Source organism: Edaphobacter acidisoli (genome assembly GCF_014642855.1).
In the GTDB taxonomy this organism is placed as follows: domain Bacteria; phylum Acidobacteriota; class Terriglobia; order Terriglobales; family Acidobacteriaceae; genus Edaphobacter; species Edaphobacter acidisoli.
In genome coordinates, this window is record NZ_BMJB01000002.1 from 57180 (window position 1) to 114850 (window position 57671).

The window sequence follows — 57671 nt, forward strand, 5'->3', positions numbered from 1 at the left end:
GGACCGACCTTCTTGGCGATCTTGCCGAGCGCGTCCTGCACGTCAGCGTTGTAGGCGGCGGAGGCATCGTCTGAGTCGCGCTGCAGCTGCTTCTCTTTGGTGTCGATATCGCGTGCGCGGGCAGCGCGGTCGTCATCGGTCATGGTGGCGGGAGCGCTCTGCAGCTGCTTCTTGAGCGTGTCGATCTCCTGTGCGAGCGACTGGAGAGCGTCCTTCTTCGGCTCGTACTTCTTCTGCAGGCCCTGGAGTGCTTGCTGTCCTTCGTTGGTTGCTGCGGCCACCTGTTCGTATTCAATGATGGCGATCTTGGAGGGGCCAGCGTAAGGAGCTGCGGCGGGTGCGGCTGCGGAGGCTTGTGGTCCGGCGGTCTGGGCCACGGCGACTGTGGCCATCATCAGTCCCGCACCTATGGCGGAGACAAAAGCTAGCTTGCGATTCATGTGCGGTGTGGTGCTCCTTCGGCGATCAATCGAGAATAATCCGGCCTCAGGCGCACATGTTGTATGGCCTTACAAGCCTGTTCCCAGGACCTTTTGCGATGCACCATGACAAGGCGACATCTACAACTTCGTCCCTCCTGTCGCTGAACGAAACGGACAGGTGAAAAAAAGCGGGTCTGCCGGAACACATCAGATTATAGGGCTGCGGTGTGGGGCGGTCAAACAAGAATCTTGCGAGGCGATCTCCAGAATTTGGAACTTTGACCTATCCGATTTTCTGTTTTTGGACGGATCAGGGGGATGGATGGTCTGTAAGTGATGCAGAGGCGGCCCTCGGAGTTTGGAGATTAAATTGCTCTAATGTATTGCATCTCAAGTCAGAGAGTGCAGCAAGCTTCCTCGGCACGTGCGATGTCATACCCAAAAGAAGGTATGACCCCGGCTTCGAGGTTGCTTCCCAGACGGGAAGCTTTTTCGGGAGGCCAGTGATGGCCATTAATGCGAAGACCGCTTCACTGGAAGCGGTCTTCGACTATTCAGGATTTGTCAGGATTCGCCCGGTGGTTCTCGTTGCCCGCACCCGAGGTTTGCTCCTTCCCGTAGAGCAGGTTTCGGGGCCAGGCTTGATCACTCCAAACAGCTCTTGCCAAGCTTCTGGTTTGCGCGTAGGCTAGGTCTTGCCTAGTGGAGCGGCCGTGGGTGCCGATCCTTGTGTGGCAGCAACGGGCGAGATTGGTCTATATAGACTTGCAGCCGACACAAGATTCAGGCGAATCCGGATGGTTCGGAGCTCTGTCGTATACAGGTGAGGGTGAAGGAAACGCCAGTAAGGCGTTTCGGGCTGCGTAGCTGGCAGTTACCGGCTTTGGATAGCTGGTGTCGAGTCCAGTTGGCCGCCGCTAATAGAAGCAGAAGATGTCTGTTTGAGTAAAAATTGAGACCGTTTCCTCCGACGCTGAAATACCGGATTGGTTCGCGCCCCACCCCGATTGTGGTGAGCGGATGGCCTTTTAGCGTGGAAGAACCCGCGCATTGCGCTTAATGAACGCAGCAACAGGAAGTGGAAGCATGACTTCAGAGCAGAACGTACCCGAAGTGCCATCGCACCAGGGGCCGGCAATATCCCAATCCAACGACCAGCAGGACGGTAACGTCCAGTTTTCCGGCCAGCCCGCGCAGCATGGCATGGGACAGTCCAAGAGCAGCCGGCGCCGCCGCCGCAAGCGCAAGAACAAGACGGCTTCGGATGGCCAGGGACAGCAGGGCGGAGCGCCACAGGCAGGCGACCAGCCCGTGGGACAGATTCAAGCTGCGGCGCAGCCGCAGGGACAGCAGCATAACCAGGACCAGCACGGTCAAAACGCCGGCGGCAAGCGGTGGAAGAAGAAGTTCCGCGACCGTGACCGACCGCGCGGTGGCGGCGACAACCAGGGCAACGGCTTCCGCAGCCATGACACGCACCAGCCCGGCAACGTCGTCTCGGGTTACAAGCGCAAAGGCGGCAAGCAGCAACAGCAGCGTGGATCGCGCGGCTTTGTCGGCCCCATGGACCACAGCTATCGCGCTGTGAATGGCAACTTCGCCGATGCGCCGCCTTCGACCATCGACGGCATGAATGGAAATTACCAGGGCCGCTCGGGCGGACGCGGCGGCTATCAGGGCGACTCGCAGCCCATCGACTACTCGCAGGGCCGCGCGATTCCGATTCCTGAAGGCGCTCCTACGAAGATTTACTTCTTTATCGAAGACCTGTTCATCACCGCGAAGATTCAGGAGACGGCGCGTAAGCTCGGCGTCAAGGTGGCCTTCGTCAAGAACGATAAGGATGTCGTTGCCGGTCTGATCGGCGCCGAGGAAGATGACCGCGCGGGCCTGATTGTCTTCGATCTGAACAACGCCAATGCCAAGCCGCTGACGCTGATTCCCAAGCTGAAGGCAAAGCTGAAGCGGAGCACCTCGATTATCGGCTTCCTCTCGCACCTGCAGGGCGACCTGAAGGCAAAGGCGGTGGAGGCTGGTTGCGATACGGTGATGCCGCGTGCGGCGTTCTCGCAGAACCTTCCCAATCTGCTTCGCCGCTATGGGTTCGAGGAAGAGGAAGAGACGAACTTCAACCAGTAATTGTTCGATGGAACAGCATCATCGCGCGGCGCGGAGTTTTCCGTTGCCGCGTTGCTGCGTCTGGAGGATTAACCTGGAGGCCATGCCATGGGGCGTCCACCGAGCAGGTGCAGGTGCAGGTGGTGGACCGTCTGGCCGCCGTGGTCGCCTGTGTTGACGACGACGCGGTAGCCGTTGTCGAGCTTGTGGCTGCGTGCAATCTGTGTGGCGACAGACATCAGGTGGCCGACCAGCGGCTTGTGCTCGGGGTCAGCCTTGGCCAGTGAGGCGATGTGCTGTTTGGGAATGATCAGCAGATGTGTGGGAGCCTGCGGGTTGATGTCGGGAAAGCCAATACAGTACTCGTCTTCATAGACACGATTGGCTGGGATGGTGCCTGCGATGATCTTACAGAACAGACAGTCATGTGACATGTGGGCCGGTCTTTCTTGCTTCAATGTTGGAAGTACTTCGGGTGATGGCCTGGGAGCCAAGGGTTGTAGGTCGCCGCGAAGGCGGCCCGTTCGCTGATGGACGGGTGACTGAAGGTCCAGAACTCGACGAAGCGGTTTGGACTGGGATTGACGAGTGAGGTTTCACCCAGCAACTGGAAGGCTTGCTGGGCCGTGGTTTGCGGGTCGGCGACGATGCCGTGAATGGCCTCCTGTCCATAGACGTCGGCGGCGTGCTCCTGGATGCGGCTGTAGCTGTTGAAAATTGGCTCGCTCACGAATGAGAGGATGGAGAGCACGAGCACGAGGACGACGAGCGCGGACCAGTCGTGTTGCGAGGGCACGCCCCAGGCCGGCCCGTAGCGGCGAATCAGCCATCCGGTGGCGAGATACATCAGGTAGAACTCGATGAGAAGCAGTGCGGCCGAGAACTCGATCGTTGCGCGGATGTGGCCGAGAACGTAATGTCCCATCTCGTGACCAAAGATGAACAGAATCTCGTTCGGGGTTGCCTTTTGAATGGTTGTATCCCATACAACGACGCGTTTAGAGGGGCCGATTCCCGTGACGTAGGCGTTCAATCCAGTCACCTTGGCGCTGGCCTGCATCAAAAACATATGATCTGGCGGAATGCTGATGCCGCCACGTTGGACCACCTGTTCGAGCTGCGCTACCAGCGTTGGATCGGTCTTTTCGAGTGGCTGAAATTTGTAGAAGAGCGGATCAATCAGCACCGGTGAGATAAATACGCCGAAGATGACGGCTGCGATTGCTGGTATCCAGAACCAGAACCACCAGCGGCGGGGCGATTTGCGCATCACCCAGAAGAGCAGCATGACAAACAGCCCGCCCAGCACGAAGGTGAGGCCGAAGCTCTTGGCCTGATCGCCGAACCAGCTTCCCCAGCCTTGCACGGACTGGCCGTAGGCAACGGCTTCGTGGTGGCCAATCATATCGAGCGGTAGCGTGAGGATGGTGATGATCAGAAGGAGCAGGAACGTGAACAGAAAACCCTGCGCCCAGCGATTGCCGCTGGCTCCGACGGCCACGCGCTCCATCCAGGCGGCGATGCCGAGCGCGAGGATCAGGACGAGTTGCAGGATGCCCCAGCCGCTCTCGGCGAAGCCGAGCACCACGCGCACGCGCGAGTAGTCGATGGCCTGCTTCAGCTTGTCCGGGGGCAGGGAATAGGCGGCTGCGCTCTGGCTTGTCTGCTGTGACGCCCGCACTGTGGGGGCATTCTGCGCGTGGGCTGGTTTGGCGAAGCTGGCCGCAAGTACGGCGAGCAGGAGCAGGATGGGCCGGAGTCTCTTCATGCACGGTTTCTCAGCGGGCGTCTGCAGTCTCGAAAGAAGGCTGCTGCCGTGCAAAGATATCGCCAAAACACTCCGCGCCGCAACAAAGTCCTGCCGGAGCGCGTCTTCATAAGAAAGATTTGCTCCAAAGATTGGCTTTGAGCAGCGCAACGTGAAAGACATTCGATACACTCACGAACAGTCGTATTTTCCGTAAGCGAAACGAGTTTCTCATCTCATGAATAGAAAAAGCATGACGGTTGCCGGTGCAGGATTGGCCGGCCTTGCCTTGGTGTCGATGTTGCTGCCTGCGCGTGTTGTCTTCGCGGCGGCGAAGCCAGCTGCGGCGACAAACACGGTCCTGGTGGACACGATGGAAGCGGAGCTGCATCGCGCGATGAGCTCGCTGGGCAGCACGGGGGCGGACGGCGCACAGCCGAAGCCTTACTTCCTCAGCTATTCCGTGGCCGATGCAGACGATGTTGCCATCGCCTCGCAGTTTGGCGCGATTACCGCCTCGAACGAGAGCCATCGCCGCTACGCTGATGTGCAGGTGCGCGTCGGCGCGCCCGCCGAAGACAACACGCACGGCGACCACCGCAACAGCGCGCTCACGACCGTGCAGCTGCCCCTGACGGACGATCCTGAGGCAATCGCGCACACCTTGTGGTTCGCAACGAATCGCGGCTATGGCAAGGCGCTGGACGCTTATCTTCAGGTGAAGACCGATCAGCAGGTTCGCGCGAAAGAAGATGACACCTCGCCGGACTTCTCGACCGAGAAGCCTGTGACCGGGATGCTGCCACCTGCCGCGCCGCTCAGTGTGGACCGCGCAGCGTGGGAGACGCGGTTGCGCGAGCTTTCGGGCATCTTCAAGCAGTACCCGGATGTCTTCTTCAATACGGTTGCGCTTCAAGTCAGCTCGGAGACGGACTACTACGTCTCGTCCGAGGGCACGAAGACGGCCACACCCAGCCACACGGCGCGGCTGGTGATCGTTGCCCGCACGCGTGCAGCCGACGGGATGGACCTCTTCCGCGACCAGACGTTTGAGGCAGAAGACGCGGAGCATCTGCCTGACCAGGCGACCCTCGTCGCCAAAGTCAACGACCTCGCGAAGAGCCTTGCAGCGCTGCGTGCTGCTCCCGTGACCGAACCCTACAACGGCCCGGCGATCCTGAGCGGACGCGCCGCGGCGGTCTTCTTCCACGAGGTGCTGGGGCACCGGCTCGAAGGGCAGCGCCAGCGCGGCGATGAAGAGGGCCAGACCTTCACGAAGATGGTCGGCAAGCAGATACTGCCGACGTTCATCAGCGTCGCCGACGACCCGACGATGGCTACCTTCGACGGCACTGTTCTGAGCGGCCACTACGACTACGACGACGAAGGCCAGCCAGCCGAGCGCGTCGATCTGATCAAGGATGGAGTGCTCGACAGCTTCCTGATGTCGCGGCTGCCTATCGCCAGCTTTGCAAGCAGCAACGGACACGGCCGCGCGGAAGTGGGCCACATGCCGACGGGCCGTCAGGGCAACCTGATTGTCAGCTCGTCGAAGACCGTCTCGGACGCCGATCTGCGCGAGATGCTCAAGGCGGAAGCAAAGAAGCAGGGCAAGGCGTACGGGCTCTTCTTCGAGGACATCTCGTCGGGCTTCGCCGTCACCACGCGCCGCTCGCCACAGGCGTTTCAGGTCATCCCGCTGGTCGTTTATCGCGTGTATGTCGATGGCCGTCCGGACGAGCTGGTGCGCGGTGTGAGCATTGTGGGGACGCCGCAGGCGGCGCTGCTGCGCATCATGGCGACAGGCGACAAGCAGCAGGTCTTCAATGGCATCTGCGGCGCGGAGTCAGGCAGCATTCCTGTAAGCGCAGTGGCACCGGCAATGCTGGTCAGCGAGATTGAGACGCAGAAGCAGGCGCAGGGAACAGCGCGTCCGCCGATTCTTCCCCCGCCCGGAGCGGAGAACCCAGCATCAACCGGAAAGGGTGGCCTATGAGCGGACGATTTTCATCGAGAGTTGCAGGGAAGTGCTGGCTGGCTGTAGCGGCCTCGGTTCTATTTGCTACCGCTGGGGTTACAAATAATGCTGTCGCGCAGAAGCCTGTTCACAGCGCTTCTGCTCACGGCACTACCACTCACGGAAGCACCGCTCACAGCACAGAAGACGTGCTGCTGAAGGCGATGAAGACGGAGCTCGCCCGCGAGAAGGCCGATCTTGTGCTGACGGGGATGCAGCGTCCTTACTTCATCGAGTACAGGCTCGACGACCTTACCGCCTATGAAGCCGTCGCCAACTACGGCGCGCTGACGAGCGAAGAGGCGAACCATGCCCGCGTTGTGCGCGTGATTGTGCGGGTCGGCGATTACACCTCCGACAGCAGCACAGGCCGCGGCGACGGCAGCGTCACGCTCGCTCCTGAAGACAACAATCCCGAGGCGCTGCGTTATGCGCTGTGGATCGCCACCGACACGGCCTACAAGGGCGCGCTGCGCGCTTATGCAGCCAAGCAGGCTGCGCTCAAACAGTATCAATCGACGCGGCCCGAGCATGACTTTGCCGAAGAGAAGCCGGTCGCGCACATCGGTCCGCTGGTCTCGCTGGACCTCGACCGTGCGGAGTGGAAGAGGCGCATCATCCAGGCCAGCGGCCTCTATGCGACTGATCCCACAGTGCGCGGTTATGCCAACGACGTGCAGTACTCGACCGCGAACATCCGCGCGATTGCTCTCAACCGCTACGTGGTCAACACCGAAGGCACGGCGCTGCGTCAGGGCTATACCGGCTACAGCGGAATGATCAGCGTGGGCGGGCAGGCTCCCGATGGAATGCAGTTGAGCCGCGATAACGGCACGACCGCTGTGGACGCCAGGGACCTTGAAAGCTGGCCGGCGTTTCGCAAGCGTGTCATCGACGATATCGAGAGCTTCGAGGCACTGCGCAAAGCTCCACTCGTCTCTGCCGACGACTATCACGGCCCTGTGCTGATGAGTGGGGACGCTGCCTCTGATGTCTTCAGCCACCTCTTCATGCCGAACATCCTCGGCACGCGTCCGGCGATGGGCACGACCGCACGCACCAACGGCGCCTATGCGGCCAGCTACAAGTCGCGCGTGCTGCCGGACTTCCTCAGCGTCACCGACAACCCGCTGGAGGCGAAGTACGCCGGTCATGCGCTGATGGGCGCCTACACCATCGACGATGAAGGCGTGCCGGCGCAGACGGTCAACGTTGCCGTCAACGGCACGCTTGAAAACTACCTCATCGGCCGCGAGCCTATCCGCGACTTTCCTGCTTCGAATGGCCACGGCCGCGCCGCTCCTGGAGGAGATGCGCATCCTTCCAGCAGCGTGCTCGTTGTCAAATCGAGTCAGCCGCTTTCGCCTGAGGAGCTGAACAAGCGGCTGCTCTCCATGGCGAAAGACCAGGGCCACGATGTGTATTATGTGCAGACGCTGGGCGGCCCGTTTCAGCCGCGTGTGCTCTATCTCGTGCATGCCGACGGCACACGCCAGCTTGTGCGTGGAGCGGCCTTCGACGAACTCGATACGCGCAGCCTGCGTTCGGACATCATCGCTGCGGGCAACGATCCCTTCGTCTCGCAGTCGCTCGGCGCTGTCCCAAGCACAACTATCGCGCCCAGCCTGTTGTTCGACGACATCGGCATCAAGCGCGCCACAGAGGAGCAGCAGAAGCTTCCGTACTATCCTCCGCCTGCTCTGCCGGAGAAGTAGCGGCGGATTTAATTTGTGCGGATGAGGAATGGTTGCGCGGCGGGATCGCGCGGATGGATGCCGTCGGCGACCTCGGTTGCCGTGTTCTTGTCGGGATACCTCGGGTTCACGCGAACCCAATAGCCGGTGGGTCCGGGGAACTCGATCACCTTCGCTGTCCGGTAGCGGCGCATCAGCTGCTCTTTCAGGGCGATGGCGTCCTTCTCACGCGCGAATGCTCCAACCTGCACGCACCAGCGTCCAGCGGGATCGGCGGCTGCCTGGTCCGGCGGCGCAAATGCCTCCAGCCGAACCTTCGCAACACCGGCGCGGTAAACGCCCGTCGCCTTCGCTGCGGCAAGCGACAGGTCGATGATGCGTCCGCGCACGAACGGCCCGCGGTCGGTGATCTTGACGACGGCAGATTCGCCGTTGGCGAGGTTCGTGACGCGCACGATCGTGCCCAGCGGAAGCGTCAGGTGCGCAGCGGTCATGGCGTTCTGGTCGTAGATCTTGCCGTCGGCGCCCTTGCGCCCCGCGTACGGAGGCCCGTACCAGCTTGCAAGCCCGACTTCGGTCATGATCGGTTTGCCGTAGCTGCGCGGAATCTCGGCAGGCGCTGTGGCGGAGCCTTCTTCTGATGGCGCAGGCTGCGTCGTGGACGGATAGCTCGGTGTCGAACGAATCGCGGGCGGAGGCGGCGGGTTGTACGCACGCGCCGTCTCGCGATGGCAACCGCTCACGGCCAGCGCGGACACCGCGAGTGCCACTCCGGGAAGCAGGCGGGCGTGCCTCAAGGCTTCGCCGCACCTGTTGGCGGTTGCGTGCGCGAGTTCGCGTCCATGCGGTCTGCGAGCTTTTCGAGCTCAGCGGCAGCGCGGCGCAGCGCGTCAGGTCCATTGCGCCGCACCTCTGGCACGATCTCATCGTTGATGTGCTGAATCAGTCGGCGCAGGTCTTCTTCGGCGCGTGTGCCTGCTTCGCTGAAGATCTGGCCCCATCCTCGATTTGTCTCGTTCGCCATGCGTCACCTCGGCTCTCTCATTATGTAGATGTGGAAAAATGCCGGTCAACGCATCCGGCGCGTTATTCCGCGTGCTGGTGCCGATGTGGTAACGCGTGCGATGGAATACAACCTCAAGCAATTCAATGGCGTCTTTGTTGCAGGCGCATTGATTCAGCGGTCAAGATTTTGTTTTGATGTGATCGAATTTCTTTCTCTGAGGCGACTCATTGGTACTTTTTGCGACCAGGTTTGCCCGCACTTTGCTGCTTGGGCTGACCATTCCGATTGCATCGCTCGGATACGCTCAATCCGTCTCGAGCAGCGCGTCGCCTTCAGCGGACTCGGCGCTTCCGAACGCTCCAACTCCCGCCACTCGTCGCGCACCCTGGTATGGGATGACGATTAGTCCAGATGAAACGGCACCGCGGCTCACCATATTCGACAAGGCTCTTGGCGGCCTTCGCGACTCCGTTTACCCTCCCTCGCAGGTTGCATGGATTGCTTCGGCGGGCTGGTCGCAGTTGATCAACCGGAGCCCCAATTACGGTACCGACAAAGGCGCATTCGGCCAACGTCTCGGTGCTTCCGCTGTGCGCGACATCAGCGAAACGGTATTCAGCAAATCCGTCTTTGCGCCCGTCTTTCACGAGGACCCGCGTTACTACCGGATGGGCCCCGGCCACGGGATCATTCAGCGCGGTGTCTATGCTGCAACTCGCGTCTTCGTTACACGAACCGACGAGGGGCGTGCAACTCCGAACTACGCTTTGCTGGTTGGTCACGCAGGCGGAGCTGCGCTCACCGTGACCTATTACCCGGCGCGCAACACCAGCTTTGGCGGCGTCTCCCGAACCTTTGCTACCTCGCTCGGCGGGGCGGCCCTGGGGTTTGTCGCCGACGAGTTCCTCGATGACGTATTGCATGCTGTTCATCTGAAGAAGGCAGAGTAGTTTTTTTGCTGCTAGTGTTGAAATGGGAATGGAGCGAATTGCGTTGATGCGTTGGATGCTATCTCTGGCGTTGCCACTGTCCACGCTCGCCTGGGCCCAGACGACGCCGCCAGCTCCCGCACAAGCGTCCTCGTCCTCCATCTCCAGCCAGCTTCCCGACGCGCCCAGCGCAGTCAATTCCGGCCAAGAGGATGTCGTTGTTGTAGCCGAGGAGTCGTTCAAGAAGACCGGTGACGGCGCGCACTCGTGCGGAATTTTTTCGTCGATGAAGGTTGTCTACTTCGACCCGCGCCGCGTGAACCAGATACCCAAGCCCTGCAGCGAGCTGGTCTACCCGTATCAGCGATTCCTCAACACCAACGTCGCCATTCCCATGACGTGGCAGCAGAAGGGGTATCTCGCGCTGCACGACCTGAGCGACCCCTCCAACCTCGGCACCATCGCGGGCATCTCGGCCATCACCATCGGGATTGATTCGCACACAGCTTACGGCCCGGGTTGGAAGGGCTATGGCAAGATCGTCGGCGTCAGCCTGGCGCAGGACGCGACCGGTCAGTTCTTCGGCGTCTTTGCTATCCCGGCGCTCGTGCGTCAGGACCCGCGCTACTACCGGATGCCTCACGCTAGCATTCCCCGGCGCATCCTTTACTCCATCTCACGCACCGTGATTTCGCGCAACGATGCCGGCGACCCGATTCCGAACTATGCCTCGCTGCTCACCTACGGCATCAATTCCGAGATCAGCAACCTGTACGTCCCTGGGATTCACCCCAACGCAGAGTCCACCCTGGCCCGCACCCTTACCGGCATCGCCACCGACCCAGCCAATAATTTGCTCACTGAGTTTCTGCCTGACGTAGCCACTCGCATCCACATCCGTATCATCTTCGTGCAGCGCATCCTTAATAACGTTGCTGCTCCGGACGCAGGCTCCTGAGCAAAAATTCATCTTTTTTCATGATTTTTTACCGTCCCATTCGCTGCTTCTAAATAACCATTCAATGCAAAATATCGCTGTTCGCCTTTGTTTGCTTCGACTTAGGTGTCAGAGTGCGTACTGTTAAGGGCGCACCGAAGTTATCCCTAGCTGCGTCATAGCAATAGAGTTTGCGAAGACGCGCGTTCGAGGCACTTGGCTTAGGCCAGCGCCGCCCATTTGCGATGCACGCATGCAATGGGGCAAACAGGATTTGAAGTAAGCAATCGAAGAACATGATTCTTTCGAGGAGAAAAAGATGGCAAAGGCAGCGAAGTTGGCCGAAAAGGCCCTTACTTATGGAGCTAAAGCAGGTTGGGCCGTTTTCAGTAAATTGAATTCCATCAGTCCGAACCCGAGCTTTACCCCCAAGTGGAGCGACAAGCCACTGCTCAAGAGCTACCAGAAGGAGAAGCCCCCGCTGGGCTGGCCGCGCACGACCGATTCGCTCTGCCCCAAGTGCGTCCCTGAGATTCGCCAGCAGATCCTCGACGGCAAGCTGCCGCACGAGATCCTGCTGAACGAGAAGGTTGGCGAGATCAAGGCACAGATCATCGAGCGCGATGGCAAGATTCTGATGGTGAAGGACTGCCCCATCCACGGCCACTTCGAGGACGTCATGTCCATCGACCCGCCGATGATGAAGCACCTCGAAGACGTCTTCCCCGGCCGCGACATCCGCGCCCACAACGACGAGAAGCTGCACAACCACGGCACTTCGACCGTCACGCACGGCCGCGGATCGGTCCTGACCATCGACCTGACCAACCGCTGCAACATGATGTGCGACCCCTGCTTCATGGACGCCAACCAGGTCGGCTTCGTTCACGAGCTGACGTGGGACGAGATCAAGACCATGCTCGACAACGCGATCTCCATCAAGCCGCGCCGTCAGATGAGCGTGCAGTTCTCCGGCGGCGAGCCGACGCTGTCGCCGTACTTCCTCGACGCCGTCGCCTACTCCCGCAAGGTGGGTTACAACTCCGTGCAGGCCGCGACCAACGGCATCGAGTTCGCCAAGTCGAAGGAGTTCGCCAAGGCCGCCGCTGAGGCTGGTCTGCGCTATGCGTACCTCCAGTTCGACGGCATCGGCAACGCGGCCAACTCGCACCGCAAGGTCGGCAACGCGTTCGACGTGAAGCTCCAGGCCATCCACAACCTGCACGAGGCCGGCGTCGACATCGTCCCGGTGACGACGATCGTCAACGGCATCAACAACGAGCAGGTGGGCCGCATCATCGAGTTCGCGCTCGACAACCCGAAGAAGATCAACTTCCTCTCGTTCCAGCCGGTGTCCTTCACGGGTCGCGATGAGGAGATCTCCGACGAGCGCCGCACCGCGCAGCGTTACACGCTGTCGCACCTCGCGCACGACATCCGCAACCAGACCGGCCTCGGTGAATCGACGCGCGACTGGTTCCCGATCTCGTTCATGAGCACGTTCTCCGACTGGGCCGATCTGGTGCACGGACCCGATCACGACTGGGGCCAGCTCTCCTGCGGCTGCCACCCGAACTGCGGCATCGGCATGGCGCTGATGATCGACAAGGAGACGAAGGAAGCCGTTCCGGTCACCTCGTTCCTCGACGCCGTGCAGCTTGCCAAGGACGTGGCGAAGGTCAACGACGCCGCTCGCGGCAAGTTCCTCTCGATCGTGGGCGTTTCGCTTGCGCTGCTGCGCAACTACGACCCGACCAAGGCCCCCACGCACTTCAAGATCATGGACCTGCTGCAGAAGTTCGATAAGTGCTTCGGCGCGACCGGCCGCAACTACGGCAAGGTCACGGGCGACCGCACGATGGCCGACATCGAGAAGCGCCGCGCCGACCGCTGGAACTTCCTCTTCATCGCCGGCATGTGGTTCCAGGACCTGTTCAACTACGACTTCCGCCGCACCGAGCAGTGCATCATTCCGTATGCGACGCAGGAGGGCGAGATCAGCTTCTGCGCGTACAACACGGGCATCGGCTGGCGCAACATCATCGAGAAGATGCACATGACGTCGACGCTCACCAAGTGGTACGAGGAGCATGGCCGTCACGAGATCTTCGCCGGCGGCAAGAAGGTCGGCCTGGAGAAGGAGGCGAAGTACGACCTGGTGCTCAACGAGTCCCACGTCAACGCCGCCGCCAACGACACCTTCGAGAAGAGCGGCATCGCCAAGAACGCCCGCGAGGAGAAGATCCGCGCCCGCGACGCGAAGATCAAGCAGGACGCTGAAAACGCGAAGATGGCCAAGCTCTACCGCAAGGAGATCCTGAAGGAGGAAGAGATTCCCGGCTTCATCTCCCTCGGCGAGATCAAGGCCGCTCCCGCAGCCAAGGTCGAAGACAAGGACCTCGTCGCCGGGGACTAATTGCAACATCAGTTCAACAACAAAGGCCGCCAGCAATGGCGGCCTTATTCTTTCCCGAATACAGATTGGTTGGTTACTTAATCCTCTGGTCGTGGAAGTCGATAACGGATAGTGAGACTGGCTCCCGCACCTTTCTCTGGCTCATCTAGGACGGTGTCACCATCCCGCATCTCTTCCCTCATTACTCGGCAACAGACTGGCATCCTGTGTGTGGGACCCGGGTACCAGCCTGTTCTGCGGTGAAGCTCGCCAGCTTGGACATCGACACAATCATCGCCACTTTCGGAAGCATTTTGGAGCAATAAATACAACTGAAGCCAAAAATCCTTTGCGACAGGATGGTCTCGTACAGGTTCGTTCAGTCCTGTCACTTTAGCCCATTCCGCATCGCTGGCGCTCCTGCCTGCATGACTCAATACTCCTGGTGGTGCTGGCCGATAAATACGTTCCAGTAGAGGAGTAAAAATAAATGGTAGGACGGCGAAATAAACGATAAGTCCAACGATCAACCACAAGAAGGAACTACCACCCCAAATGAACCCCAGCCCAACGATCAGAATCGCCATAGCCGCAACAACGATGCCGCTACCCCAACGAAAAAATGCTCCGGCAGCGTGCCCTACCGGCATACGGCTATTGACTCCGTACCAGCAGTGCAGGAAGCTCGCAAGAATTAATAGAACGATGCCGACAACAAGCACGGTACCTCCTAAGCCTCAAAACTCTACCAACTTCACACCCAGCTGCTCAAAGTGCTTTCGATTCAGCGTCGCCAGTGTCATATCGTGAGTCATGGCTGTAGCTCCGATTAAGGCATCCATCGAGTCCATCTTCCAGCCTTCATTCTGCGACCGCGCGATGATTTGCCCGGCGAGGTCTGCTGTGTGCCTCTCGATAGGAACGATGCGGCCGTCAAAGCGTTCCTGAAGATCGTGGACCAGCCAGCGTTCCAACTTCTCCCGCTTCTTTCCCACCTGGGTGCGTTCGATGCCGTATCTGATTTCGAGAAGTGTCGCGACGCTCAGGAACAGGTTGTCTTCATCCTGATGCTCGATCCAGGCAAGCACCTTCTCGTGCGGCCGGTCCTTCGTGAGCTGCGAGATCACATCTGTATCGAGTAGGCATCTCAAAACTTGATGGGCCTCGGATTCAACCTGACGCGGTCGATTTTGATGCCGGAGCCGCGCAACGGAGAATTACGGAAGAACTCCGCCAGACTACTCTTCGGCCTTTCCGTGCCGTACTCGGCTTTCCATTCGTCTATCGAGATCACCACGGCAACTGGACGACCGTTTTTTGTAATTTGCTGGGGGCCCTTCCTTTGGGCCTGTTCCACCATCTCACTGAATCTGGCTTTCGCCTCCGCCACTGCCCAATTCGACATGGTTCACCTCCATTCTGACCATTCTAGTCAAAATGACCAGAATAGTCACTTTTGACGAAGAAAGCCCGGCTTCAGCCGTATTTGTGAGGTTAGCTGTGGCTATTCGCCATTCACCGTGCGCTCGACATGGCGTCTGCGGGCCACAAGGTGCCTGCGGCTCCGTCGTGGAGTGCGCCCGAAGGTCCACTGCCGCACCGGGCCTACGTCCACATGTACGAAGTGGCTGACAGGGTAGTAGCCCACGCCGCCCTCATGCAGACTCAGCGCGGCATTGCGAAGCTGAGCCGTCGAAACCCCCGGCACGCGAATGTCGATGGCGTGTCCTTCCATGTGCTGGCTGTGCTCGGCGACGCCGCTGTGCGGAGATTCGTCGCGCAGCATCTCGTTCGTCTCCGGCGTGCGGTAGCCGCAGACGATGTCGATCACGCCGTTCGGCCGGTGCAGCCGCTGCATCACCGAGTGCAGCACATCGAACTCTTTAGGGTCGTAGCTGATGACGTCCTGCGTGTAGTGGTCGCGCAGAAAGTAGTCCAGCTTCTCCAGCGCCTCCGGGATATACGTGTCGCCTACCCGGTACACAATGTCCAGGCTCTCGCCGGTATGCAGGTTCTGGAGCTTGAGCCGGAAATCATCGGAGACGGACTGCGCCTCGGCCCGCGCAGCCGCGGCTGCTTCTGCGATCCTGTGCCGGCGTGCTTTTTGAACGGCTGCCCTGTGCGCGGCAGAGGTTTGCGTCCGCGCCCAGGCGGATGCGCACATTCCAAATAAAATCACCGCAGACAGAGCCCTATAGCCCAGACGCTTCATCCAAACTCCAGCCGACAACCCGGCCTCGAATCAAATTCGCAAATGAGGTTTACCAACCGCCATTCGTATTCACGATTTTACGCTTTCAATCAACGAATGACTGTCCGGTGTTCTGTAACTTTCGTGGCATATCCTTGTAAATAACCATGACGCTCGACCCCATCCAGCTTCGCGTGCTCGGCTCGTTGATAGAAAAAGAGATCGCCACGCCAGAGAACTATCCGCTCTCGCTCAACTCGCTCATCAATGCGTGCAATCAGAAGTCCAGCCGCGACCCCGTTCTCTCGCTCACCGAAGACGAAGTTCGCCAGGCCCTGCACACGCTCGAAGACCTCGCGCTCGTCGCGCCGGTGCACGACGGCCGCGTGCCCAAGTACGAGCATCGCATCCGCACGGTGCTCAACCTGCGCCGCGACGAGACTGCCGCGCTCTGTCTGCTGATGCTGCGCGGTCCGCAGACGCCGGGTGAGATTCGCAGTCGCGCCGACCGTCTCTACACCTTCGACGATCTTGCCGCAGTTCAAGCCACGCTCGACCGCCTCGCCGCACGCAACAATGGTGAAGAGGACCCTGCGAAGACCGGTCCGCTTACCGTGCAGCTACCGCGCCAGCCCGGATCGCGTGAAGCCCGCTACGCGCACCTGCTGGGGACCGCGCCTGATCTGACGCAAGGCCAGCCCGCAAACCCAAAGCCAGCCACGTTTGCTGTCGCTCCCGTCGGGCACGTCGAATCGCCTTTAAAGGAGCGAGCCGATGCGCCAAGACAGGGAAGTGCGGGCGCTCCCGAAGCATGGGTTGTCGTGAATGAGGTGCTGGTTCCGGGGCTTTTAAGGGCCGCAGCGGGAGACGAGATCATCCTGCTGACGTGGCTGCACCAGGCCAAACGCGATGTGCTCCAGGTGCATCCCGGCTGGGACCCGAACGTACCGCTCACGGGCGTCTTTCTGACGCGTTCGCCCGACCGTCCCAACCCCATCGGCCTGCACCGCGTTCAGGTGCTCGAAGTTGCCGGGAGCAGGCTCAGGGTCTCGCCGCTGGAGGCCATCGACGGCACGCCCATCATCGACATCAAGCCGGTACTCAAGCACTCCCAGGATTTTTAGCTCGTTCGCGAAACTGCGTGAGAAAAACTGCCGTCTGTTCTCATGCACTCATTGTTCTGTATAAATGAAAGCCAGCTAGACGCATTCATGTCGAACTTGCCCATCGACGACACGGGTATGCAATTGGAGCGGCGCTCCAAATCGCGGCGCGATGTCGACGCGGAGCGCGATCATCTGCTGCACCTGCTCATGCAGCTTCCTGGCGCCATCGCGTGCCTCGACCGCGACTGGTACTTCACCTTCGTCAATCCGGAAGCGATGCGCCTCTTCCGCCTCACGCCGGAGCTGATCCGGACCAGGAACCACTGGGAGATCTTCCCGGAAAAACTCGGCACCGAGGTCGAGCGGGTCTACCGCTCGGTGATGGAGACCGGGCGTCCGGCCTACATCGAATATCACTGCGTGCCGCTCGATGTATGGCTCGACACGCATATCCTGCCTATCGAGGGCGGTGTCGCTCTCTTCTGCCACGATGTGACCGACCGCAAGGGCGCCGAGATGTTGCGCGACTCGGCTGCGCGCCGCCTGAACCAGGTGCTCGAAGCCACGACCGACGCCGTGGTCAGTATCAACCGCGAAGGAAACTTCACCTTCCTCAATCGGCGTGCCAGAGAGCTGCTCGCCGCCAAGGGCGACCTGCTGGGCAAAAATGTCTGGCAGGAGTTTCCCGCGGCGAATCATCTTGGCGCATATCGTTACCACTTCGACCGCGCGCTCACGGAAGGCATCGCTTCAGAGTTTGAGGAGTATTATCCAGAGCCGCTCAATCTCTGGCTTGCGATCCAGCTTCGCCCTTTTGACGACGGCGTGGTTGTCTTCTTCCGCGACATGACCGCCAGACGACAAGCCACCGCTACGCTGACGCGCCAGCAAGAGCTGCTCTCGGTCGTCCAGCAGGCCGCGCGCGTCGCTACCTGGGACATCGACTGCGCAACCGGAAAAGTCACCTTCGGCGACGGCTCATATCCTGTCTTTGGCCATCCGCTCGAAAGCCTTCCACACTTCGGAGCATTCAAAAAGATCGTTGTGCCGGAGTATCTGCCCGTCATCGCCGCATGCACGAAAGCTGCGATCGAGACGGGCGAGGTTATCGTGCAGGAGTTTCAGGTGCGCGCCGCCGACGGCAGCATTCTCTGGCTCGAAAGCCGCGGCCAGGCTGTCATGAAGAACGGCTTTCCCATCAGCCTTCGCGGCATCACGCTCGACATTCACGAGCGCAAGAAGAGCGAGGAGGCGCTGCGGCAGCGCCAGGCCGAGACCGAGCGCCAGCGTGCCGAGCTCGAGACCATCTATCAGACTGCGCCCATCGGCCTCTCGCTCTTCGATCCCGTCGAGTTCCGCTACCTTCGCGTCAACGACCGGCAGGCGGAGACTATCGGCCTGCCACGCGAGCAGATTCTTGGCCGGCCTATCACTGAGATCGCGCCCATCGATGGCCTGATCGATCTCTTTCGCCAGGCCGTCGGCGGCCACCCTGTGAAAAACCACCTGCTCGAAGGCGAGCTTGCCACACGGCCTGGCGAGCGGCGGTTCTGGAACGTCAGCTACTCGCCGGTCGCGAACTCTGACGGTACCGTGGCCGCGCTTGCCGCTGCTGTGCTCGAAATCACGAACCAGAAGAAGGCCGAGGCCGCGCTGGTGCAGAGCGAGAAGCTCGCCGCCGTGGGCCGCCTGGCCAGCTCCATCTCGCACGAGATTAACAATCCGCTCGAAGCCATCACGAACCTGCTCTACCTCACCAGCCTCGATCCCGGCCTGCCGCAGCATTTGCAGGAATACGTCCATGCCGCGCAAAGCGAGCTCTCGCGCGTCTGCCAGATTGCCACGCAGACGCTGCGCTTCCATCGCCAGGCAGTTCGCGCCACTCGCGTCACGGCGGCGGAGCTGGTCGACGCGGTGCTTAAGCTCTACGCAGGCCGCCTCGCCAACTCTGCCATCACAGTCGATGCGAAGTATGCGAGCGATACGCCCATCCTCTGCTTTGAAAACGACATTCGCCAGGTGCTCAACAACCTCATCGCCAACGCCATCGACGCCATGCGCCAGGGCGGCCGTCTCGTCATCCGCGCTCACAATGCGAAGCACTCTCGCGCCGGGCACACTGCGGGCCGCGACGGCATCCGTATCACCATCGCCGACACCGGCACCGGCATGTCCCCCGCCGTCCGGGCCCGCATCTTCGAGCCCTTCTACACGACGAAGGACCTGAACGGCACCGGCCTTGGCCTCTGGATCTCCGAAGACATCGTGAAGCGCCACCAGGGACACCTCACCTTCCGCACCACGGAACATCCCGTCCACCACGGCACCGTCTTCTCGCTCTTCCTTCCGCTCGAAGAGACGCTTTAGGGAAATCTTCCCTCTCAGAGACAATTGTTCATACCGCGAAGTATCATGATTCGCACGTCTAAAACGATTGTCATCCGCCGTCACGAACCCACGGAGAATCCGTCCATGAACTATCGCAGCCTGCTCGCTGCCGCGCTTCTTACTCTGCCTGCCGCGCTCCTCGCACAGACCAATGCCTACCCGCCCAGCGAAGTCACTACGCAAAACACCACGCTGCTCGTCGACATCGACCATCGCCCTGCCATCTCGCTCGACGGCCAGTGGCACATCATCGTCGACCCATACGGCACTGGCATCTACGACTTTCACCACCAGGTCAAATCGCGCGGCTACTTCATGGACGCCAAGCCCAAGCCCGGCGACGAGTATGACTTCAGCGCCTCGCCTACGCTCAAGGTTCCCGGCGATTGGAACACCCAGCGCGCCGACCTCTTCTACTACGAAGGACCCATGTGGTACGAGAAGGACTTCGACTACACCGTCAAGCCGCACACCCGCACCTTCATCCACTTTGGCGCGGCCAACTATCGCAGCTACATCTGGGTCAACACGCACAAGGTCTGCGAGCACGAGGGCGGCTTCACTCCCTTCGATTGCGACATCACCAGCGTCGTGCACGATGGCCACAACTTCGTGGTTGCCGCGGTAGACAATAGCCGCATCCCCGATGGCGTACCCACGCTTCAGACCGACTGGTGGAACTACGGTGGCCTGCACCGCGACGTCTCCATCGTCGAAGTGCCGGAGCAGTTTATTGACGACTACGACCTGCACCTCGTCCGCACGCCCGACGAAGCCAGCACCAACCGCACCCTTGAAGGCTACGTCCACGTCGAAGGCGCGCCCGCAGGCACGCCCGTCACCGTCAACATCCCGGAGCTTCACGCGACCGCGCAGGCAACAACCGATGCGAACTCGCGCGTGGCCATTACCATCCCGGTCCAATCACTGACGCTCTGGTCGCCCGACACACCGAAGCTCTACAAAGTCGAGCTCACCGCTGGCACAGGCGCGTCCGCAGACCATCTCGAAGATATGCACGGCTTCCGCACCATCGAGACGCACGGCACCGAGATACTCCTGAACGGCAAGCCCATCTTTCTGCGCGGCGTCTCCATCCACGCCGAAGCCCCCTACCGCACCGGCCGCGCCTACTCGCAGCAGGATGTGGACACGCTGCTCGGCTGGTGCAAGGAGCTTGGCTGCAACTTCGCACGTCTTGCGCACTATCCGCATGACGAGCGCATGACGCGCACCGCCGACCGTCTCGGCATCCTCATCTGGTCCGAGATTCCCGACTACTGGGCGCTCCAGTTCGATAACCCCGTCGTGCTCGAAAAATCCAAGCAGCAGATGCGCGAGATGATCCGCCGCGACCGCGACAAGGCCAGCATCATCCTCTGGTCGGTTGCGAACGAAACGCCGGACACCGAGGTCCGCACCAAGTACCTGACGACGATGGCGAACTACGCGCGCGAACTCGACCCCACACGCCTCGTCACCGCCGCGCTGCTTGTCCGCACGACGAAGGGAGCGAACGGCCCTGTCAAAGTTGTCGACGATCCGCTTGGCAAGGCTCTCGATGTCGTCGGCACCAATGAATACATCGGCTGGTACGACGGCCCCATCGACTCGATCGATAAGACTACATGGGACATCCACTACCAGAAGCCGCTCATCATGTCTGAGTGGGGCGGAGGCGCGCGCTTCGGCAACCACGACAGGTCCGCGCATCCTGCGCCGTGGAGCGAGGAGTACCAGGCCGAGCTCTACCGCCATCAGATTCCAATGCTGAACAAAATCCCACAGCTACGCGGCACAACGCCGTGGTGCCTGATGGACTTCCGCTCGCCGATGCGCACGTTGCCCGGCAAGGAAGACAACTTCAACCGCAAGGGCATGATCAGCGACCAGGGCCAGAAAAAAGAAGCCTTCTACATCCTGCAGAAAGCCTATAAAACCCGTTCCCTCGGCAAAGCGCAATAAGTCGTCAGCTTAAACCTGCACGAGCTGCTCGTTTCTGAATCAGGGAAATCAGCCTTGACATATATTGAGTACGGTCGTACTCTTACGGCCATGCGGTACTCGACAGAACACAAAGCGGAGAACCATAAGAATATTCTTTCCGTGGCCGCTCGCACGTTTCGCGAGCGTGGCGCCGACAGCAGCGGGATCGGGACAGTGATGAAGGAGGTAGGCCTCACGAAAGGGGGTTTCTACCGGCATTTTGAGAGCAAGGACGACCTGTTCGTCGAGGCGGTGGCACGGGCATTCGAGGAGATGGGAAATGGGACGGCGGAAGCAGTAAAGTCCGCGCCCCAGGGCCAGGCTCTGCGGATCATCATCGAACGCTATCTCAGCATGCGTCACGTGAATTCGCCCGGATCCGGCTGCGTGCTCTCGGCCCTCGGACCGGAGCTCGCGCGCAAGCCGCTGGCTGTGCGAAAACGGATTGAGTCGTTGCTGGACGCGTATCGTGAACGGCTGCTGCCCTTTATTCCAGGCCGGACACGCGAGGAAAAGCTGGTGAAGTGCAGGCTGCTGTTTTCCAGCATGGCGGGAGTCCTGATGATGGCCCGCATGACTCCCGACCCCCAAAAGCGCGAGCAGAGATTGATGGAGGCGAGGAGCTTTTTCATCAAGTGCTTTGCAGAAGAGTAATTTTTTTGCCCTAAAAGAGTACGGTCGTACTCTTAAATTAAACGCACCCGAACCGAATCGAGAGGAACCGATGAAATTCATGATCCCTTTACTCGCAGCGATGCTACCGGTAGCGTCCGTAGCGCAACCACAGTCTGGAGCAGCTTCAGGCATACCCGCTGCGGCCATACCTCCAACAACCGCGGTACTGGTCATTGAAACTCCCAGGCAGGGCGTAACCCCTCAACAAATCATGGCCGTCATTCCGGACGAGATTCAGGCAACGGTGAAGCTATACCTCGACGGAAAGATTCGGGAATGGTATTCGCGCGGCGATGGCCGGGGTGTCATCTTCCTCGTCGAAGCGAAGTCCGAAGACGAAGCCAGAGGCATCATGGAAACACTGCCGCTTGCGAAGGCGCACCTGATGAATTCCGAGTACATTCCTGTAGGACCGCTGATGCCGCTGAGGGCATTGAATCCGGCAGCGTTCCAGTAACGCTTCTCGTTTGCAAGAGAGCTCATGTCCATGGCCGGAATCTGTACAGGTTCGCCTTCCATCTTCTGAAAGATCAACCTGAAGCCGCAATGCAGGAAAACCGGCATTCGGTATAAAGCCCGACTCGGTCATCTGCGGGAGTGCAATGCTTTCGCGGCCGGTCGGGCAATCGTTTTACCAAATAAGAAATTAATTATGTATTGACACACATTCGCCGCCGAATGTACCGTGTCTCCTGTTCCATTGGTCTAACCAAATCCATTACCTCAAAAAAACTCCCCGGAGGCTCCCCATGAGACCCATGCAGTCTTTCTGGCTTTTCGGAACTGCTCTCCTCTTCCTTTGCGCGGCCATGCCCACACACGCGCAGATCACCATCGATACCACCAACCCCGTTGACTGGAAGATCTCCAATGGCGTCGTTTCGCTCGACTGGAACTCCACCGACGCCCACGTCTTCAGCGTCCACCTCACCGGACACACCGACGAGCTCGTTGATGTCACCAGCACGCACAACGGCCAGCCCAACGGTCTCTATATGGACAACGCCGGCACCGGCTCCGGCACCAACACTGCCGGCTACGCCTTCGGCCCGAACAACAGCTATCTCGACTGGTGGATGACCACCGCGTCGAACGCGAAGAACGCCTTCACCTATTCGCAGCATTACATCATCACGCCCGGGGACTCCGGCTTCCACGTTTACTTCGTCGCCAACCACTCGGCAACCGACGTGAAGGGAAGTCTCGGCCAGGTGCAGTACGTCTTCCGCCTCAATCTTGGCCTCTTCACCAACACCTACTCGTACAACACTGGGCTCTACAACCCTGGCGCGAGCATCGTGCCGCTGCCGTCGCCCGACGTCCTCGGCAACACCGACCCCGGCCGCCAGGTGCAGAACGCCGCGCTCGATCTGCACGGCCTACCCGTGCCCGCCGGCTACACGCGCCAGTTCTATACCAAGTACGACTACTCCAGCTTCGAGTACTTCCACCGGGCGCATGGCGTCTACGGCACAACCTACGCGGCGTGGACTGTCATTCCCACGCTCGACTCGCTCGTCGGCGGCCCCACCAAGCAGGACCTCATCTTCACCGACAACCTCCTCATGATGGAGTGCCTGTCGAACCATCTCGACAACGACCTCGGCTACACGCCCGCGCAGGGGGCGAACTCAAGCCGCCTCTTCGGCCCCTACTACTTCCACTTCAATACCTTCGGCGGCGCGACAAACACGCCGTTCGCGCTCTATCGACAGTCGCTCGCATCGGCTGAAGGTTTCCATCACTTCTACGATCACGAGCAGACGCTGCTCGATAGTGGCTACGTCCCCAGCGACCAGCGCGGTCGCGTCGAGATCGACGCCGACCTCTCACACCACGGCGACTTCGACGCCGATGATCAGGGTCACGGAAACTCCGATCCAGACAATCACGGCCACGAGCACCACAACTGGCCACAGCCAGCATTCGCCGTGCTCTCCGACAATCAGACCAACTTCCAATACACCACCGTCGGTCACGAATACTGGACTGAAGTCGGCAACGGCGACTCGCAGATCAAGCATGTAGCTCCCGGAACCTATCGCCTCTCCGTCTACAAACTCGGCGAATGGGGCGAGCTGCGCCACGACAACATCGCCGTAGCGCCGGGCGACACCACGCGCCTGAACGAAGTGAAGTTCACGCCGGAGAACTTCAGCACCGCGCCGCCCATCTGGACCATCGGCACGCCCGATCGCTCCTCGCACGAGTTCCTCCACGGCCACACACCCGATGGCCGCGACGACCGCCAGTACTGGGGCAACTGGAACTACTGGGCCGACTTCGCCGCCAACAACGGCGCGGTCATCTACTACGCCACGCCCGTCGGCCTCACGCACGCCACCAACGACCTCAGCCAGTGGAACTACAACCAGTGGCAGAGCTTCGATCCCGGCCTCTACGCTGGCATCTACAACTCAGCCGACGACACCACCGACGGCTACAAATACATCCTGCCGTCCTACGTCTCCAGCCCCGGCGCAGCCGCACCGCCCTGGCAAATCCACTTCACCACAACGAAAGACCAGCAGGCACAGGGACAGTACGCCGTCCTCTCCGTCGGTCTGGCCGATACCGAATCCAGCTACATCGTCACGCTCAACGGCCACCAGCTCATCTGGCACGGCTACAACTTGAAGAACAGCGACGCCAGCCTGCGCAGCGGCCTCTCCGGCACCTACCAGTGGGTCGTCTTCCAGTGGGATGCCGCCGACCTCAACCCTCCCGGCGAGGACAACGTCATCACCTTCAGCGTCAACCACCAGGCCGGCGTCATGTACGACGCGCTCCGCATGGAGATCACCAACAAGTCAGCCGACCCCGCCGTCACCGGCTGGAACGACTACGAGTATCTCTACAACTCCACCTACACGCCCGCCAACGACGCGGCGCAGAACCAGTAACAAAAAGCTCCGGCAGAAAGCGGCCCACGCTGCTTCCTGCCGGAGCATTTCATTGAAGCATGCGTGTGCGCGGTTACATCTCAGCCCAGCGCCGCAGCAGATTGTGATACACCCCCGTCAACTGCACACCCACAGGATTCCCCGGCGAATCCACCGCCAGCCGCTGAATCGCCGTGTCCAGGTCATACAGCAGCGTGCGGTCGCCGTCCGAACGGATCATGCTCTGCACCCAGAAGAACGAAGCCACCCGCGCACCGCGCGTCACCGGATTCACCCGATGCAGACTCGTCGCCGGATACAGCACCATGTGTCCCGCGGGCAGCTTCACCTGGTGAACGCCGTACGTGTCCTCCACGATCAGCTCGCCGCCGTCATACTCCTCCGGCTTCGAGAGAAACAGCGTCGCCGAAACATCCGTGCGAATCCGCTGCCCGGTCGAAGCCATCGCGCGAATCGCCGTATCGACATGCGTGCCGAAGTGTCCGCCGCCCGTGTAGCGGTTGAACATCGGTGGAAACACCCGCAAGGGCAGCGCCGCCGACATGAACACCTTCGACCGCGCCAGCGCCGCCAGCACCATCTCGCCCAGCTTCACCGCCGTCGGATGGCCCTCCGGCAGTTGCAGGTTCTCCTTCACGCCCTGCGCCTGATAGCCAGCCGTTACCTTGCCATCCACCCACTCCGCCGCATCCAGAGCCGCCCGCGCCGCGGCCACTTCATTCGCATTCAACACATCCGCAATCGTAATCAGCATCACTCACCCCGAAAAGTTGTCATCCTTCGCCGCAGGCGGAGGACCTGCTTCTCTTTCACTACGCCTCAACCGCTGCTAGAACCGGTAATTCACGCCAACCAGCGCACTCACGCCCGCACCCGGCACCAGATGGCTCGGATGCGGCTCATCAATATAGAACCGGTTCAGCAGGTTATAGACATTCGCCTGCAACTCCAGCTTGTCCGTCACAGGCCTGCGCAGCATGGCATTGAACACCCAGTACCCCGGAACCTGCTTCATTGCTGTTGCTAATACCTGATACCCCTGGGGGGTTAGAGGCCCATAGAGCACAGGCACATACGGCACCGTCGAACTCGCTGTCCTGCTGGCCACATAATTCCCACCCGCACCTATATAAAGCCGCATCGGAAGCCTATGGGTCACAAACAAATTGAACGTCTGCTTCGGCACATTCGCCAGCGGATACCCAATCGAAGTAGGGAACAGCTTCGAGAAGATCACCGCGCTATCCAGATACGCATAGCCTGCAATCAGGTCCGTCCCCTCCGGCAATCTGCCCACGACGCTGAACTGCACACCTTTCACCAACTGGTTCCCGGCCAGCACAATATTGTTCGAGTTCGTCGGATCGGTCTCGCGCGCATTGTCCTTCTCGGTCCTGAACCATGCCGCATCCACGAGCAGATGTTCATTCAGGAAATTCCACTTCGTCCCCACCTCGTACGACTCATTCTCCTCAGGAGGAAGAATCGACGTAGCTACGCTCAGCGACAGCGTTTCCGCCGACGGATCGAAGCTCGTCCCATAGTCGAAGTACACACTCCCGCGCGACGACGGCTTATACACAAAGGCCGCGCGATACGAGGGCTGCGCCACCACCTGCGAGATCGGCCCAATCGGCGCCGACACCGTCCCTCCCGTCGGAGGAGCAACCGGCTGATACGAGTTGAACCCCGTGACGAACCTGTCCCAGCGCACGCCGCCCGAGGCTTCAAACAATCGCCCCAGCTTCACCGTGTCCACAAAGTACAGCCCCACGCTCTTCGACTTTGTATGCACCACCGTCGAGATGTAGCCCGTCCCGCCGAACGGCTGCGCCTCATTCGGATCGAGCAGCGTCGTCGAAGGCACCGTGTTCACCTTGTTGATCGTGTAGCTGTACTTGATCGGGTTCGAGATCTCCTGCCCGCCCTCAACACCAGCGACCAGCGCGTGCGGAATAGCGAGCGTCCTGAAGTGCGCCGTCACCTCAGTCTGGTCCCACAGATCGCTTTCCACGCTCTTGATCTGAATCTGGTTGCGGTTCACCTGCGCGATCTCGCTCGCAGGAGTCGCAGGCGTATACGGGCAAGTCACCGCTGAGTTATAAGCCAGCGTCGGCAGCGACGCCACATACCCTCCCACCGGCACACTCATCGACGCATTCGAGCAGATCTGCGGCTCCGTAATCTGCACATCACGCGGATAGTTCGCCGCCCGCGCAATCGTCCTCACCGATACGTCCGGCGAAAAATCATGGTCCACCTTCAGCGTCACGATATCGTCGTTCGTCTTCAGGTAGTTCTCATCGCGAAAGCCGAAGTAGCTGTGCCTGTTCACACCGGGAGCGAGTCCATTCGCCAGCCACGGCAGCCCATAGTCCGGCGTGTCGTCCTCGCTCAGGTGAAAGTAGCCGAGCGTCGCGCGCGTCTTCGTGTTCATTCCAATCGACACCGCAGGAGCCACGCCGAACCGGCGAATCTCCGCAGCATCGCGCCCCGCTACGCCTCCCTCCTGCGCCATCACATTCAGTCGCGCCGCCGAGCCGCCAAGCGTATCGCCAATCGGCGAGTTCAGGTCGGCCGTCACGCGCCGCGTCAGGTCTGTGCCAAACTGCGCGTCGATGTGAGCGAAGCGGTCCATCGCCGGCACTTTGCTCTCCTGATTGATCACGCCGCCCGTCGAGCCGCGGCCAAACTCCACGCCTGCCGGGCCCTCCAGCACCTCCACCTGGTCGTAATTAAAGGAGTCGCGGTAGTAGCTGCCGAAGTCGCGAATGCCATCGAGAAAGATATCGTTGCGCGCCGTAAATCCGCGGATCGTCAGGTTATCGCCCTGCGCCCCGCTCTCGCCCGCCGCCAGGCTGATGCCCGGCACGTTGCGCAGCGTATCGCGCAGCGTCGAAACGCCTTCGTCCTTCGCCACAAACTGCGGCACCACGCTCACCGACTGCGGCGTGTCCAGCAGCGGTTGGGTGAACTTCGCCATCGCCACATCACTCCGAGCAGCCGCCGTCACCGAGACGGTATCGCTCGCAGCAATCCCCACCACCATCGCCGAGCCTTCTGCGTGGAAGCTCAATCCAGTGCCATCCAGCAGCAGGCGCAGCGCTTCATCCTCGCGATAAAGCCCCGCCACGCCCAGCGATGTGAAGCCCGCAATCGTGTTCGCAGGCAGCGTCAACTTCACGTTCAGGCCAGTCGTCTTTTCGTAAGCGGCCAGCGCAGTATTCAGAGGACCGGCAGCAATATTGAACCGCTTCAAAGGAAGCGTCGCGCCCGGCACACCTGCTCCGCTCGGATCAACCTTCTCAGCCGCCCTCGCCGCCCGCGTCCCGCCCATTACGGCATAGGCGGCCAGCGTTCCCGCTGCAACCCATCCACGCGCCCCACTAAACGTCCGCACCCTTCTGCTCAATACCTTGCGCTCAACTCGCTTCATCATTCCTCACTCAATGTTGTGCTGCGATCAGGTGTCGTTCTGAGCCAGCATCTTTGTCGCTGCCATCGCCCAGCCTTGAAAAAGGGCGCACCAATCCATCAACTGCCAAACCCTCAAATCGAGGGGCCAATCACAACTTGTAAAGGGAGTTAGGAGGGTCTAGAACCCAAATCTCCAGTTCAGGTCAAGCCAAAACGTTGATATTTCGCCGACCTTTTGAATATACGACAACATCAGTCCCATATCAATAAAAATATGAGACTGATTTAGTCTTATTTATTTTAATCAGAGAGAGCCAGATGAGATGGCACAAAGCGAACTCTACTCAATTCAGACCACTTTGCAGCTTGACACTGCAATGTAGATTACTACATAGTGTTCGAAGAGGTGCTGACTTGCTCGAACTGCGAGACATCAACAAGAGTTATTCCAGCATCCCTGCCGTCGAAGGTGTCAGTTTCGCCGCACGTCCAGGCGAAGTCACCGGCTATCTCGGGGCCAACGGCTCCGGCAAATCCACCACCATGAAGATCATCACCGGTCTCATCGAAGCGAGTTCGGGTGGGGTCTTCTATCAGGGGAAGTCAATTCACGGCGATCTCATGTCCTTTCGTCGCATCCTGGGATACGTGCCGGAGGAGCCGCATCTCTACATGCATCTGAGCGGCATGGAATACCTCGTCATGGTGGCGCAACTCCGCAACATGGAGCGCAAGGCAGCGTCCAGCCGTATACATGGCCTGCTTCACCTCTTCGGGCTTCATGCGGACCGCGACCTTTCGCTCTCGTCCTACTCCAAAGGCATGCGCCAGAAGATTCTTCTCATTGCGGCGCTCATGCACAACCCCGGTCTCGTCCTGCTCGATGAGCCATTCTCTGGCCTCGACGTTGGTTCCTCGCTTATTCTGCGCAGCCTCATTCAGGAGCTTGCCTCGCGCGGCAAGGTCGTCCTGTTCAGCTCGCACGAGCTTGAGACCGTCGAACGCGTCTGTTCGCACATCATCATCCTGCATCGAGGCAAGATCGTGGCCGACGATTCTATCGGCCATCTTCGTGAACTGATGTCCGTGCCCACGCTCGAAGGCATCTTCTCCCAGCTTGCCGTCGAGCAGGACTCTGCCGCCATCTCCCGCGAAATCGCAGACCTCATCCACGCCTGAGCCACTATGAATCCCAGCCAATTCCGTGTTCTCTATCGCGTCTTTCTGCTTCGCATCGTAGACCTGGAGCTGCTCTCCTCCGACGCCGATCCAACCAGACTCATTGGACAGTTTCTCGCTCTCTTCGCCAGCGTCAGCTTTTTGTTTGTTGTTCTGTTGCTTTTTATCGCAGGGGGCCACCTCCCTATAACCAGCGCGTGGATGTTCGAGCACTTTTTCATCGAAAACAGCATGACCGCTGCTGGAATCATTCTTGTGCTCAACTGGGACGCCGCATTTCCCGACCGGCGCGATGCCCTCGTGCTCTCACCTCTGCCGATACCAGCAGCTACGGTCTTTCTTGCAAAGATAACCGCGTTGCTGGTTGCGCCCTTGCTTGCTGTCACCGCATTGAATGTATTCATCGGTCTTATATGGCCTGCTCTCTTCAGCCCGGCGCATTCCGGCCTCCCCGGCCTGTTTCGCTCGGTGCTTGCCTATTGGCTCACCATTTTTCTGGCCAGCGCCTTCATCGTCTTCTTCTTTCTCGCGGTACAGGGTCTTGCGGCAAACCTTCTTCCACGCCAGTTTGCGCTACGGTTGTCCGCTATCTTCCAGGCAACGGCGCTATGTCTTTTGCTTCTTGTCTATTTCCTCGAACCGTCGCTCGAATATCCAGCGGCTCTCGCGGCGCCGCAGAACCAGCATCTGCTTGCGTGGCTGCCATCCTATTGGTTCTTCGGACTCTTCCAGCAGCTCAACGGCTCCATGCGAACAGTGTTCGTCCCGCTCGTACACCGCGCCTGGATCGCGCTTGGTATCTCCGTGCTGGGAGCACTCGTTGCATTTGTGCTCTCCTACCTGCGCGCTCTGCCGAAGATCGCCGAACAGCCCGACATCCTTCCTATCTCGCGCAGGCTCCGATGGGCTCCGCGCATTGGCAACCGGCTCCAGACAGCTATCTCGCTGTTCACCTTACGAACGCTTCTTCGCAGCCGCCAGCATCGCATGATCCTCAGCTTCTATCTTGGAATTGGCCTGGTCATCGTCGTCGCCTACATGAAGATGCCTATCGGTGGCCACATCTCCTCCAGATCAGAGATCAATCCCACCATCCTGCTCGCAAGCGTTCTCATGATGATGCTTGCCATCCTTGCAATTCGCGTAGTGGCATCGTTTCCTATCTCGCTTCGGGCGAACTGGATCATCCGTGTGACGCAACTCCAGCCTGCCCGTAACTATCAAAGGGCTGTTCGCATCGCATGGCTAGCTCTTGGAGTCGCACCCGTCTGGATCCTTGCTGCGGCGTTGTTTATGAGGCGGTACCCTTGGCAACCAGCACTTGGACATCTCGCCGTCATGCTCTTGCTGGGAGCCTTTCTGGTCGAAGTCTGTCTCTACACCTTCCCTAAAATTCCGTTCACCTGCTCCTATCTGCCAGGCAAGGCCAACATCCACTTCGTCTTCTGGGTCTGCATCATGGTTGCCGTCCAGGTGCTTTATGGCGCGGCGAAGTTTGAGAGCAACACCCTGCGGCATCTCCTCAACTCGCTCCTGATGCTCCTGGCACTGGCGGCCGCCGTAGCAATCATGCACGCCCTTGCGCGCATGCACACCGAGCCTTCCCAAAACCTCCTCTTCGAAGAGGAATATGCTCCTGATCTCATCACCCTGAAGCTGAATTAGAAAGTCTTTATGCTCCAATCGGCTCGGATATCATAAGTGACACATTCAAAGGTAGATGTTGAATCATATCTTCCCCCGTATCTGGTCAAATTCCGCCAGAAAGTACGATGCCGTCAGTCTGCCAAACGCCTGCTAAAACCCTCTATAATAGACATACACAGACATGGCAGACGAACAGAATCCGCAACTCCCCTTGAATCCTGAAAATCCAGATAACCCCAACGGCTCGGTCCCGGGCCGGGGCGCGGCCTTCATGCTCTCCATCAACGTGGAAGAGGAGATGCGCCGGTCGTATCTGGACTACTCCATGTCCGTCATCATCGGGCGCGCCCTGCCCGACGTCCGCGACGGCCTCAAGCCCGTGCATCGCCGCGTCCTCTATGGCATGCAGGAGATGGGCCTCCAGTTCAACAAGAAGCACACCAAGTCCTCCAAGGTCGTCGGTCACGTCATGGGTAACTTTCACCCCCACGGCGATGCCGCCATCTACGACACCATGGTCCGCCTCGCGCAGCCCTTCTCGCTGCGCTACCCGCTCGTAGATGGCCAGGGCAACTTCGGTTCCGTCGACGGCGACCCACCCGCCGCCATGCGTTACACCGAGGCGCGCCTCACCCGCATCGCCGGCGAAATGCTCGCCGACATCGACTCCGACACCGTCGACTTCACCCCGAACTACGACGAGTCCACGCTCGAGCCCACGGTCCTCCCGGCACGCATTCCGAACCTGATCGTCAACGGCTCCGGCGGCATTGCCGTCGGCATGGCGACGAACATCCCGCCGCACAATCTCACGGAAGTCGTCAACGCAGCCATCGCGCTCATCTCAAAAGAAAAAGGCGAGACGCGCTCGGACCTCGAACTGGTCCTCGAGCACGTCAAAGGCCCTGACTTCCCCACCGGCGGTTACATCTTCGGCAAGAGCAACATCGCGCAGACGTACAAGACCGGCCGCGGCCGCTTCATCATGCGCGCCAAGTGCTCGATTGAAAACATCTCCGGCGGCCGCCAGGCCATCATCGTCACCGAGATCCCCTACCAGGTCAACAAAGCCAGACTCATCGAGCGCATCGCCGACCTCGTCAACGAGGGCGTCATCACCGACATCGCCCGCGACGAGTTCCGCGACGAGAGCGATCGCGACGGTATGCGCATCGTCATCGGCCTCAAGCGCGGCGCCGAGCACCAGATCGTCCTCAACCAGCTCCACAAGCACACCCAGATGCAGGAGAGCTTCAGCATGATCTTCCTGGCCGTCCACAACGGCCAGCCGAAAGAGCTGCCGCTCGACGCAGCCATCCGCGCCTTCCTCGAACACCGCATCGAAGTCGTCCGCCGCCGCACGGCGTTCCTGCTCGGCAAGGCACGCGACCGCGAGCACATCCTGCTCGGCTACCAGATCGCGCTCGACCATCTCGACAACGTCATCAAGACCATCCGTCAGTCCGGCAGCCGCGCCGAAGCCCGCGAAAACCTCTTCCAGTACTTCTCCGGCAAGAAGATCAACCTGCGCGGCACGGAGCTCAAAGGCGTCACGCTCGACCCCGCGAAGTACAACGTCGACATGACGTTCTCCACGACCGGCACGCTCATCCTCAGCTACCGCCAGGTCGACGCCATCCTCGAGCTGCAACTCTACCGCCTCACCCAGCTCTCCATCGACGAGCTGCTCAAAGAGCTCGCCGAGGTCCGCGACAACATCACCGAGTTCGAGTCCATCCTCGCCAGCGAAAAGAAGCTGCGCCGCGTCATCATCAAAGAGCTCGAAGAGGTCCGCGACAAGTACGGCGACGCCCGCCGCACCCAGATCGTCGACGAGACCGCCGAGCTTCAGCTCGAAGACCTCATCGCCGACGAGCAGGTCGCCGTCACCATCTCCAACACCGGCTACCTCAAGCGCACGCCCATCTCCACCTACCGCCAGCAGCGCCGCGGAGGCACCGGCCGTCTCGGCATGAAGACCCGCGACGAAGACTTCGTCGCCCAGCTCATCGTCGACTCCACGCACGCCTACCTGCTCTGCTTCACCAACACCGGCCGCGTCTACTGGCTCAAGATCTACGAGATCCCCGACGTCGGCGCCGCCGGCAAGGGCAAGGCCATGGCCTCGCTCATCGCGCTCCAGCCCGGCGAAAAGATCGTCACCATCCTCGGCATCCGCGATCTCACCGAAGCCGGCAAGTTCATCTTCTTCGCCACCCGCAACGGCACCGTTAAAAAGACCCCGCTGCCCGACTTCTCCAACGTCATGTCGCGCGGCATCATCGCCATCGGCATCGACAAAGACGACGAGCTCATCAACGTCCGCGTCACCGACGGCCACCAGGTCGTCTTCCTCGCCACGCACGAGGGGCAAGCCATCCGCTTCGACGAGAACGACGTCCGCAGCATGGGACGCCCCGCCTTCGGCGTCAAAGGCATCACCCTCCGCAAGGCAGACTACGTCGTCGGCCTCGCCGTCACCCCGTCCGAAGAGTCGCGCAAGAAGCGCCAGCAGGAGCTCAAGACCGAAGGCAAGGACATCACCCCCTGCCTCATCCTCTCGGTCTCCGAGAACGGCTTCGGCAAACGCACCGACGTCGAGGAGTATCGTCTCCAGACCCGCGGCGGCTCCGGCGTCATCAACATGAAGACCACGCCCAAGACCGGCAAGGTCTCCTCCATCCAGCTCGTCGACGACACCAGCGAGCTGATGGCGATCAGCCAGTTCGGCAAGATCATCCGCATCGACACCAACTCCATCCGCGCCGCCGGCCGCAGCACCCAGGGCGTCAAACTCCTCAACCTCGAGTCCGACGACAAAGTAGCAGCCGCCGTAGTCATCCCACCGGATGAAGCAAAAACCTCGCCGGAAGAGGGAACACTGTTGCAGTAAGCTAGGCCAGAAACCGGGTGCTCCATCTTTGCGCGGTTTTATCGTCGCTAAAGGTGGGGCTTTTCTCGTCAAGAATGAAGTGCGATGAATCGAGTAATTTAGATCAGATTTTCCAAATCTGTTTGTACCCAAGCTCACCAAGCTTAGTTGCGCGTTCAATGATTATCTTGTCGTCCCAAGAATTATGCTGATCATATAATTTACATACTTCACCTATCGTGGGATAGGCGCCAGCCACATTTTTCAACTCTCCTCGGAACAGCGAAACTTTATCAGCGACCGGCTTGTTGCTGAGCTTCGAATTCGCCTGCCGACTGATGACCAATAAGTTCCCAATGTTATTGATTTTCAGTGGGCGAAGCTTGGAATCCTGGGTGCCGTTCTGAGGCCAGATATGTTCGATATTGAGACTTTTCTTGAAGACATTAGGATGAGGGAAGAAAATCTGCTGTCGATCGCCAAGCGGGCGGCCGAAGTTATTGATTCTGTCGAATACGTACGCTAACTGAGGGATGGTTTTCCTCGCATATTCAATCTCTCTGAATAAGCTCACGAATGTTGCTTCTGGGGTCAACCGCGCTCTTAATTGAATTGAAACCTCTTCTGTTTGTTTCGCAAAGTCCTCGGTCGTCCCGAATTTTTCACACATGTCGGCATAGACTTTTTCGACTTCATTTCCTGTGTGGGAACATACAGACGTATTGATAAAATGGAAGTTCTCCAGCGATTTCAGAAGACGGCTGAATTGATTAGCAGCGCTAGCATCTTGAATAAGCTTCAAGCGACGAAGAGCCAGCATCGCTGCAAACACGAGTGGCTGAGCTTGTGTTACGTTGAATGCGCGAAGTGCTTGGAGCGACAGAAATACCTGTGTGTATCGATCTTGGTTTCCTGAAACAGCAGGTAGTTCGAAGTCTTTCAGGAACTCTCTGACCTTATCAGCGCCCAGTCCTGTGTCTCTTGTCAATGCAAAAAAGACAGAATACTCCCTTAGCTCTGTTGCGAGTTGGGCAGGTGTAACCTGTTTTACGGCGTAGGAACGCAGTTTCTTGTAAAGCTCCGCCTTTTGGACAGAGCCCTCTCTTGATACATAGAAACCGCGAAGCATCTTTGGCATAGACTGGGGAGCATTGTTCCGAATTTCCTTCCATATCGTCTTGATTTCCGGTACCTCTTGCTGATGCAGGTAGTTCTTTAAGAGGTCACTTACTTCCAGATCAAGCCCCCTATCGTTTGTTCGCTCAAAAATACTGAAAGCCTCCTCATCTGAGTCGATGTTGATACGAATTACTCGCGTGTTGTAAATCGCCTGTTGGAACGCCATTAGTGCGGATATATCCTTCGCTTTCATGACGCTGAGCATCAACTTATAGATGGGAAAAATCCTATTAATAGCGCGCTTTCCAACTTTTTTCGGAAAGATCCCGTTCCAATCTGACGATGCCATGGCGTCATAGGCCTCTTGGACAGAGGGCGAAGCCAGAAGCCGCATCCCTATGGACTGCATCGTGATCTTATGCGTAAAGGTTATGACCTGCTGAGTAGCCATCGCCATATTGGGTTGCTGCAGCTCTTTCGCGCGATCTCTGCATGCCATCAAAAGGAGGAATAAGCTTGTCAGCCGCTGCTGACCATCGACGATTCCGATTCGCTTATGCGATTTTTTCGAGGCATCGAGAATGATTGTTCCCAAATAAAGACCAGGGTCACGTCCAACATACCCTTCGAGGTCACCCAAAAGCTCGTCAACCTGGCGCGAAGTCCACGCATATGGTCGTTGGTACTCTGGGACTACAAACTGGTGGTCGGCAGCTAAGAGATCAGAGAGGGACAGTTCTTGAGGATCTATCATGGGCACAAGGTAACAGAAGAAGGTGGCTGAAAAAAACCTGGGTACCTCATTCATGACGCGGTTTCATGGACGAGATTCGCAGGAAGGGCACGGTCAATCAGCTAGCCTTATCCTCCAGCATTCTCTCCCGCAACAGACGATTCGCCCGGCTCTGATACCCCTTGCCATCCTTCTTCAGCCACGCGATCACATCCGCATCCAGCCGCAGGCTCACCGCCTTCTTCACCGGACGATAAAACTTCCCCCGCACCGCATCCTTCCACGCACTCTCAGGCAGTTCGGGAATGTCCGACGTGTCGATCTCGTGGTCAGGCATCCGCTTCAATGCCTCAATATTGGCCTTCTGCTTCTCCGTCAGCGGATCTCCGGGGTTGCGGTGGTAATACACCATCTTCGGCTTCTCATGCTTCTCCATCTTCATAGAGCCTCCTTTCACGCGCCGTTGTCTCACGAGCCGAGATAATGCGGACAATCTCCTCGTCATGCTCACTTCCCAAAGTATGGACAACCAGCAGCAGCATCACATCCCCAGCCAGACCGATCGTGTGCCATCGTTCCTCGCCATCCTCATTGCGGTCCGGAGCAGTACAAAGTGTGGATCATCAAAGACCAGCGTGGCGGTTTCAAAGTAAACTCCGTGCTTTCTGTAATTGCTTAGGCTTGTTCTCGTCCCATGAAAACTGCAAACGCACCGCCTCTACAAAAAGTATATACAAAAAAGTACATACATATAAAATCCACCTCTCAAATTGCGGGAAAAATCGCTTGTCAAGCCCCCAAACCACCTAACTCCATCAAACCAAACCACATAGCCGTGGCGGTTTAGTTTTCCCAAACTGCTAGACTTAAATTAGTGGAGAAAGCAGCCCAACTCGCCGGTCCCGAAGCGAAGTCCAGACTTAAACCAAACAGATTGAAGACTTTGCACAAAAAGTACGGGGAGGGGGTCCGCACCCGCTACAATCCCCCCATGCGAATCCTCGCCCTGCTCCTCGTCCTCACCGCCGCCGCCCAGGCCCAGGCCCCCGAACCGGTCGAGGTCGTCCACCTGGAGCAGCACCTCTGGAAGGCGATGGCCGAGGAGAACTTCGCCTCCGTCCGCAAACTCTTCACCCCGGACTTCGTCGAGGTCGACTCCCACATCGCTGCCCTCGACACCCTCCTCATCACCCTCCAGCAGTGCAAGCTCACCGACTACGAGCTCCACGACCTCCAGGTCCGCATCCTCGGCCCCGACGCGGCGATGACCGCCTACCACGCCGTCGCCACCTTCGACTGCGGCACCGAAGCCAAGCCCGACCTCCACCACTTCGACACTAACGACACCACCACCTGGGTCCGCCGCTCCGGCACCTGGCTAGTCCAGGCCCACACCGAGACCCCCGCCAAACCCTAGTGTGGGAGGCTCACCGCGTACATGTACCACGCCGCGTGCGGCAGCCACTGCTCCGTCCACCGCCAGTCGTCATCCATTCCGGTGGTGGCGTATCCTTCGTCGAAGGCAATCCCATCCTCGCTGGTCAGCGATGCCGTGATCCCATTCACCACCGCCCCGGGCGCGCTGGTGTACTCGTACCAGTTGAAGAACATGTACGGAGCGAACCCGTGCCCAACCCCCGCCATCAAGCTCACATCGAACGGGTTCCGCCCCAGTATCCAGTGCAATTGGTGCCAGGCGTAATTCTCAAGCTGAGCGTGGAACGGCGTGTCGGAAGCGAAGAGCGGAGCGGCCAATCTAGCCGCGGCGGCCAGCGATGCGATGCGGGCATCCTCACCCTGCCACCATGGAGCGGCCTCGGTATCGTGCGGGAAGAAGAACGCCGTCCGCAGCTGCCCATCACCCATCCGCACTAACTGCCGCGCGTAACCGAAGGGGTTGTTCACCTCATCTGTTACTGCAAGCTCGAAGCCGAGCGACTGCTTCACCGCATTGAGTACCTGCGACTGTACTTCCGGTGCGGCGATCGTCCTGTACTCGAGCAAACTGATGACAGGAAACCCTGCATCGGAAGGATTGAAGTAAGGACGCGAACCATCACCCGCGCGCCAGTAGTCGTGATACTTCCCCTCAGAGGCGAGCCGTCCCATCAGGCTCGTCGCGCGCTTGTCTGCTGCCGCAAGATACTCCGGCTTGTGGCTGGCACGGTAAAGCTCTGTCGCGGCCATCAACGCGCAGTAGTCGTCGATGATGCTCTCTTTGCCGTCGGGAAGTAGCTCGCGGTTGTGTACGTTGAGGAACTGGAAAGCCTCCTCGGCAGTGCGAAGGTAATCGGCGCGTGTGAAATCGCCATCGGCGGGCATGGTGCTGGCCAACGCGAGCGCTGCAATCGCCATGCCTCCACCGGAACGGAAACTGACCTGGTAGGTATAGGGTCCTGTCGCACTGACGGCCGGCCCGTTCAGGTTGGTGTCCGTTGCCGATTTCTTGATCTTGAAGTGAAAGTTCGGATTGCCAATCACGCGGTCCTTGGCCAGCTTCAATCTGCCTGGAGCGGAGATGCTCTGAAAGAACGACTGACCGGGCTGCTTCATACGCACCAGAAAGTCTGCTCCGAAAAGGCCTTCATCGAGCAGCCTGCGCTCATATTGCGCGAAGTTTTCGTCATTACGTGCCTCCAGCGTGTTGTAGCTGGCAAGTGCTGTCCATGCGACCAGCGGGACCTGTTGCGTGTTGAAAGGTGTCAGGTTGAGTTGCGACATATGGATCCCATAGTCGCCGGTGGCATCGTACCATCCGCCATGTACGTCGACGAATTTGCCTGGTTCTCCGGGAACTGCGAGATGGCGGTCCGCCTGATCGAAGAGTCCGCTGGAACGTTGGCCTTTGAAGTAGTAGATGACGTTCGAGAGCGTGTTGCGCTCCAACACGTTGTCTTGGATCTCGAACATGCAGGAGTGGGCCTCACTGCCGTCTTCGTGTGTATGGAGCTCGTACTTGCCGGGCTTCGTCCAAGAGGAAAAATCGGCGATCCAGAAGGTTCGCCCGCCCCAGTCATAAACTTCACCAGACGACTTCAACTCGCTGCTTAGCACGGTCTTGCCGGTGGTGTAGTCCACCAACGTAAAACCTTCGGGGTGGTCTTGTTTGGTGCCCATGACAATTGCATGCTTGGGAGCATGAATGTCGTAGCCGACCTGATCTACCAGAACACGAACCTGGCCTGAACATGCCACTGAGAGCAAGCCTAAGGATCCAGCAGTCAAAATACTCGCATATCTTTGGAGCATTCTCGGTTCCTCCGCAAAGCGGTTTGTTTCGGCGACACAACTATACTGTGTGGAATTGGTAGAACGTCTTTACAGCTATCTCATTGATGAAGATGATGGATGTTATTAATCCGCTGACAGTCTCTTCATTTCGTCACCGATTATTGTCGTCCTTGGGAATGGGGAATTGAGTTTCTATGTCTACTTCACCGTTTGTCGTTCTACCCAGTTCACACGCCCGTGTTCACGATACTTTTCCACGCGCAGAAGAACTGGAACAGCGTCTGCGTCAGAAGATACGCGGTGAGGTGCGTTTCGATGCGGCATCGCGTGCGCTCTACACGACCGACGCCTCGAACTACCGCCATGCTCCGATTGGTCTTGTTATTCCGCTTGATGAGCAGGACGTGATCGATACAGTCGCTATCTGCCGCTCACTTGGAGCCCCGATTCTCACTCGTGGAGGCGGTACAAGCTTGTCTGGGCAGGGCTGCGGCACGGCCGTCATTCTTGATTTTTCAAAGTACATGAACAAAATGGAGCCGGTCGATCCGGCTGCTCATACGGTTTGGGTGCAGCCAGGGATTGTGCTCGACCGCGTGCGCGAGGCTGCCGAAGAGTTCGAGCTGACGTTCGCTCCTGATCCGGCCACGCATAGCCGTTGCACGTTGGGTGGGATGATTGGCAACAACTCCTGCGGCATTCATGCGCTGATGGGCGGCAAGACCGTCGACAACATCGAGGCGCTCGACATCCTGCTCTACGATGGCACGCGCATGATAGTTGGCCCGACGAGTGATGGGGAGATGGAGAAGATCATCGCGGCAGGAGGGCGCAAGGGCGCGATATACGGGGGACTCAAGCGCCTACGCGATACTTATGCCGAATTAGTGCGCCAGAAGTTTCCCAAAATTCCCCGCCGTGTCTCCGGATTCAACCTCGATGAATTATTGCCGGAGAACGGCTTCAATGTGGCGCGTGCTTTGGTGGGCAGCGAGGGTACGTGCATGATCGTGCTCGGTGCGAAGCTGCGTCTGGTGAAGAGCCCACACTACCGCACGCTCGTTGGTCTCGGCTTTCCGGACATCTTTCTTGCGGCGGACAATGTTCCGGCCATCCTGGCGCACAAGCCTATCGGCCTTGAAGGCATGGACGGCAACCTGATTGACTCCATGATTGCGAAGAGCAAAAACCTCGAGCACATTCCGCTGCTCCCGGAAGGGCGCGGCTTTCTGCTGATCGAGTTTGGCGGAGCATCGCAGGCCGATGCTGATGAACAGGCACGCACGCTGGTAGCTTCGCTGGACGGACTTTCGGTCAAGCCGGATGCACGTATATATTCGACCGCTGAAGCCAAGCGTGTGTGGCACGTGCGCGAATCGGGCCTGGGCGCGACGGCCTTTATTCCCGGCAAGCCGATGCGTTGGGAGGGTTGGGAGGACGCGGCCGTCGATCCCACGCAGGAGGGATCATACCTGCGCGCCATCACGGCGCTGATGCGCGAGTACAACTACGAGAGCCCGATGTACGGCCACTTCGGCCAGGGCTGTGTCCACATGCGGTTCAACTTCGATCTTGAATCCGCCGATGGCATCCTCGCTTTTCGTGAGTTCATCGACCGCGCGGCAGACATTGCGGTCGCACATGGAGGATCGCTCTCCGGCGAGCACGGTGACGGACAGGCCCGCGCCGCGCTGCTGCCGAAGATGTTTGGTCCGGAACTGATGGATGCTTTCCGCCAGTTCAAGGTGCTGTGGGATCCGGCGAACGGCCTGAATCCGAACAACCTCATCGATCCGCACGAGCCACACGAAGACCTGCGTCTTGGCGCGGACTACAAGCCCTGGCAGCCTGAGACGCACTTTGCGTTTGAAGAGAACAAAGGCTCATTCGCGGCTGAGAACCTGCGCTGCGTGGGCGTGGGCGCGTGCCGCAAGAAAGATGCCGGGACGATGTGCCCAAGCTATATGGCCACCAACGAGGAGATGCACTCGACGCGCGGCCGCGCGCACCTGCTGTGGGAGCTGATGCAGGGTGAGCTGCTGCCGGACCAGTGGAAGAACGACCAAGTACGAGAGTCGCTGGACCTGTGCCTTGCCTGCAAAGCTTGCAAGAGCGAGTGTCCGGTGAGTGTGGACATGGCCACGTATAAGTCGGAGTTTCTGTCGCACTACTACGAAGGAGAGAAGCGACCGCTGGCACACTATGCCTTCGGTCGCATCGACCGCTGGGCGCGGCTAGCCTCAGTAGCTCCGGGGCTCGTCAATGCGATCAACAATGCGCCGGGGATTCGTCGTCTTGTTAAGTCCGCTCTGCACATTCACAAGAGTCGTAACTTTCCACGGTTTGCCAAACCCTTCACACGTGAGCGACGAAGCTCGCAGCCTACTGGAGCTCCTGAGGTCTTTCTGTGGGCCGATACCTTCAATAACTATTTCCATCCTGCGACGATGCGTGCTGCGTACCACATCCTTAGTGATGCTGGCTTTCGCATCATGCTACCGAAGGAACATCTCTGTTGTGGGCGTCCGCTCTATGACTTCGGCATGTTGAATATTGCGAAAGACTATCTGTACAAGGTTCTCGACGCGCTTGGGCCACAGTTAGCAGCTGGCACGCCGATAGTCGTGCTGGAGCCGAGTTGCGCGTCAGTCTTCCGCGATGAGCTGACAAACCTACTGCCGTATGATGCGCGCGCGCAACAGCTCAGCAAGCAGGCGTTTCTGCTGAGTGAGTTTCTCGTCAAATATGCACCTGGTTATCAGCCGCCGAAGATTGAGCAGAAGATCATTGTGCATGGCCACTGCCATCATCGCTCTACGATGGGCATGGCCGATGAGATGAAGCTACTGCGCGCAACTGGAGCAGAGGTTGAGCTGCTCGATTCCGGCTGCTGCGGTATGGCCGGTCCATTTGGATTTGAGAGCAACAAGTATGAGGTTTCGCAGACGCTCGGTGAGCGCGTGCTGCTTCCTGCGGTTCGCAACAATAAAGATGCGATTATCGTCTCCGATGGGTTCAGTTGCCAAGAACAGATTACGCAGAACACTACGGCTCGCCCTATGCACTTTGCCGAAGTGTTGGCGCAGGCGCGAAAGTTTTAGACTCATAGGTTGATGAGAAAAAATCATCTGCATCGTGGGCAAGATGCCCCTGTAGAGAAGCGTCCTGAACCAAGTACCATAGAAGACCATGAGCATCCAGCAAGAAGTAGCACAGATCCTCGACCGCCTGGGCGTTTCCGTTGATTTCTACACCAAAGGTACGCTTTCTGTAGCTACACCCATCACGGGTGAAGTCATCGGTCAGGTCTCGACGATTGGTGCGGAGGCTGCGAAGAAGGCCATTGAGCAGGCGCAGCAGGCGTTTCTTGCGTGGCGCAATGTACCAGCGCCGAAACGCGGCGAACTCGTGCGTCAACTTGGCGAAGAACTGCGCGCGGAGAAAGAAGCCCTCGGCCGCCTCGTCACGATCGAGACCGGCAAGATTCTCTCCGAAGGCTACGGCGAGGTGCAGGAGATGATCGACATCTGCACTTTTGCATCGGGACTTTCCCGACAGCTTGCTGGTCTTACTGTGCCGAGCGAGCGCGCGAGCCATCGCATGATGGAGACATGGCATCCATTGGGCGTGGTGGGCATCATTTCGGCTTTCAACTTTCCCGTAGCGGTGTGGAGCTGGAACGCTGCGCTCGCGTTGATTTGCGGCAACTCAATAGTGTGGAAACCATCTGAGAAGACGCCACTCACAGCGTTGGCTACGCAGACCATCTTCGAGCGTGCTGCGAAGAAGTTTGAAGGGGTGCCTGCGAATCTTTCGACGCTGCTGATTGGCGACGCAACAGTAGGGCAGCAGCTTGTAGACTCGCCGCTGGTGCCGCTGGTCTCTGCAACCGGATCGACTTCAATGGGGCGCGCCGTAGGTCCTCGTCTCGCCGCGCGCTTTGCGCGTGCGATTCTCGAGCTCGGCGGCAACAACGCGGCAATTGTTGGCCCTACTGCCGATCTTGACCTCACCTTGCGCGCTGTAGCATTCTCAGCGATGGGAACAGCTGGCCAGCGATGCACGACCCTGCGCCGCCTCATCGTGCATGAAGATATTTACGACAAGCTTGTCAGCCAACTGAAGAAAGTTTATGGCTCCGTTGTCGTTGGCGATCCACGGGAGTCTGGAACTCTAGTTGGCCCACTGATTGATAAACGCGCCTACAACGCAATGGAGAAGGCCATTGCCGACGCCAAGGCAGCCGGCGCAAATGTTACAGGAGGCGAGCGGGTCGACCGAAATGGGCAGGCATTCTATGTTCGTCCTGCGCTCATCGAGATTCCGAAGCAGACCGCGACCGTGAAGCATGAGACATTCGCTCCGATCCTCTATGTGCTTCGCTACAGAAATTTTGAGGACGCGATCGTACTGCATAACGAAGTGCCACAAGGGTTGTCGTCTTCGATCTTTACGATGAATCTGCGTGAAGCGGAGCGGTTCCTCTCAGCCACCGGATCGGACTGCGGCATTGCCAACGTCAATATCGGCACGTCCGGCGCAGAGATCGGCGGGGCCTTCGGTGGCGAAAAGGAGACCGGCGGAGGCCGAGAGTCCGGCTCCGACGCCTGGAAGCAGTACATGCGCCGCGCTACAAACACGATCAACTACGGCACAGAACTGCCGCTCGCTCAGGGAGTCACGTTCGATATCGACTGAAATCGCACGGATGGCAGGTGCTGAATTTGTGCAGTCGAAACTGTCGAGGTAGCATCGTCAATGAGATGCTAATCACGCGGTCGAAGTTTTTCCTTGCCCTCCTCGTTGCCGGCCTTCTTTCTTCACCCGCATATTCGCAGGAGCTTGCGCGTCCTGGATGGGCGGGATTTGGCACAGCTTCGCAGATCTGGTGGAAGGGCGCATCGGTCTACGAGATCGACCCGCACAGCTTCGGTGGCCTTGCCGGAATCACGCAGCACCTGGACTACATCCACTCGCTTGGCACCGACGCCGTTTTGCTGACACGCTTCCAGCCGGACGCAGCACACCCTCAAGATATCGATCCGGCAATTGGCACGCTCGATGATTTGGAAGAGCTGATCCATCAGGCAAGTAATCACAACATGAGGATTCTGATCGACCTTGGCGTGCTTGCCCCTGCGACCGACCCGACCAGCATTGCGCGCTACTGGCTCAACCAGGGAGTGGCCGGCTTCCACATCAGCAGCCTCGATGAAGCCGCTCAGTTGCGAAAGATCGCCAGCAGCTACAAAGGCCAGCGAATCGTCATCGGTGACCTCGACACTGCGAATCCGATAAAGCAGGGCGGTCCGCAGCTTCTTCTCGATGCGCGACTCAGCAAGGTGAACCAGCTCTCGGCCGCAGCATTGCGAACTGAACTTGAAGCGGTGCAGCCAACGCAAGATCTGTTATTGGCCACCGACGGCCCGAGCACGCCACGCAGCATTACCCGCCTGGGCGACGGCCAGCACGATGCCGATATCGCAAAGGCAGTGGCCACACTACTATTTGCAAATCATACGTCTGCGCTGATTTATTCCGGACAGGAACTCGGCCTGCCTTCAGGCGAGATCAAGTGGGGTACGCCTGCGACCGGCGCGCTCTCGAAGATTCCCGACAACTCACGCAGCGTGTTCGCGCAAGAGGCCAACCCCGACTCGTTGCTCAGTTGGTATCGCAGGCTCATCGCGCTGCATCACAGTAACGCAACGATCAACTCCGCGCCAACGACGATCACGCTCGACCACGACAGCGAGAACGTTCTTGCGTGGATACGTAAACCACAAGTCCCAACCTATAAAAATCCGCCAGTAGTGATCGTGTGCAATCTCTCGGCGCAGACGGTGCATCTGTCGCTCGTGGATGACATGAAGAAGCTGCATCTGCGCGGCAGCTTCCTGCGTCCCATCCTTCGCTCGGACAATGGCATGGGGCCAATGTCGCTTGATTCGATGACACTGGCTCCGTTCGCGGTTTATATCGGTGGGCTGGGCTATTAGCTACAGCGTCTTGGCGATATCGGGTCCTAGCATCTCTTGTGCGCTTGGAGCGGGTTCGTCGGGAATTCGTTCGGCTTCCAGACGGCGCTGCTCGCGCTCGTACTCTGACTCCAGATGATTTTCAGTCAGGCCCTTTTTCAGCATGGCGAAGGCATCTTCGGGTGTATCGGCGAACTGAAACAGGTCGAGGTCCGAACGCGCAATTGCGCCCTTCTCTGCCAGCAAATCCAGATTGATGACATTCTTCCAATACGAAGATCCGTAGACCACAACGGTGATCTTTTTTGCTAGTTTTTTAGTTTGGGCCAGCGTCAGCACCTCGAACATCTCATCGAGCGTGCCGAATCCCCCGGGAAAGACCACCAGCGCCTTTGCCAGATATGCGAACCAGTATTTGCGCATGAAGAAGTAATGGAAGTCGAAGTTGAGCGCCGGCGTGATGTAGGGATTCGGATGTTGCTCGAAGGGCAGTTTGATATTCAGCCCGATGGTCTTGCATCCGGCCTCGTGCGCGCCGCGGTTGGCGGCTTCCATGATGCCTGGGCCTCCGCCGGAGGTGATGACGAAGCGGTGCCTGCGGCCTGGTAGTGAAGCTGACCACGAAGCCAGCATTCCAGCCAGCTTGCGGGCGTCCTCGTAGTAGCGGGCCATTTCGACAGCGGCCTCGGCGAGCTTTAATTTCTGAGCGCTGGCTTCTCCTTTTTCGATTTCATCGCGGCTCGCGGGCTGTTCGTGCTTGGGAGCCGGTTGTGCCGATCCGGTGTTTTCGAGCAACTCTAGGGCGGAGTTAGCTACGTCGAGCGCACGGAAGCGCGCTGAGCCGAAGAAAACCACCGTATCCTGAATGCGTTCGCGGCGAAAGCGCGCCATCGGTTCCTGATATTCGGCCAGGATGCGCAAGATGCGCCCGTCGGGCGAGTTGATGAAGTCGCTGTTCTCGTATGCCAGCGGGGCACTTTCCAATTCTTTCAAATCGTCTGGGTTTGTGTTCATCCTTCAGGTTCCGTATCTCTTATTGAAATAGTTACCCGCGATAGTCGCGGTAATGTATCGCTTCGGAGATGCCGATCCAGATGTCGAGCAACCCCAGGCCAGAGATGATGCCGCGTACGGCGCCGTTGTGCAGAATCGAAGCAAGCCAAGGCCGGGCCAAAATAAACATGTTCCGGTCCCACATCTGGGTCCACCAGGGCAATACAGTTACCAGAATGCCAAGATAGACACAGAACAAGACCAGCACAAAGAGCGAGAGACGTTGCAGCCAGATGGGGGCCGTCTTGCGGTTTTGCTGGCCAACGGGTTGACCCCGGTCTTCTGGTTCTGGTCGAACGGCTGGTTCAGGGTTCGGAAATAGTTGTGGCTGTCCGGACATCAAACTCCCAAGATTGACAGTAGCAGACGCTCGGCTCATTGTCTCGCAACTCAAGTGCTTCGGCGGGCCGTTCTTATGACTCGCTTGTGAGCGAATAGGCTTCGCAAAATGCGAAAATAGAGGAAATGCTTCAACTCTCAGCTGCCGGAAAGCGTTTCGGCCCCAAACTCCTCTTCGAAGATGTCAACTGGCTCATTACGCCGAACGAGCGCACCGGTTTGGTCGGCGGCAATGGCACGGGTAAATCCACTCTGCTCAAAGTGCTTGCAGGGGCTGAGACACTCGACTACGGACAGCTCACTCGTGTGAAGGGCATGACTCTTGGCTACCTACCGCAAGACGGGCTTGCCTTGCGCGGCAAGACCGTCTTCGCCGAATGCCTCTCCGTCTTCGATCACCTGCACGCTCTTGAACGAGAGGCTGAGGAACTGACGCATACGCTCTCTGAGGTGGATCCAAAGTCGAAGGAGTACGAGGCAGCGGCTGAGCGTTACTCCGATATTGCCGACCAGCTTCATGTTCACGACATCTATACTCTGGACGCGCAGGTAGGCGCAGTGCTCGGCGGCCTCGGCTTCTCCAGGGAAGACTGGGAGCGTAAGACTGAGGAATTCTCCGGCGGTTGGCAGATGCGCATTGCTTTGGCCAAGCTGCTCTTGCAAAAGCCCAGCCTGCTGCTACTGGACGAGCCAACCAACCATCTCGATCTGGAGTCGCGCAATTGGCTCGAGAGTTACCTCCACGATTACCCCAACGCCTTCATCCTGATCTCGCATGACCGCTACTTTCTCGATGTGACGGTCAATAAGATTGTCGAGGTTTGGAACAAGCACATGCATACGTACCACGGCAACTATGAGAAGTATGTGCAGCAAAAGGAAGAGCGCCGCGCAACGTTGACTGCCGCATACAAAAATCAGCGTGACCGCATTGAGGCATTGGAAGCTTTCATCAACCGCTTTCGCTACCAGGCGACGAAGGCCAAGCAGGTGCAGTCGCGCATTAAGGAACTGGAGAAGATCGAGCGCATCGAGATTCCTGAAGAAGAGGCGACCATTCACTTCACAATTCCACCCGCGCCAGCCAGTGGGCGCACTGTGATTGAGGCTCAAAATCTGCGTAAGGTGTATCCAACGCCAGATGGTGGTGAGAAGCTCATTCTCGACAACCTTAACTTCACCATCGAGCGCGGCGACCGTATCGCCCTCGTAGGGGCAAACGGTGCAGGGAAGTCAACGTTGATTCGCCTGTTGAGTGAGCAGGAAGAGCCGACGAGCGGCACCGTACGGCTTGGCCACAATGCGCTGGTCGACTTTTTTGCGCAGGATCAGTACAAAGTACTCGATCCGAACGCCGTCATGATGGATGATATTGCTGCTGCTGCGCCAAAGGTCCCGGTGGTCGAGTTGCGCAGCCTGCTCGGCTGCTTCATGTTCTCAGGCGACGATGTCTTCAAGAAGCTGGGCGTGCTCTCTGGCGGGGAACGCAACCGCTACGCGATGGCCAAGATGCTGGTCTCGCCCTCGAACATGCTGCTCCTCGATGAGCCGACGAACCATCTTGACCTGCGCGCAAAGGATGTGTTGCTCGATGCGATCAAGAACTTTACCGGTACGGTGCTGTTCGTCTCGCATGACCGCTACTTTATCGACGGCCTGGCAACGCGCGTCTTCGAAGTCGAAGACCGCCGTCTACACATCTATCCCGGCAACTACGAGGAATATCTGTGGCGCAAGCAGGGCGGCCCTGAGAAGGTTGCCGAGCGGATTGCCGTAGATCTGGCTGCCGCTTCGCCCTCTCTGACGACTTCTCACGCTAGTCAAACGCCGGCTGCAATCGCCTTCGCTGATGCTCCACACGGAACAGTGGAGAAGCCCGCTTCACAGCATCCGACGGCACCTATCAAGCGCCTGAATCCGATCAAACTGAAGCAGCTTGAAGACCGCTTACACGCTGCCGAAGACGAGATAACCTGGTTGGAGTCTGCAATTCATTCGGCCGAAGAGCGTCTGAGCAACTTTACTTCAGCCGAGCAGTCGCAGAGAGACGCCGCTGAACTGGATCAACTCCGCGAGAAGCGCTTGTCGATGCTCTCCGAATGGGAAGAACTCACCCTCACTCTCGAAGAGCAGGCAACAGTCAGTTAGGTGGTTATCGTTTCTGAACCAAGTCCCTACGCAAACACCAGACACTGCGGCTTCGAGATTGGGAAGCTTTTTCCTTCGCTGCTCAGTTTTCCGGTCTTGGTATCCCTGCTAAAGACCGAAATGTTGTCCGAGTCCTGATTTGCAGCCAGTATCCATCGCTCGCTTGGGTCCAATGCGATGTGGCGGGGAATCTTTCCTCCGCAGGGTGTCCGCTCCAGAATGGTTAGCTTTCCATCTTCAGGCGAAACCGCAAAAGTCACGAGCACGCCGTAAAACCTGTCGGCGGCATAGGCAAACCGCGCCGAGCGGTCGAACACAATATCAGCTCCGCCTGTCTTCCAGTGCTCACGCGGCACATCGGCCATTGAGACGACCTGCACCGTCTTCAGTGCCCCCTGCTCAGCATTCCAATCAAGCACATCGACCGTCGAGTGCATCTCCGTCACGCAGTATGCCCAGCGTCCATTCGGATGAAACTTCAATGCGCGCGGACCTGCTCCAGCATCGGAACGCCACACCGCTGGATCGTTCGGCTTCACCTCTGCTGTGGTCGCGTTGAGTTTATAGATATGGATCTCGTCCAGGCCGAGATCGTTGACCAGTAAGAAGCGATTGTCTGGCGATACCGTTACACGATGCGCATGAGGCATTTGCTGACGTCGACTGTCTGGCCCATGACCCGAGTATTGCTCGAACCAGACTGCGGGGCTGAGATGTCCGTCGGCGCCGACGCGGAACGAGGTTGCACTTCCTCCTGCGTAATTTGCTCCGAACGCAGCGCGCCCTGTGTGGTCGACAGCAACGTGACACGTTCCTGGCCCACCGGTCGCCGATTCACTGATTTTGACCAGCTTCGCGGCTTCTCGATCCAGGTGGTAACTCGACACAGCCCCGCTGCTTTTACCTTCGTATTGATTGACTTCGTTGGCGACAAAGACAGTTTTGTGGTCGGGGCCAAGCACGAGGAATGTTGGATTGTCCGCTGCTGCCGCAAGTCCGATCTGCTTTAGCTCACCCGTTGTCGAATCCAGTGAATATGCATAGATGCCCTTGCTCGTCTCAGCTGTTTGCGTTCCGACAAGTAACAACTCTTCCTCCTTCGTCTGATTGCTTGCTACTATCCATGGGCCTGCCGCGACTGACGAGGACAATACTGCAGAGCCATATAGAAATCTGCGCCTTGATATCTTTCCCACTCAACCCATCCCACAACAAAATTTTGGAACATATATATTGCCAAACCAGTAGACACCAAATGCAATACAGACGCCACCGGCTCAATATCATTGGCGGCGTGATTGGCCTGAGCCCTGTAACAAAAATAGCGGCTACAACCTTTGTAGCGATAAACGTTTGAGAGCTAAGGTGAGCAATCCACATGCCGTGCGCACGATTTGCAGCTTCAGCGCGACGATGGCCAATTGCTCGCGAACGATGGTGCAACTTTAGTGCAATAGGTCAGCCTTGTGACGGAGGTTACGGTGGTTACGAAAGTTCTATCGCGGTAGTGCCGCGCACGAAGGAACCTATGACGCCTACACCTCCCCGTTCTGTTCGCCGTTTGGTCTCGTTCGTTCAGAAGTACTTGCTAGGTTCTGTATCACTTTTGGCTATGGCATTGGTTCCTGCAGCCAATGCGGCTCAGTTGACTACCGCAACTACATTGGCAATTTCATCGACCACGGTTCCATATAAAACACCGATCACGCTGACGGCGACCGTGACTTCAGGGGGTACTCCTGTCAGTGCAGGTCTTGTGCTGTTCTGCGATGCTTCGGCAACTTATTGCGAGAACAACTCTGCACTGGGCATTGCGCAGCTGACCAAATCCAACGCCACGGCAGAGGTGAAAATCGGGAGTGGGCCGATCGGGAACCACTCGTACAAGGCAGTGTTCATTGCGAATAAGTTTTATGCAAGCAGTACGTCGAACACCGTTAGCTACTCGGTGACGGGCACGTATGCCTCGCAGACTACACTGTCAGACACAGGCTCGCCGGGTAACTACACTCTGAACATGGGCGTCAGCGCTGTAGGTGCGGTGACAGCCGGACCAACGGGATCAATATCCATCGTCGATACAAGTGATGGCAATAATATCTTGGGGACCCAGTCTCTTCAGGTTTCGACTTTGAGCGACTCCTTTGTTCAGGAGGCTGCATTCCCCGTGGGCGGTCCGCCGCCGCCGCCGCCGGCACAGCTTTACCGCTCGGTCGCGGTGGAATCGGCTTATTTGAATGGTGACAATAATCTTGATGTGGTGACTGGAGACGCTGCAAATACCGTTTCTGTAATGCTTGGAAATGGCGACGGCACATTTCAGCCTCAAGCCAATTATTCTGGATGCCCGAGTTCGATTACAGGGGATGTAGCAACGAAGATACTGTTGGCTGATTTTAATCGCGACGGCAATACGGATATCGTCCTGGGATGCTCCAATGCTAGCGAAGGAGGAGTGGTCATTCTTCTCGGCAACGGCGATGGCACATTCCAGGCTCCCATGGCCTATGCGACAGGTGACGTCTTCAGCCTCGCTCTCGGCGATTTCAACAATGATGGCATTCTCGATATCGCTGTTTCGGATCAAACGCAGCAAAACATTACTATCCTGATCGGCAAGGGAGACGGGACGTTTACTTTAGGCACGTCCATCACAACCGCAACTCAGACGAAGGGAATCGTCGCAGGCGACTTCAATGGTGATGGAACGACCGATATCGCCTTCGCACAGGCTGAGGCAACAGGCACGTTATCCGATTTATATGTTGCTCTGGGCAAAGGCGACGGCACCTTTAGTACGCCAACGAAGGTAGCGACCGGAATTGGAGAATTTCTGACCGCGGGCGATACGGACGCAGATAACATCACTGACATTGTGTCCACGACCATCACGCTGGCACAGCCACCGAACGGCTATGTTCAACCAAGCATGTGGGTTCTTCTTGGAAAAGGGAACGGCACCTTTCAGACTCCGGTGGTTTATTCGGCTGACTATCCCTCCGACCCGCACCTCGCCGACGTCAATGGCGACGGTAAGCCCGACATCATCGCCGGAGGAAGTACCGGAGCTCTGGTCTTCTACGGAAACGGCGACGGAACGTTCCAACCCTATATCGAGCCAACCATCGGCGGATTCTCGCTGACCTATGCCGTCAACGCTGGAGACTACAACAATGACGGCAACGCAGATCTGGTCGGAACTGACGCAAATAGCGCGCAGGCCGCGGTTTCTCTAAGCCAGGTCGTCCAATCCTCTACTGCTTTAGCTTTGACGAATATTGCGGTTTTCCCACTGGGCAGCGGAGTTCATCAGGTGGATGCCAGCTATCCGGGAGACTCGATCTATCTTGCCAGCTTATCACCTACGGTCTCTCTGACTGCAGCTCCTACGCCGACTACTTTAACACTGAGCGCGTCACCTACTACTGCGACTCTTGCTGGACAGACAGTTACATTCACGGCCACGTTGAGCCCTTATACAGTGGGGCCGCCGACGACTACGACCAATGGCGAGACGGTTATGTTCTATAGTGGCGGTTCCTTAATCGGCACCGGCGCGCTCAACAATGGAGTCGCAACATTGGCAACAGGTGCTTTGCCTGTTGGAACAGACTCGGTCCAGGCGACATTCCCCGGTGATTCTAACTATGACACCAGCAACTCGAACTCAGTGTCAGTAACAGTTGCCAACATTGTGCTTACATCGTCATTGAATCCTTCGATGTACCAACAGTCAGTTACATTCACGGCGACACTCGGAAACAGCAAGTCCGGATCCGTAAACTTCGTGGATGGAAGCGATGTGATTGGTACGGTTGTGGTGGCGGGGACATCGGTCATGTTCACCACCTCGTCTCTTTCGGTCGGATCGCACGATATCACCGCTGTCTATGGGTCATCTACGTCACCGGTGTTGATCCAAGTCGTGAACAAAGCTGTGCCGGCCGTTACTGTCACGACATCGGGCCCGAGTGTCTATGGAAATCCAGTCACGATTACAGCATCGGTTCCGTCTGGCCCGACTGGAACGATTACTATCTCAAGCGGTTCAACTACATTGGGTTCAGGAACCATCAACAACGGGATCGTAACCATTACGACTTCAACGTTGCCAACCGGATCTGATCCCGTTACCGCAACCTACAATGGAGACGGCAATTACGCCACAGCGACTGGCACGACGACGCAGGTTGTTTCAAAGGCATCCCCTTCCTCTACATTGACTTCCTCGCTTAACCCATCAACACCAGGTGTATCGGTGACATTCACAGATGCTCTGCCAACATCGGTGACAGGTACTGTGACTTTTAAGAACGGATCTACTGTGCTGGGTACTTCGACTGTAACGAACGGAACGGCGACAGTGACATCTTCTACGCTCCCGACTGGCAGCGATGCAATTACTGCGACTTACAGTGGAGATACGAACAACAATGGGTCTACAGCTACTCTGACCCAGACTGTCAATAAGAACACACCTACCGTAACTGTTGCGACATCCGGTCCGAGCACGTATGGGACGCCGGTCTCGATTACGGCTACAGTCACGTCGGGAGCGACAGGTACAGTTACCTTCACTAGCGGTTCGCAGAACTTGGGCTCGGGGACTATATCGGGCGGCACCGTGACGATCTCGACCTCAGTGCTGCCGGCTGGGACGGATACGATTACGGCCAGCTATGGCGGTGATGCGAACAATAACGCTGCGACGGGCACGACGACTCAAGTAGTCTCCAAGGTCACTACTACAAGTCTGACGCTGACATCTTCCGCCAATCCTTCGACGTTCGGTCAATCGGTAACTTTCGCTGCGACAGTCTCGGCGGGAGCGACGGGAACGGTGACATTTACCTCGGGTTCTACAGTCATTGGAACGGCAACTATCTCCAGCAATCGGGCTTCGGTGACTACGTCGACTCTTCCGGTCGGAAGCGATGCAATCTCTGCGAGCTATGGTGGCGACTCGAACTTCAATTCGGCTACAGCCAGTCTGACCCAGACAGTGAATAAGGCAACACCAGCGCTTACATTAACTTCGTCGACTAATCCGTCGACTGCTAACCAGTCTGTAACCTTCACAGCTACGCTTCCCTCAACAGTTACCGGTACGGTCACATTCAAGAGTGGGGCAACCGTTATAGGTACTTCGAACGTGAGCAATGGGGTGGCAGCTGTATCAACAGCGACTCTTCCTGTTGGCAGCAACTCTATAACTGCAACTTACAATGGCGATGCCAACGATAACACGGCATCCGCCAGTCTTACCCAAACTGTGAATAAAGCAACGCCAACCATTACGCTGACCTCGTCGGCGAACCCGTCGTCTGCTAACCAGTCGGTTACCTTTACGGCAACACTCCCTTCTGGTGTTACCGGCACCGTTACATTTAGCACGGGGGCAACAGCACTTGGAACTACCACAGTCAATAATGGAGTTGCATCTGTTGTGACATCTACGTTGCCCGTCGGAAGTGATCCGATTACTGCAGTTTACAGCGGAGACTCGAGCGACAACACAGCGACCGCCAGTTTGACCCAGACGGTGAACAAGGTAACGCCAGCCATCACGCTAACCTCATCCAATAATCCGTCCTCTGTCAATCAGCCGGTTACATTTATCGCTACACTTCCTTTGAACGTTACAGGCACCATAACATTTACGAGCGGTTCAAATGTTATTGGGACTTCGAATATAAGCAATGGAAGCGCAGCTGTTACTACGTCAACATTACCGGTTGGCAGTGATGTTGTTACCGCAACCTACAGCGGGGATACGAACAACAATACGGCAACCACCAATCTGACTCAAACTGTTAATAGCACCCCGTCAACTATCACGTTGATATCGTCGAGCAATCCTTCTACTGTGAACCAACCGGTAACATTCACCGCAACAGTTCCTTCGACGGCTACTGGAACAGTGACATTCACGAATGGTTCGACTGTCATTGGGACCTCAAATGTTAACAGCGGAAATGCATCAGTTACTACATCTACCTTGCCAATTGGCAGCGATGCGATTACGGCCACCTACAGCGGAGATTCAACTCATAGCACAGCGACGGCGAGCATAACGCAGACGGTAGATAAAGCAACGCCAACCATAACTGTAACGACCTCTGGTCCTAGCACTTACGGTCAGCCCGTCACTATCACAACAACATTGCCTCCAGGAACCACCGGGACGGTGACGGTTACAAGCGGCGGCACAACCCTTGGTTCAGGAACCGTAAGCGCTGGCGGTACGGTGACTATCACCACTTCTACGCTGCCCGTGGGAACTAACCCAATTACCGCATCCTACGGTGGTGATAGCAACAATAACCCAGCAACCGGATCTACTACGCAGACAGTGAACAAGGACACACCGGTATTGCCTCCGCCTGTGGCTACACCAAGCAATCCAGTTGTGGGCACGACAGTGACGATTACAGAGACAGTTCCTTCAGGTGTTGGCGGTCCGGTGACGTTCTCGAACGGTACAACAACAATTGGTACTGCGCCCATCGTCAACGGTGTAGCAACTATTACAGTGTCGAACCTGCCAATCGGTTCAAACCCAATTACAGCCTCAACACCTGGTGATGCCAACAATAATCCGGCCACTTCACCGGCTACGACAGTTACGGTGAACAAGGCTACGCCAACAGTCACTCTCACATCGTCGTCAAACCCGTCAACACCGGGTGCGCCGGTGACATTTACTGCGACGGTTTATCCGGGAGCGACCGCACCAGTCACTTTCTATGATGGCACAACTGCGATCGGTACAGGTGTCCCCAACGCAGCTGGCGTCGCCACTTTTACCACGTCGACTCTCAGCTCTGGTTCCCATTCAATTACAGCATCTTATCCTGGTGATTCGAACTATAGCCCGGCGACATCGCCAGTGCTCACACAAGTGGTAGGCAAAATCTCTTCGATGATTACTCTTACTGAGAGTAGCCCGGCAGAATTGCTTGGCACGAGCGTTACATTTACCGCAGTCGTCACGGCTCCTGTGCCAACACCAACTGGAACGGTCACCTTTATGGATGGGAACACAGTTCTTGGCACGGCTCCGCTCAGCACTAATGGTGGCGTTGTAGTTACACTGACCTCAGGTAACGCAGCCTATAGCACAAGCAGCCTTCTCACTGGCGACCACAAGATCACAGCGGTATATTCAGGGGACAACAGTTTCTCATCTAGCACGTCCGCTTCTGTGGACAATGTGGTCGAGGACTTTACTATCACAAATAGCGGATCGGCGAGCCAACAGATGCTTCCTGGAGCAAGCGGTACGTATAACTTCAACCTGTCACCCGTTGGTTCATCAACCTTCGTCGACAATGTCAGCCTGACGGTGACCGGCCTGCCTGAGGGGTCGACCTACACTCTGACACCTAGCTCCGCAGCGGCTGGCAGCGGGGAAGCGGCGTTGGTGCTGACAGTAAATACAAGCAGTTCTTTGACGGCAGAGAACCGTGCTCCTATGGGTGGACCAAACTCACATCATGACGTTCCGGTTGCCCTTGGAATTTTGGGGCTCGCCGGTTTGGGTACGATTCGTAAGTTGAGAAAGAAGCTGCCACGTCCATTGCTGGTGTTGCTTCTTATGATTGCAACACTACTGCCAGTCGCAGCTCTCAGTGGCTGTGCAGGCGGCTACTTCGCCTTCGATCCACACACATACACCGTTACCGTCACAGGTACTGAGGGATCGATTCAACATAGCGCGACCGCAACGCTGGTCGTACAGTAGGGAGAAAGATGATGCATCTGAAACGAATACTCCTGGTCGCGTTATTGCTGGCTCTGCCCTGTGTACTGCACGGACAAGCTATACCAAACGGGTCCGCAGTACAGGACATCGGTAGAATTGAAGTCGGGGCGAACTATAACTTTTTTCATGCCAACGCGCCTCCGGGACAGTGCGGATGCTTCAGCCTGAACGGCGGTAGCGGAACTTTTATCTATAACATGACCCCAGCGTGGAGTGCAGTGGCTGACATTATGGTGGCTCACGCGAATAACGTGAATAACTCGGGCCAGAATATTACTATTTTTAACTATCTCTTCGGCCCTCGGTATTCGGTGCGCCGGTATAATCGGTTCGTTCCGTATGCCGAAGTGATGCTCGGTGGTGCAAAGGAAGATGTGAATTTTCAGTTCACCATCAACCGTAACGCATTTGGTTTTCTCGGCGGTGGCGGAGTCACCACAACGTTGAAGCCAAGACTGGGTCTCACGATTATTCAGGCTGACTGGGTGCATACTCGCATTCCGAACGCTGTGAACGATCGTCAGAATGATATTCGTATCAGCACTGGTATTACCTACCGTTTTGGAGTGCACTAAACGGGGTTGCTTCGGCAGGCATTGCAGAGCATGCTCACGTGCTCTATTCGGAGATGCCATTAGTGCCACGCAGCCAATGCTTTGCATTGGCAGACTCAACATACTAGACTCGAAGTAGGTGGAAGAGTGGCCGAGTGGTTGATGGCTCCGGTCTTGAAAACCGGCATACCCGAAAGGGTATCGGGGGTTCGAATCCCTCCTCTTCCGCCAGTAGACTAGTAACGCGAGGAATGGCGGTCCGATGCGATGTCCTTAAAGTGTGTCGATTTGTAGCTGCCCCTCTACTCCGCTCAAGTAAACTACTCGCATGCAGGTCAAACCGCCCATTGGCGGTTTGTTAAACGGGAAGCTGGTGTAAATCCAGCGCTGTCCCGCAGCGGTGATGGGAACGAAACGTTGCATGGCGAAGGCCAGCGCACTGTCTCACTTGAGATGGGAAGCGGCAACAGAGTAGGACGTCCAAAGTCCGAAGACCGGCCTGCAGCCACCGCCGTGGAAGCGTTGATCGCTGACTATGGGTGCGCTTGAGGACACCGCTCTCGTGGATTGGATCGGTAGCCACTGCTAGTTCCTGCGCTATGCGTAGTGGATTTGCCTGCGCACAGGTGGTTCTTTCGTTTTGAGGAGAGAACCAAATGTTTGAAGGAAACTTATCGAAATCTATTGGAAAATTGAAAACCGCGAATCTGGGTTTTCCTAGGATGGGACGTCAACGTGAACTGAAGTTTGCTCTGGAAGCTTACTGGTCGGGAAAGCGTGTCGAGCAGGAATTGATGAGCACGGCTGCGCAATTGCGAAGAGAGCACTGGAAGCTGCAGCAAGTGGCTGGGCTCAACTCTATTCCATCGAATGATTTTTCTCTTTACGATCAGGTCCTTGATGCACTCGTCCTCGTAGGCGCAATACCTGAACGCTTTGGTAGTGGGCCCGTCACGCTGGAGCAGTACTTTCAGATGGCACGGAACAGTCCCGAACAGTCGGCGATGGAGATGACGAAGTGGTTTGACACGAATTACCACTACCTCGTTCCGGAGTGGAGTGAGGGCATTTCGTTCAACATCGACACAAGGAAGCTGCTCAACGAAGTGCACGAGGCACGCG

General features: G+C 58.0%; 41 protein-coding genes, 1 tRNA gene, 1 pseudogene and 1 riboswitch (2 of these 44 cut by a window edge). Of the genes and pseudogenes, 25 read left to right on the forward strand and 18 right to left on the reverse strand.

Annotated elements, in window-relative coordinates; all coding sequences use genetic code 11:
• Positions 1–440 carry the 5' portion of an OmpH/Skp family outer membrane protein gene (locus IEX36_RS13305; protein WP_188760059.1) on the reverse strand. 220 nt of this gene lie to the left of the window's left edge, so 440 of the gene's 660 nt are visible here — the first part of the coding sequence; its start codon is at positions 438–440; its stop codon lies beyond the left edge, outside the window.
• Between the two features lie 1068 nt (positions 441–1508).
• Between IEX36_RS13305 and IEX36_RS13310 the strand changes: the two genes are divergently transcribed.
• Complete coding sequence (locus IEX36_RS13310) at positions 1509–2561, forward strand: response regulator (RefSeq protein ID WP_188760060.1); 1053 nt, start codon at positions 1509–1511, stop codon at positions 2559–2561.
• A gap of 68 nt (positions 2562–2629) precedes the next feature.
• On the opposite strand, the gene IEX36_RS13315 is transcribed toward IEX36_RS13310, so the two are convergent.
• Together IEX36_RS13315 and IEX36_RS13320 are read right to left on the reverse strand one after the other, a co-directional pair.
• On the reverse strand, positions 2630–2974 hold the full coding sequence (locus tag IEX36_RS13315; protein WP_188760061.1) for a histidine triad nucleotide-binding protein: 345 nt from the start codon (positions 2972–2974) through the stop codon (positions 2630–2632).
• A 20-nt stretch (positions 2975–2994) separates the two neighbouring features.
• A complete protein-coding gene (locus IEX36_RS13320) occupies positions 2995–4308 on the reverse strand; it encodes a M48 family metallopeptidase (RefSeq protein WP_188760062.1) in 1314 nt (437 codons plus the stop codon).
• A gap of 217 nt (positions 4309–4525) precedes the next feature.
• On the opposite strand from IEX36_RS13320, the gene IEX36_RS13325 reads away from it, so the two are divergent.
• Both IEX36_RS13325 and IEX36_RS13330 read left to right on the forward strand, forming a co-directional pair.
• The gene (locus tag IEX36_RS13325; protein WP_229668996.1) at positions 4526–6283 is read left to right on the forward strand and encodes a metallopeptidase TldD-related protein; all 1758 of its coding nucleotides are present in this window, start codon (positions 4526–4528) and stop codon (positions 6281–6283) included.
• Positions 6280–8019 (forward strand): metallopeptidase TldD-related protein, encoded by a 1740-nt coding sequence (locus IEX36_RS13330; protein WP_188760063.1) that lies wholly within the window; start codon positions 6280–6282, stop codon positions 8017–8019. Before IEX36_RS13325 ends, IEX36_RS13330 begins: the two co-directional genes overlap by 4 nt.
• An 8-nt stretch (positions 8020–8027) precedes the next feature.
• On the opposite strand, the gene IEX36_RS13335 is transcribed toward IEX36_RS13330, so the two are convergent.
• Positions 8028–8795: a septal ring lytic transglycosylase RlpA family protein gene (locus tag IEX36_RS13335; protein ID WP_188760064.1), complete on the reverse strand. Its 768-nt coding sequence runs from the start codon at positions 8793–8795 to the stop codon at positions 8028–8030.
• A complete protein-coding gene (locus tag IEX36_RS13340; protein WP_188760065.1) occupies positions 8792–9022 on the reverse strand; it encodes a hypothetical protein in 231 nt (76 codons plus the stop codon). The genes IEX36_RS13335 and IEX36_RS13340 overlap by 4 nt, the downstream gene beginning before the upstream one ends.
• A 28-nt stretch (positions 9023–9050) precedes the next feature.
• Between IEX36_RS13340 and IEX36_RS13345 the strand changes: the two genes are divergently transcribed.
• The 4 genes from IEX36_RS13345 to IEX36_RS13360 all read left to right on the forward strand — a co-directional run bounded on the left by IEX36_RS13345 (position 9051) and on the right by IEX36_RS13360 (position 13286).
• Positions 9051–9410 (forward strand): hypothetical protein, encoded by a 360-nt coding sequence (locus IEX36_RS13345; protein ID WP_188760066.1) that lies wholly within the window; start codon positions 9051–9053, stop codon positions 9408–9410.
• A complete protein-coding gene (locus IEX36_RS13350; protein WP_188760067.1) occupies positions 9400–9954 on the forward strand; it encodes a hypothetical protein in 555 nt (184 codons plus the stop codon). Before IEX36_RS13345 ends, IEX36_RS13350 begins: the two co-directional genes overlap by 11 nt.
• A gap of 46 nt (positions 9955–10000) precedes the next feature.
• Entirely contained in the window at positions 10001–10891 is an 891-nt protein-coding gene (locus IEX36_RS13355; RefSeq protein ID WP_188760068.1) for a hypothetical protein, read from the forward strand.
• A gap of 298 nt (positions 10892–11189) precedes the next feature.
• A complete protein-coding gene (locus IEX36_RS13360) occupies positions 11190–13286 on the forward strand; it encodes a radical SAM protein (RefSeq protein WP_188760069.1) in 2097 nt (698 codons plus the stop codon).
• A gap of 77 nt (positions 13287–13363) precedes the next feature.
• On the opposite strand, the gene IEX36_RS17520 is transcribed toward IEX36_RS13360, so the two are convergent.
• From IEX36_RS17520 to IEX36_RS13375, 4 genes are all read right to left on the reverse strand, one after another.
• On the reverse strand, positions 13364–13987 hold the full coding sequence (locus IEX36_RS17520) for a hypothetical protein (protein ID WP_229668997.1): 624 nt from the start codon (positions 13985–13987) through the stop codon (positions 13364–13366).
• A gap of 15 nt (positions 13988–14002) precedes the next feature.
• Positions 14003–14416, reverse strand: a complete 414-nt coding sequence (locus tag IEX36_RS13365; protein ID WP_263364998.1) for a type II toxin-antitoxin system VapC family toxin — start codon at positions 14414–14416, stop codon at positions 14003–14005.
• Entirely contained in the window at positions 14413–14670 is a 258-nt protein-coding gene (locus IEX36_RS13370; RefSeq protein WP_188760071.1) for a type II toxin-antitoxin system Phd/YefM family antitoxin, read from the reverse strand. The genes IEX36_RS13365 and IEX36_RS13370 overlap by 4 nt, the downstream gene beginning before the upstream one ends.
• Before the next feature lie 99 nt (positions 14671–14769).
• Positions 14770–15477 carry a YcbK family protein gene (locus IEX36_RS13375; RefSeq protein ID WP_229668998.1) on the reverse strand — a complete coding sequence of 236 codons (708 nt, stop codon included), beginning with the start codon at positions 15475–15477 and terminating at the stop codon, positions 14770–14772.
• A gap of 146 nt (positions 15478–15623) precedes the next feature.
• Here IEX36_RS13375 and tsaA point away from each other — a divergent pair, with 146 nt between their 5' ends.
• The 6 genes from tsaA to IEX36_RS13410 all read left to right on the forward strand — a co-directional run bounded on the left by tsaA (position 15624) and on the right by IEX36_RS13410 (position 24514).
• Positions 15624–16580, forward strand: a complete 957-nt coding sequence (gene tsaA / locus IEX36_RS17670) for a tRNA (N6-threonylcarbamoyladenosine(37)-N6)-methyltransferase TrmO (RefSeq protein WP_308422318.1) — start codon at positions 15624–15626, stop codon at positions 16578–16580.
• An 87-nt stretch (positions 16581–16667) separates the two neighbouring features.
• The gene (locus tag IEX36_RS13390) at positions 16668–18929 is read left to right on the forward strand and encodes a PAS domain-containing sensor histidine kinase (RefSeq protein WP_188760072.1); all 2262 of its coding nucleotides are present in this window, start codon (positions 16668–16670) and stop codon (positions 18927–18929) included.
• Positions 18930–18974: 45 nt separating this feature from the next.
• Positions 18975–20915 carry a glycoside hydrolase family 2 protein gene (locus IEX36_RS13395; RefSeq protein ID WP_229668999.1) on the forward strand — a complete coding sequence of 647 codons (1941 nt, stop codon included), beginning with the start codon at positions 18975–18977 and terminating at the stop codon, positions 20913–20915.
• 141 nt (positions 20916–21056) lie between these two features.
• Positions 21057–21590 (forward strand): TetR/AcrR family transcriptional regulator, encoded by a 534-nt coding sequence (locus IEX36_RS13400; RefSeq protein WP_229669000.1) that lies wholly within the window; start codon positions 21057–21059, stop codon positions 21588–21590.
• A gap of 70 nt (positions 21591–21660) precedes the next feature.
• Positions 21661–22068, forward strand: coding sequence for a hypothetical protein (locus IEX36_RS13405; RefSeq protein WP_188760074.1), 408 nt, complete (start codon positions 21661–21663; stop codon positions 22066–22068).
• 292 nt (positions 22069–22360) lie between these two features.
• Positions 22361–24514, forward strand: a complete 2154-nt coding sequence (locus tag IEX36_RS13410) for a polysaccharide lyase family protein (protein WP_188760075.1) — start codon at positions 22361–22363, stop codon at positions 24512–24514.
• A gap of 73 nt (positions 24515–24587) precedes the next feature.
• Here the strand turns inward: IEX36_RS13410 and IEX36_RS13415 are convergent, their stop codons facing one another.
• On the reverse strand, positions 24588–25268 hold the full coding sequence (locus IEX36_RS13415; protein ID WP_188760076.1) for a Fe2+-dependent dioxygenase: 681 nt from the start codon (positions 25266–25268) through the stop codon (positions 24588–24590).
• Between the two features lie 75 nt (positions 25269–25343).
• Positions 25344–27953 carry a TonB-dependent receptor gene (locus tag IEX36_RS13420; RefSeq protein WP_229669001.1) on the reverse strand — a complete coding sequence of 870 codons (2610 nt, stop codon included), beginning with the start codon at positions 27951–27953 and terminating at the stop codon, positions 25344–25346.
• A gap of 392 nt (positions 27954–28345) precedes the next feature.
• On the opposite strand from IEX36_RS13420, the gene IEX36_RS13425 reads away from it, so the two are divergent.
• The 3 genes from IEX36_RS13425 to gyrA all read left to right on the forward strand — a co-directional run bounded on the left by IEX36_RS13425 (position 28346) and on the right by gyrA (position 33650).
• On the forward strand, positions 28346–29110 hold the full coding sequence (locus IEX36_RS13425; protein WP_188760077.1) for an ABC transporter ATP-binding protein: 765 nt from the start codon (positions 28346–28348) through the stop codon (positions 29108–29110).
• Positions 29111–29116: 6 nt separating this feature from the next.
• Positions 29117–30775, forward strand: a complete 1659-nt coding sequence (locus tag IEX36_RS13430; protein ID WP_188760078.1) for a hypothetical protein — start codon at positions 29117–29119, stop codon at positions 30773–30775.
• A 163-nt stretch (positions 30776–30938) separates the two neighbouring features.
• Positions 30939–33650: a DNA gyrase subunit A gene (gyrA, locus tag IEX36_RS13435; protein WP_188760079.1), complete on the forward strand. Its 2712-nt coding sequence runs from the start codon at positions 30939–30941 to the stop codon at positions 33648–33650.
• Between the two features lie 103 nt (positions 33651–33753).
• Here the strand turns inward: gyrA and IEX36_RS13440 are convergent, their stop codons facing one another.
• From IEX36_RS13440 to IEX36_RS17725, 3 genes and pseudogenes are all read right to left on the reverse strand, one after another.
• Positions 33754–35556, reverse strand: a complete 1803-nt coding sequence (locus IEX36_RS13440) for a DUF262 domain-containing protein (RefSeq protein ID WP_188760080.1) — start codon at positions 35554–35556, stop codon at positions 33754–33756.
• Between the two features lie 43 nt (positions 35557–35599).
• Positions 35600–35923, reverse strand: coding sequence for a BrnA antitoxin family protein (locus IEX36_RS13445; protein ID WP_229669002.1), 324 nt, complete (start codon positions 35921–35923; stop codon positions 35600–35602).
• Positions 35904–36086, reverse strand: a pseudogene (locus IEX36_RS17725) (BrnT family toxin); the annotation flags it as partial. The pseudogene IEX36_RS17725 and the gene IEX36_RS13445, both read right to left, overlap by 20 nt.
• Before the next feature lie 386 nt (positions 36087–36472).
• Between IEX36_RS17725 and IEX36_RS13455 the strand changes: the two are divergent.
• Positions 36473–36898 carry a nuclear transport factor 2 family protein gene (locus IEX36_RS13455; RefSeq protein ID WP_188760081.1) on the forward strand — a complete coding sequence of 142 codons (426 nt, stop codon included), beginning with the start codon at positions 36473–36475 and terminating at the stop codon, positions 36896–36898.
• On the opposite strand, the gene IEX36_RS13460 is transcribed toward IEX36_RS13455, so the two are convergent.
• Positions 36895–38730 carry a glycoside hydrolase family 9 protein gene (locus IEX36_RS13460; RefSeq protein WP_188760082.1) on the reverse strand — a complete coding sequence of 612 codons (1836 nt, stop codon included), beginning with the start codon at positions 38728–38730 and terminating at the stop codon, positions 36895–36897. The two genes, IEX36_RS13455 and IEX36_RS13460, sit on opposite strands and share 4 nt — an antisense overlap.
• 176 nt (positions 38731–38906) lie before the next feature.
• Between IEX36_RS13460 and IEX36_RS13465 the strand changes: the two genes are divergently transcribed.
• From IEX36_RS13465 to IEX36_RS13475, 3 genes are all read left to right on the forward strand, one after another.
• Positions 38907–41813 carry an FAD-binding and (Fe-S)-binding domain-containing protein gene (locus IEX36_RS13465; RefSeq protein ID WP_188760083.1) on the forward strand — a complete coding sequence of 969 codons (2907 nt, stop codon included), beginning with the start codon at positions 38907–38909 and terminating at the stop codon, positions 41811–41813.
• An 88-nt stretch (positions 41814–41901) separates the two neighbouring features.
• Positions 41902–43410 (forward strand): L-piperidine-6-carboxylate dehydrogenase, encoded by a 1509-nt coding sequence (gene amaB / locus IEX36_RS13470; protein ID WP_188760084.1) that lies wholly within the window; start codon positions 41902–41904, stop codon positions 43408–43410.
• A 65-nt stretch (positions 43411–43475) separates the two neighbouring features.
• On the forward strand, positions 43476–44711 hold the full coding sequence (locus IEX36_RS13475; protein ID WP_188760085.1) for an alpha-amylase family glycosyl hydrolase: 1236 nt from the start codon (positions 43476–43478) through the stop codon (positions 44709–44711).
• Here the strand turns inward: IEX36_RS13475 and IEX36_RS13480 are convergent, their stop codons facing one another.
• The gene (locus tag IEX36_RS13480; protein ID WP_188760086.1) at positions 44712–45704 is read right to left on the reverse strand and encodes an LOG family protein; all 993 of its coding nucleotides are present in this window, start codon (positions 45702–45704) and stop codon (positions 44712–44714) included.
• A 31-nt stretch (positions 45705–45735) separates the two neighbouring features.
• Positions 45736–46083, reverse strand: a complete 348-nt coding sequence (locus tag IEX36_RS13485; protein WP_188760087.1) for a hypothetical protein — start codon at positions 46081–46083, stop codon at positions 45736–45738.
• A 125-nt stretch (positions 46084–46208) separates the two neighbouring features.
• Between IEX36_RS13485 and IEX36_RS13490 the strand changes: the two genes are divergently transcribed.
• On the forward strand, positions 46209–48230 hold the full coding sequence (locus tag IEX36_RS13490) for an ABC-F family ATP-binding cassette domain-containing protein (RefSeq protein WP_188760088.1): 2022 nt from the start codon (positions 46209–46211) through the stop codon (positions 48228–48230).
• 26 nt (positions 48231–48256) lie between these two features.
• On the opposite strand, the gene IEX36_RS13495 is transcribed toward IEX36_RS13490, so the two are convergent.
• On the reverse strand, positions 48257–49318 hold the full coding sequence (locus tag IEX36_RS13495; RefSeq protein WP_229669004.1) for a lactonase family protein: 1062 nt from the start codon (positions 49316–49318) through the stop codon (positions 48257–48259).
• A 524-nt stretch (positions 49319–49842) separates the two neighbouring features.
• Here IEX36_RS13495 and IEX36_RS13500 point away from each other — a divergent pair.
• The 4 genes from IEX36_RS13500 to metE all read left to right on the forward strand — a co-directional run.
• Positions 49843–55974, forward strand: a complete 6132-nt coding sequence (locus IEX36_RS13500) for an Ig-like domain repeat protein (RefSeq protein ID WP_188760090.1) — start codon at positions 49843–49845, stop codon at positions 55972–55974.
• 8 nt (positions 55975–55982) lie between these two features.
• Positions 55983–56570, forward strand: coding sequence for an outer membrane beta-barrel protein (locus IEX36_RS13505; protein ID WP_188760091.1), 588 nt, complete (start codon positions 55983–55985; stop codon positions 56568–56570).
• A 120-nt stretch (positions 56571–56690) separates the two neighbouring features.
• Positions 56691–56780: transfer RNA gene (locus IEX36_RS13510), tRNA-Ser, on the forward strand.
• A gap of 84 nt (positions 56781–56864) precedes the next feature.
• Positions 56865–57066: riboswitch (cobalamin riboswitch) on the forward strand.
• A 139-nt stretch (positions 57067–57205) separates the two neighbouring features.
• Positions 57206–57671: the start of a 5-methyltetrahydropteroyltriglutamate--homocysteine S-methyltransferase gene (gene metE / locus IEX36_RS13515; protein WP_188760092.1), read on the forward strand. 1814 nt of this gene lie beyond the right edge of the window; the window shows 466 of its 2280 coding nt (coding positions 1–466); its start codon is at positions 57206–57208; its stop codon lies off the right edge, out of view.

Excerpts from the sequence above, each read along its gene's own strand:
- IEX36_RS13440 (WP_188760080.1), bottom strand. The coding sequence starts at position 35,556 with ATGAATGAGGTACCCAGGTTTTTTTCAGCCACCTTCTTCTGTTACCTT.
- IEX36_RS13410 (WP_188760075.1), top strand. The coding sequence starts at position 22,361 with ATGAGACCCATGCAGTCTTTCTGGCTTTTCGGAACTGCTCTCCTCTTC.
- gyrA (WP_188760079.1), top strand. The coding sequence starts at position 30,939 with ATGGCAGACGAACAGAATCCGCAACTCCCCTTGAATCCTGAAAATCCA.
- amaB (WP_188760084.1), top strand. The coding sequence starts at position 41,902 with ATGAGCATCCAGCAAGAAGTAGCACAGATCCTCGACCGCCTGGGCGTT.
- IEX36_RS13460 (WP_188760082.1), bottom strand. The coding sequence starts at position 38,730 with ATGCTCCAAAGATATGCGAGTATTTTGACTGCTGGATCCTTAGGCTTG.
- IEX36_RS13420 (WP_229669001.1), bottom strand. The coding sequence starts at position 27,953 with ATGATGAAGCGAGTTGAGCGCAAGGTATTGAGCAGAAGGGTGCGGACG.
- IEX36_RS13490 (WP_188760088.1), top strand. The coding sequence starts at position 46,209 with ATGCTTCAACTCTCAGCTGCCGGAAAGCGTTTCGGCCCCAAACTCCTC.
- IEX36_RS13355 (WP_188760068.1), top strand. The coding sequence starts at position 10,001 with ATGCGTTGGATGCTATCTCTGGCGTTGCCACTGTCCACGCTCGCCTGG.
- tsaA (WP_308422318.1), top strand. The coding sequence starts at position 15,624 with ATGACGCTCGACCCCATCCAGCTTCGCGTGCTCGGCTCGTTGATAGAA.
- IEX36_RS13455 (WP_188760081.1), top strand. The coding sequence starts at position 36,473 with ATGCGAATCCTCGCCCTGCTCCTCGTCCTCACCGCCGCCGCCCAGGCC.
- IEX36_RS13325 (WP_229668996.1), top strand. The coding sequence starts at position 4,526 with ATGAATAGAAAAAGCATGACGGTTGCCGGTGCAGGATTGGCCGGCCTT.
- IEX36_RS13485 (WP_188760087.1), bottom strand. The coding sequence starts at position 46,083 with ATGTCCGGACAGCCACAACTATTTCCGAACCCTGAACCAGCCGTTCGA.
- IEX36_RS13445 (WP_229669002.1), bottom strand. The coding sequence starts at position 35,923 with ATGAAGATGGAGAAGCATGAGAAGCCGAAGATGGTGTATTACCACCGC.
- IEX36_RS13405 (WP_188760074.1), top strand. The coding sequence starts at position 21,661 with ATGAAATTCATGATCCCTTTACTCGCAGCGATGCTACCGGTAGCGTCC.
- IEX36_RS13370 (WP_188760071.1), bottom strand. The coding sequence starts at position 14,670 with ATGTCGAATTGGGCAGTGGCGGAGGCGAAAGCCAGATTCAGTGAGATG.
- IEX36_RS13315 (WP_188760061.1), bottom strand. The coding sequence starts at position 2,974 with ATGTCACATGACTGTCTGTTCTGTAAGATCATCGCAGGCACCATCCCA.
- IEX36_RS13330 (WP_188760063.1), top strand. The coding sequence starts at position 6,280 with ATGAGCGGACGATTTTCATCGAGAGTTGCAGGGAAGTGCTGGCTGGCT.
- IEX36_RS13340 (WP_188760065.1), bottom strand. The coding sequence starts at position 9,022 with ATGGCGAACGAGACAAATCGAGGATGGGGCCAGATCTTCAGCGAAGCA.
- IEX36_RS13320 (WP_188760062.1), bottom strand. The coding sequence starts at position 4,308 with ATGAAGAGACTCCGGCCCATCCTGCTCCTGCTCGCCGTACTTGCGGCC.
- IEX36_RS13390 (WP_188760072.1), top strand. The coding sequence starts at position 16,668 with ATGTCGAACTTGCCCATCGACGACACGGGTATGCAATTGGAGCGGCGC.
- IEX36_RS13430 (WP_188760078.1), top strand. The coding sequence starts at position 29,117 with ATGAATCCCAGCCAATTCCGTGTTCTCTATCGCGTCTTTCTGCTTCGC.
- IEX36_RS13345 (WP_188760066.1), top strand. The coding sequence starts at position 9,051 with ATGTGGAAAAATGCCGGTCAACGCATCCGGCGCGTTATTCCGCGTGCT.
- IEX36_RS13360 (WP_188760069.1), top strand. The coding sequence starts at position 11,190 with ATGGCAAAGGCAGCGAAGTTGGCCGAAAAGGCCCTTACTTATGGAGCT.
- IEX36_RS13375 (WP_229668998.1), bottom strand. The coding sequence starts at position 15,477 with ATGAAGCGTCTGGGCTATAGGGCTCTGTCTGCGGTGATTTTATTTGGA.
- IEX36_RS13395 (WP_229668999.1), top strand. The coding sequence starts at position 18,975 with ATGATTCGCACGTCTAAAACGATTGTCATCCGCCGTCACGAACCCACG.
- IEX36_RS13415 (WP_188760076.1), bottom strand. The coding sequence starts at position 25,268 with ATGCTGATTACGATTGCGGATGTGTTGAATGCGAATGAAGTGGCCGCG.
- IEX36_RS13500 (WP_188760090.1), top strand. The coding sequence starts at position 49,843 with ATGGCATTGGTTCCTGCAGCCAATGCGGCTCAGTTGACTACCGCAACT.
- IEX36_RS13480 (WP_188760086.1), bottom strand. The coding sequence starts at position 45,704 with ATGAACACAAACCCAGACGATTTGAAAGAATTGGAAAGTGCCCCGCTG.
- IEX36_RS13465 (WP_188760083.1), top strand. The coding sequence starts at position 38,907 with ATGTCTACTTCACCGTTTGTCGTTCTACCCAGTTCACACGCCCGTGTT.
- IEX36_RS13505 (WP_188760091.1), top strand. The coding sequence starts at position 55,983 with ATGATGCATCTGAAACGAATACTCCTGGTCGCGTTATTGCTGGCTCTG.
- IEX36_RS13475 (WP_188760085.1), top strand. The coding sequence starts at position 43,476 with ATGCTAATCACGCGGTCGAAGTTTTTCCTTGCCCTCCTCGTTGCCGGC.
- IEX36_RS13310 (WP_188760060.1), top strand. The coding sequence starts at position 1,509 with ATGACTTCAGAGCAGAACGTACCCGAAGTGCCATCGCACCAGGGGCCG.
- IEX36_RS13350 (WP_188760067.1), top strand. The coding sequence starts at position 9,400 with ATGACGATTAGTCCAGATGAAACGGCACCGCGGCTCACCATATTCGAC.